This window comes from Exiguobacterium sp. UBA3491, assembly GCF_002377745.1.
Classification (GTDB): domain Bacteria; phylum Bacillota; class Bacilli; order Exiguobacteriales; family Exiguobacteriaceae; genus Exiguobacterium_A.
This window is the reverse complement of sequence record NZ_DFQK01000012.1, coordinates 281,683-326,271: the sequence shown is the minus strand read 5'-3', so window position 1 is coordinate 326,271 and position 44,589 is coordinate 281,683. Positions and strand designations below refer to the sequence as shown.

46 protein-coding genes, 1 pseudogene and 1 riboswitch are annotated in these 44,589 nt (G+C 48.0%); of the genes and pseudogenes, 12 read left to right on the top strand and 35 right to left on the bottom strand.

What is annotated here, in order from left to right; genetic code table 11:
* Window positions 1-93: 93 nt before the first annotated feature.
* Both B4F99_RS04725 and adhE read right to left on the bottom strand, forming a co-directional pair.
* Complete coding sequence (locus tag B4F99_RS04725; RefSeq protein ID WP_290755660.1) at window positions 94-1,494, bottom strand: hypothetical protein; 1,401 nt, start codon at window positions 1,492-1,494, stop codon at window positions 94-96.
* Window positions 1,495-1,686: 192 nt separating this feature from the next.
* Window positions 1,687-4,281: a bifunctional acetaldehyde-CoA/alcohol dehydrogenase gene (adhE, locus tag B4F99_RS04720; protein ID WP_290755658.1), complete on the bottom strand. Its 2,595-nt coding sequence runs from the start codon at window positions 4,279-4,281 to the stop codon at window positions 1,687-1,689.
* 336 nt (window positions 4,282-4,617) lie between these two features.
* On the opposite strand from adhE, the gene B4F99_RS04715 reads away from it, so the two are divergent.
* The 5 genes from B4F99_RS04715 (at window position 4,618) to B4F99_RS04695 (ending at window position 9,990) form a co-directional block, all read left to right on the top strand.
* On the top strand, window positions 4,618-5,169 hold the full coding sequence (locus B4F99_RS04715) for a beta-class carbonic anhydrase (RefSeq protein ID WP_023467896.1): 552 nt from the start codon (window positions 4,618-4,620) through the stop codon (window positions 5,167-5,169).
* Between the two features lie 314 nt (window positions 5,170-5,483).
* A complete protein-coding gene (locus B4F99_RS04710; protein ID WP_290755670.1) occupies window positions 5,484-6,803 on the top strand; it encodes a Na+/H+ antiporter family protein in 1,320 nt (439 codons plus the stop codon).
* A 124-nt stretch (window positions 6,804-6,927) separates the two neighbouring features.
* Complete coding sequence (locus tag B4F99_RS04705; RefSeq protein ID WP_214855551.1) at window positions 6,928-7,521, top strand: DedA family protein; 594 nt, start codon at window positions 6,928-6,930, stop codon at window positions 7,519-7,521.
* 59 nt (window positions 7,522-7,580) lie between these two features.
* On the top strand, window positions 7,581-8,465 hold the full coding sequence (locus tag B4F99_RS04700; protein WP_290755655.1) for a hypothetical protein: 885 nt from the start codon (window positions 7,581-7,583) through the stop codon (window positions 8,463-8,465).
* A 166-nt stretch (window positions 8,466-8,631) separates the two neighbouring features.
* On the top strand, window positions 8,632-9,990 hold the full coding sequence (locus B4F99_RS04695; protein ID WP_290755653.1) for an amino acid permease: 1,359 nt from the start codon (window positions 8,632-8,634) through the stop codon (window positions 9,988-9,990).
* Window positions 9,991-10,184: 194 nt separating this feature from the next.
* Here the strand turns inward: B4F99_RS04695 and B4F99_RS15495 are convergent.
* The 4 genes and pseudogenes from B4F99_RS15495 to B4F99_RS04675 all read right to left on the bottom strand — a co-directional run.
* Window positions 10,185-10,340 (bottom strand): annotated as a pseudogene (locus B4F99_RS15495) (ATP-binding cassette domain-containing protein); the annotation flags it as partial.
* A gap of 112 nt (window positions 10,341-10,452) precedes the next feature.
* A complete protein-coding gene (locus B4F99_RS04685; protein WP_290755649.1) occupies window positions 10,453-10,737 on the bottom strand; it encodes a hypothetical protein in 285 nt (94 codons plus the stop codon).
* Between the two features lie 103 nt (window positions 10,738-10,840).
* Window positions 10,841-11,638 carry a transporter substrate-binding domain-containing protein gene (locus B4F99_RS04680; RefSeq protein WP_214855541.1) on the bottom strand — a complete coding sequence of 266 codons (798 nt, stop codon included), beginning with the start codon at window positions 11,636-11,638 and terminating at the stop codon, window positions 10,841-10,843.
* Entirely contained in the window at window positions 11,631-12,461 is an 831-nt protein-coding gene (locus B4F99_RS04675; protein WP_290755646.1) for a transporter substrate-binding domain-containing protein, read from the bottom strand. Before B4F99_RS04675 ends, B4F99_RS04680 begins: the two co-directional genes overlap by 8 nt.
* Window positions 12,462-12,725: 264 nt before the next feature.
* Here B4F99_RS04675 and B4F99_RS04670 point away from each other — a divergent pair, with 264 nt between their 5' ends.
* Window positions 12,726-13,364 carry an SDR family oxidoreductase gene (locus B4F99_RS04670; protein ID WP_290755644.1) on the top strand — a complete coding sequence of 213 codons (639 nt, stop codon included), beginning with the start codon at window positions 12,726-12,728 and terminating at the stop codon, window positions 13,362-13,364.
* Between the two features lie 58 nt (window positions 13,365-13,422).
* Here B4F99_RS04670 and B4F99_RS04665 read toward each other — a convergent pair whose 3' ends face one another.
* From B4F99_RS04665 to B4F99_RS04655, 3 genes are all read right to left on the bottom strand, one after another.
* Complete coding sequence (locus tag B4F99_RS04665; protein WP_290755642.1) at window positions 13,423-14,433, bottom strand: ABC transporter permease; 1,011 nt, start codon at window positions 14,431-14,433, stop codon at window positions 13,423-13,425.
* A 69-nt stretch (window positions 14,434-14,502) separates the two neighbouring features.
* Complete coding sequence (locus tag B4F99_RS04660; protein WP_290755640.1) at window positions 14,503-14,925, bottom strand: MarR family winged helix-turn-helix transcriptional regulator; 423 nt, start codon at window positions 14,923-14,925, stop codon at window positions 14,503-14,505.
* Window positions 14,926-15,000: 75 nt separating this feature from the next.
* Window positions 15,001-15,735, bottom strand: coding sequence for a nuclease-related domain-containing protein (locus B4F99_RS04655; protein ID WP_290755638.1), 735 nt, complete (start codon window positions 15,733-15,735; stop codon window positions 15,001-15,003).
* A 129-nt stretch (window positions 15,736-15,864) separates the two neighbouring features.
* Between B4F99_RS04655 and B4F99_RS04650 the strand changes: the two genes are divergently transcribed.
* The gene (locus B4F99_RS04650; protein ID WP_029341343.1) at window positions 15,865-16,170 is read left to right on the top strand and encodes a hypothetical protein; all 306 of its coding nucleotides are present in this window, start codon (window positions 15,865-15,867) and stop codon (window positions 16,168-16,170) included.
* A 52-nt stretch (window positions 16,171-16,222) separates the two neighbouring features.
* Here the strand turns inward: B4F99_RS04650 and B4F99_RS04645 are convergent, their stop codons facing one another.
* The 13 genes from B4F99_RS04645 to B4F99_RS04585 all read right to left on the bottom strand — a co-directional run bounded on the left by B4F99_RS04645 (window position 16,223) and on the right by B4F99_RS04585 (window position 28,588).
* A complete protein-coding gene (locus B4F99_RS04645) occupies window positions 16,223-16,762 on the bottom strand; it encodes a class I SAM-dependent methyltransferase (protein WP_290755636.1) in 540 nt (179 codons plus the stop codon).
* A gap of 106 nt (window positions 16,763-16,868) precedes the next feature.
* On the bottom strand, window positions 16,869-17,606 hold the full coding sequence (locus tag B4F99_RS04640; protein ID WP_290755621.1) for a Bax inhibitor-1/YccA family protein: 738 nt from the start codon (window positions 17,604-17,606) through the stop codon (window positions 16,869-16,871).
* Between the two features lie 57 nt (window positions 17,607-17,663).
* Window positions 17,664-18,455 carry an aminoglycoside N(3)-acetyltransferase gene (locus B4F99_RS04635; protein ID WP_290755619.1) on the bottom strand — a complete coding sequence of 264 codons (792 nt, stop codon included), beginning with the start codon at window positions 18,453-18,455 and terminating at the stop codon, window positions 17,664-17,666.
* A 13-nt stretch (window positions 18,456-18,468) separates the two neighbouring features.
* A complete protein-coding gene (locus tag B4F99_RS04630) occupies window positions 18,469-21,474 on the bottom strand; it encodes an AAA family ATPase (protein WP_290755617.1) in 3,006 nt (1,001 codons plus the stop codon).
* Window positions 21,456-22,577, bottom strand: coding sequence for an exonuclease SbcCD subunit D (locus B4F99_RS04625; protein ID WP_290755615.1), 1,122 nt, complete (start codon window positions 22,575-22,577; stop codon window positions 21,456-21,458). Before B4F99_RS04625 ends, B4F99_RS04630 begins: the two co-directional genes overlap by 19 nt.
* A gap of 136 nt (window positions 22,578-22,713) precedes the next feature.
* On the bottom strand, window positions 22,714-23,070 hold the full coding sequence (locus tag B4F99_RS04620; protein WP_290749475.1) for a hypothetical protein: 357 nt from the start codon (window positions 23,068-23,070) through the stop codon (window positions 22,714-22,716).
* Window positions 23,071-23,192: 122 nt separating this feature from the next.
* Window positions 23,193-24,200 (bottom strand): ThiF family adenylyltransferase, encoded by a 1,008-nt coding sequence (locus tag B4F99_RS04615; protein ID WP_290755613.1) that lies wholly within the window; start codon window positions 24,198-24,200, stop codon window positions 23,193-23,195.
* Window positions 24,197-24,961, bottom strand: a complete 765-nt coding sequence (locus B4F99_RS04610; RefSeq protein WP_214855518.1) for a thiazole synthase — start codon at window positions 24,959-24,961, stop codon at window positions 24,197-24,199. Before B4F99_RS04610 ends, B4F99_RS04615 begins: the two co-directional genes overlap by 4 nt.
* A gap of 2 nt (window positions 24,962-24,963) precedes the next feature.
* Window positions 24,964-25,164 (bottom strand): sulfur carrier protein ThiS, encoded by a 201-nt coding sequence (gene thiS / locus B4F99_RS04605; protein ID WP_056060674.1) that lies wholly within the window; start codon window positions 25,162-25,164, stop codon window positions 24,964-24,966.
* Window positions 25,161-26,105, bottom strand: coding sequence for an FAD-dependent oxidoreductase (locus tag B4F99_RS04600; protein ID WP_290755610.1), 945 nt, complete (start codon window positions 26,103-26,105; stop codon window positions 25,161-25,163). Before B4F99_RS04600 ends, thiS begins: the two co-directional genes overlap by 4 nt.
* Entirely contained in the window at window positions 26,102-26,692 is a 591-nt protein-coding gene (locus B4F99_RS04595; RefSeq protein WP_290755608.1) for a thiamine phosphate synthase, read from the bottom strand. Before B4F99_RS04595 ends, B4F99_RS04600 begins: the two co-directional genes overlap by 4 nt.
* A gap of 85 nt (window positions 26,693-26,777) precedes the next feature.
* A riboswitch (TPP riboswitch) is annotated at window positions 26,778-26,880 on the bottom strand.
* Window positions 26,881-26,936: 56 nt separating this feature from the next.
* Window positions 26,937-28,166 carry a beta-N-acetylhexosaminidase gene (gene nagZ / locus B4F99_RS04590; protein WP_290755606.1) on the bottom strand — a complete coding sequence of 410 codons (1,230 nt, stop codon included), beginning with the start codon at window positions 28,164-28,166 and terminating at the stop codon, window positions 26,937-26,939.
* Window positions 28,163-28,588, bottom strand: a complete 426-nt coding sequence (locus B4F99_RS04585; RefSeq protein ID WP_023467853.1) for an OsmC family protein — start codon at window positions 28,586-28,588, stop codon at window positions 28,163-28,165. Before B4F99_RS04585 ends, nagZ begins: the two co-directional genes overlap by 4 nt.
* Before the next feature lie 190 nt (window positions 28,589-28,778).
* On the opposite strand from B4F99_RS04585, the gene B4F99_RS04580 reads away from it, so the two are divergent.
* Entirely contained in the window at window positions 28,779-29,963 is a 1,185-nt protein-coding gene (locus B4F99_RS04580) for an MFS transporter (protein WP_290755604.1), read from the top strand.
* 126 nt (window positions 29,964-30,089) lie between these two features.
* Window positions 30,090-30,578, top strand: a complete 489-nt coding sequence (locus tag B4F99_RS04575) for a DoxX family membrane protein (RefSeq protein ID WP_290755602.1) — start codon at window positions 30,090-30,092, stop codon at window positions 30,576-30,578.
* A gap of 28 nt (window positions 30,579-30,606) precedes the next feature.
* On the opposite strand, the gene B4F99_RS04570 is transcribed toward B4F99_RS04575, so the two are convergent.
* From B4F99_RS04570 to B4F99_RS04535, 8 genes are all read right to left on the bottom strand, one after another.
* The gene (locus B4F99_RS04570) at window positions 30,607-30,900 is read right to left on the bottom strand and encodes a hypothetical protein (protein WP_290755600.1); all 294 of its coding nucleotides are present in this window, start codon (window positions 30,898-30,900) and stop codon (window positions 30,607-30,609) included.
* A 79-nt stretch (window positions 30,901-30,979) separates the two neighbouring features.
* Window positions 30,980-32,071, bottom strand: coding sequence for a hypothetical protein (locus B4F99_RS04565; RefSeq protein ID WP_214855504.1), 1,092 nt, complete (start codon window positions 32,069-32,071; stop codon window positions 30,980-30,982).
* 10 nt (window positions 32,072-32,081) lie between these two features.
* Window positions 32,082-32,897 (bottom strand): hypothetical protein, encoded by an 816-nt coding sequence (locus tag B4F99_RS04560; RefSeq protein ID WP_290755597.1) that lies wholly within the window; start codon window positions 32,895-32,897, stop codon window positions 32,082-32,084.
* Window positions 32,894-33,571, bottom strand: a complete 678-nt coding sequence (locus B4F99_RS04555; protein ID WP_035408568.1) for an ABC transporter ATP-binding protein — start codon at window positions 33,569-33,571, stop codon at window positions 32,894-32,896. The genes B4F99_RS04560 and B4F99_RS04555 overlap by 4 nt, the downstream gene beginning before the upstream one ends.
* Complete coding sequence (locus B4F99_RS04550; RefSeq protein WP_290755595.1) at window positions 33,564-33,944, bottom strand: GntR family transcriptional regulator; 381 nt, start codon at window positions 33,942-33,944, stop codon at window positions 33,564-33,566. Before B4F99_RS04550 ends, B4F99_RS04555 begins: the two co-directional genes overlap by 8 nt.
* Before the next feature lie 155 nt (window positions 33,945-34,099).
* Window positions 34,100-34,288, bottom strand: coding sequence for a hypothetical protein (locus B4F99_RS04545; protein WP_035408570.1), 189 nt, complete (start codon window positions 34,286-34,288; stop codon window positions 34,100-34,102).
* 13 nt (window positions 34,289-34,301) lie between these two features.
* The gene (locus B4F99_RS04540) at window positions 34,302-35,177 is read right to left on the bottom strand and encodes an SDR family oxidoreductase (protein ID WP_035408573.1); all 876 of its coding nucleotides are present in this window, start codon (window positions 35,175-35,177) and stop codon (window positions 34,302-34,304) included.
* An 87-nt stretch (window positions 35,178-35,264) separates the two neighbouring features.
* A complete protein-coding gene (locus B4F99_RS04535; RefSeq protein ID WP_214855495.1) occupies window positions 35,265-35,726 on the bottom strand; it encodes an NUDIX hydrolase in 462 nt (153 codons plus the stop codon).
* Between the two features lie 371 nt (window positions 35,727-36,097).
* On the opposite strand from B4F99_RS04535, the gene B4F99_RS04530 reads away from it, so the two are divergent.
* Window positions 36,098-36,838 carry a peptidoglycan DD-metalloendopeptidase family protein gene (locus tag B4F99_RS04530; protein ID WP_290755592.1) on the top strand — a complete coding sequence of 247 codons (741 nt, stop codon included), beginning with the start codon at window positions 36,098-36,100 and terminating at the stop codon, window positions 36,836-36,838.
* Window positions 36,839-37,094: 256 nt separating this feature from the next.
* The gene (locus B4F99_RS04525; RefSeq protein WP_035408580.1) at window positions 37,095-38,039 is read left to right on the top strand and encodes a peptidoglycan DD-metalloendopeptidase family protein; all 945 of its coding nucleotides are present in this window, start codon (window positions 37,095-37,097) and stop codon (window positions 38,037-38,039) included.
* 42 nt (window positions 38,040-38,081) lie between these two features.
* Here the strand turns inward: B4F99_RS04525 and B4F99_RS04520 are convergent, their stop codons facing one another.
* Entirely contained in the window at window positions 38,082-39,191 is a 1,110-nt protein-coding gene (locus tag B4F99_RS04520; RefSeq protein ID WP_214855490.1) for a glycerol dehydrogenase, read from the bottom strand.
* A gap of 154 nt (window positions 39,192-39,345) precedes the next feature.
* Complete coding sequence (gene brnQ / locus B4F99_RS04515) at window positions 39,346-40,686, bottom strand: branched-chain amino acid transport system II carrier protein (protein WP_290755590.1); 1,341 nt, start codon at window positions 40,684-40,686, stop codon at window positions 39,346-39,348.
* A gap of 279 nt (window positions 40,687-40,965) precedes the next feature.
* Here brnQ and B4F99_RS04510 point away from each other — a divergent pair, with 279 nt between their 5' ends.
* The gene (locus B4F99_RS04510) at window positions 40,966-41,898 is read left to right on the top strand and encodes a DUF2268 domain-containing protein (RefSeq protein ID WP_290755588.1); all 933 of its coding nucleotides are present in this window, start codon (window positions 40,966-40,968) and stop codon (window positions 41,896-41,898) included.
* Between the two features lie 57 nt (window positions 41,899-41,955).
* On the opposite strand, the gene B4F99_RS04505 is transcribed toward B4F99_RS04510, so the two are convergent.
* The 3 genes from B4F99_RS04505 to B4F99_RS04495 form a co-directional block, all read right to left on the bottom strand.
* Window positions 41,956-43,146, bottom strand: a complete 1,191-nt coding sequence (locus tag B4F99_RS04505; protein WP_290755586.1) for an acetyl-CoA C-acetyltransferase — start codon at window positions 43,144-43,146, stop codon at window positions 41,956-41,958.
* Window positions 43,147-43,159: 13 nt separating this feature from the next.
* A complete protein-coding gene (locus B4F99_RS04500; protein WP_290755584.1) occupies window positions 43,160-43,936 on the bottom strand; it encodes a 3-hydroxybutyrate dehydrogenase in 777 nt (258 codons plus the stop codon).
* Window positions 43,937-43,941: 5 nt separating this feature from the next.
* On the bottom strand, window positions 43,942-44,589 hold a 648-nt coding region (locus tag B4F99_RS04495; protein ID WP_414651131.1), incomplete at its 5' end, for a 3-oxoacid CoA-transferase subunit B.

The window sequence follows — 44,589 nt, the reverse complement described above, 5'->3', positions numbered from 1 at the left end:
CTCCCGCCTGTGGAAAGCGAGAATGACAATAACGTTCGTCGTCTCCATTCATGGCAGATCTCCTAGTGGAAGAGCTTCATCACTCCACGTCTCTTAAACCGTTTTGTCGGGCTTCCGCCGGACTACATAACCAAGAATTCCACCAAGTAACGCAAGTCCTGTTGCGAAAAGCACCGTCCATCCTGCCGTCTGTTGAGCGAACTCGAATAAGACGTCACTCCGCCACTTCATCGCGAACTGAACATATGAAGCTTGACTGACGATGAAGCTGATGACACCGATCGCGATCGCAAAAATGAATGGGTCGATGATCGACTTGAAACTCCGGATACTACAGACGAAGTAAATCACAAATGTCACGAGTAACAACACCCAATACGCACTCTCACTTGAGATGTTTGGTGCCGTCGTTCCGGCCGATTCAGCATCAATTGCTTGGATCGTCTGTCGTGCGACACCGAAATCAACAGGATCAAGCTTCAATTGTGTCGCTGATAAATCAGGACGTTCTCCACCGATTAACGTCAGCAATTGTTCCGTCACCCGATTCGTATCAATCCCATCGACAACTTTCTGAATCGAGTCATTGAGCTGTTCCGTTGAAGTCTCCCCGTTTAGCATCGAGACCGGGATTTCCGCATTCGCTCCAAGGACGTCTGCTTGATACACGACTTGTCCACCATGAATCCAGTCAAACATCCCTCCACTTCCGGCGTTCAGACTCGCAACGGTCAATGCCGTTCGTAGTGAGGAATCACCGTCATACTCCGCTTCGTCCTGCACCGTAAAGACAAGTTGGAGCGTACTCGCGAACATCAAAATCAGCAAGCTGGCACGTCCGGCAGCTGTCAGACCGGATAACTTTTGCGGGAAAAACGCCATCCAACCAAGCAGACTGACGACGAGAAGTGGTAAGATCCCGCTCATCGCATAGCCGTCTTGTAACGCAAGGAATGGGACACTGTTTCCGCGTCCGGCAAGAACAAACCAGATGATGCCGACCGTTAAAAAGAAACTGACCGATCGAATCGTCCACCCAAGCCGACTTGCCTTAATCCGTAACACTAAAAATAACAGGACGATCAATCCGATACCAAAAACAGAATAAAGCAACGTGCCGTAAGAGACATCGAACGTCAATGGCGCGAGGACTTGTCTTAAGTCAATCCCAAACAACGATAAGACGTCGCCGGCAGAACTTGCATCCAGCACCTGATTGATGATCCCTTCTCGGACTGCGCTCGGCATCGTGATCGACAGCCCACCGACGAACAAAAGCATCAACGAAACAGTGATGTCTGTCTCTTCCCATGTGATATCCGCCTGTTGCATCTGCTTCACGAGATCCTGATAGTCTGAGGATGAGGTGATTTGTGAAGTCAAAAATGCCATCACACCGTAGATGACACCGAAAAAGATGAGACCGATGAGGACGCCATACAGGACGTCCCAGACGGAAAACCGTCGTTGTTTCCTTTCTTGCCTTGACTCCATCCCATTTCCTCCTTTTTATGTCTGATGTTTGAATATTCCTGCTACAACGAAACCAAAAACATCAAATTCATTCAACAGCCATTATATCCCACTTTTTCTCTGACTGTCTCCACTGATTTCCAAAATAAAAACCGACCTCTCAGAGTGAGAAGCCGGTTGAACGATCTTTTGCCATAGTATTTTTTTCTCTATTTAGATGCCTTCGTATGCTTGTTCCATGATCGTCCGTAACTCAGCGACAAGCGGCATCTTCGGATTCGCTGTCGTACATTGATCTTCGAAGGCATCGACTGCCATCTTTTCGAGTTTTGCCTCGAAGTCTGCTTTTTGAATGCCTTGTGCCTTGAATGACATCTTGATGTTGAGACGTTGTCCAAGATCAGCAACGGCTTGAATAAGTGATTCGACCCCTTGTTCTGTCGTTGCTGCCGGAAGACCGAGGTAACGTGCGATGTCGGCATACCGTTCATCGGCGACGAATGATTCGTATTTTGGGAATGCTGCCAGTTTCGTTGGGCGTGACGCATTATAACGAATGACGTGTGGCATCAGGATCGCGTTCGTCCGTCCGTGTGGTGTGTGGAATTCCCCACCGATTTTGTGCGCGATCGAGTGGTTGATTCCGAGGAAGGCGTTCGCGAAAGCCATCCCTGCCATCGTTGACGCATTGTGCACTTTTTCCCGAGCTTCTGCGTCAGATCCGTTCTCGTACGCTCGTGGCAAGTAGTCAAAGATCATCTTGATTGCTTTAAGTGCCAGTCCATCCGTGTAGTCGTTCGCAAGGACCGATACGTATGCTTCTGTTGCGTGTGTCAAGACATCCATTCCGGTATCAGCAGTAATCGAAGCCGGTACAGTCATGACGAATTCCGGATCAACGATCGCGACGTCGGGTGTCAAGGCATAGTCAGCAATCGGGTATTTGACGTTTTTCTCTTTATCCGTGATGACGGTGAACGGTGTCACTTCTGAACCCGTACCCGATGTCGTCGGAATCGCGACGAACTTCGCTTGACGACCGAGTGTCGGGAATTTGTAGGCACGCTTACGGATATCCAGGAATTTTTGACGCAAGTTTGAGAACGTTTCGTTCGGCTGTTCATAGAAGAGCCACATTCCTTTTGCAGCATCCATCGCTGACCCACCACCAAGAGCGATGATCAAGTCGGGTTTGAAGTCACGCATGGCTTGGGCACCTGTCTGAACAGTCGTCACCGATGGATCTGGTTCGACTTGGTCGAAGATTCGGTAACTGACGGACTGTGGCAAGTTTTGAATCACTTTATCGGCATAACCGAACTGTACCATCGTTGGATCGGTGACAATCATGACGCGTGAGACGTCAGTCATTGACCGGAGGTACTGAACGGAGTTCTTTTCGAAGTAGATTTTTTCTGGTACCTTGAACCATTGCATGTTCACGCGTCGTCTCGCCACCTTCTTGACGTTGAGTAAGTGTTTCGCAGTCACGTTCTCAGAAACAGAGTTTTTCCCATATGAGCCGCAACCGAGTGTTAGTGATGGTGTCAACTCGTTATAAAGATCACCGATTCCGCCATGAGCAGATGGACTGTTGACGAGAATCCGGCAGGCTTTCATGCGGAGTCCGAACGCTGTCATCAAATCATCGTTCGTCGTATGAATGACGGCGGTATGACCGAGACCCCCGATTTCAAGCATCTGTTCAGCAATCGTAAACGCTTCTTCGGTGGATGCGACACGGTACGCACCGAGGACGGGACTGAGTTTTTCATGAGACAGTGGTTCTGCTGCTCCAACGTGCTCGAGTTCCGCGACGAGCATGACCGTCGTTTCCGGAACGTCGATCCCGGCTCGTTCTGCAATCCATGTCGCAGGTTTCCCGACGATGTCCGCGTTGACGGCACATGTATCAGTTTTAATGACGAGTGATTCGAGACGCTGTTTTTCTTCCGGTGTACAGAAGTAACAACCGAGTGCTTCCATTTCTGCACGGACCGTTGCATATATTTCTTGGTCAACGATGACGGCTTGTTCAGATGCACAGATCATCCCGTTATCAAACGTTTTTGAAAGAACGAGATCGCTGACTGCCCGTTTGACTTTTGCTGACTGTTCAATGTAGCAAGGAACGTTCCCTGGTCCAACACCGAGTGCCGGCTTACCTGTTGAATATGCTGATTTGACCATTCCTGCTCCACCTGTCGCAAGGACCATGGCGATGTTTTCGTGGTTCATCAAGACTTTCGTTGCTTCAAGTGATGGTTCTTCGACCCATTGAATGCAGTCTTTTGGTGCCCCTGCTTTGATGGCTGCGTCGCGGAGTGTTTTCGCCGCTTCGACGGAACACCGTTGTGCCGACGGGTGGAACGCGAAGACGATCGGGTTGCGGGTCTTGATCGCAATCAGTGCTTTGAACATCGTCGTCGATGTCGGGTTCGTGACTGGTGTGACACCACAGACGACACCGACCGGTTCAGCGATATACGTGATGCCGTTTTGTACATCTTCTTCTAAAATCCCGACCGTTTTTTCATGACGTAGACTGTTGTAGATGTATTCTGTCGCAAATATATTTTTAATCATCTTATCTTCAAAGACACCGCGACCTGTCTCTTCTGTTGCGAGACGAGCGAGTTCGACGTGCCGTTCAAGTCCGGCAAGTGCCATATCACGGACGATCGTATCGATTTTTTCTTGATCGAATGTCAATAACTCCTGTAATGCACGTTGTCCTTTTTCAACGATTTGTCCAATTGCTTGTTCGACCGGCGTTGCCGTCGATTTTGTTTTTTCTTTCACAGCCATGAGTGGTTTCCTCCCTGTCGTGGAACGAATCTGAGTTTGATTTGCCAACCATTATGTCAGGAATGCCAAGCTGTTTTTCAATAGTTTGTGCTTTCCTTCACAAATTAATCATAACTCCTTTTTCCTGCTTTGTGCATGACCATCCTGTGAATTCCCTCACATCCTTGGTAACGTTTACATCTATTGCGGATTCTCCTTTTTCATCGTTTTGCTTCATGTACATGGATGTGTGCGATTTGTCACACCTTGCGTTTTCCTGACTTGATAGCCGTTTCATCATCTTGTATTCTGATATGGGGTACATATTAAGAGCTACCACTAAAGGAGGACACTTCAATGTCAGTTGTACAGGAAATGCTAGCCTTCAACGAGCGATTCGTCGCCGAAAAACAGTATGAGCAGTTCGTCTCGGATAAGTTCCCGGATAAAAAGGTCGTCATCCTGACATGTATGGATGCCCGCCTAACAGAACTTCTTCCACACGCACTCGGCCTAAAAAACGGGGATGCGAAGATCATCAAAAATGCCGGTGCTATCCTATCGCACCCATTCGGTTCCGTCATGCGCTCGATTCTCGTCGCGTTGTATGCCCTTGGCGCTGAAGAAGTCGTCGTCATCGGTCACCACGATTGCGGCATGAGCACGATTGATCCTAAACACATGATCAGCGAAATGAAGGATCGAGGTATCGACCAACAGATTCTTCACACGCTTGAAGTATCAGGTGTTGATTTGAACCAATGGTTACGTGGCTTTACGTCAGTTCAGGAGAGTGTCGCTCACTCCGTCAGCCTCGTGAAGAACCACCCATTACTGCCACCTGGTACGAATGTCCATGGACTCGTCATCGACCCAGGGACCGGTAAACTCGACGTCGTCGATTGCTGATTGCTCTCTTATAGAAGAAACTCAAATAGATTCGGGATATTCTACTCCGTCTTAAATTAAAGATGATGTGCCATTTTCTCGTAATGGAGAAGGATGGCACATTTTTTTGTGTAAGCCATTTTCAGTGATCTATATGCTTTTCCCTTCATGCTTCCAGGTATTAAAAAATATGACTTTTATACAAAGCTAGAAAGCCTATCGTGAAGTCATTTAATACGAGGTCAGACTTTTATCCTTGACAGTGTTTCAACATGGCTGTAAGATACTTTAGTATAGTGCAGTGATAACAAAAGAAAGTGTGGTTTTATCGAATGATTAACGCCGTATTGTTTGCCGTCTTTTTACTATTCATCTTAGCGATCTTCCGCGTCCACATCGTGCTCGCGATGGTCATCAGTGCGTTCGCCGGCGGTCTCGTCGGCGGTCTTGATTTAACGAAAACAACCGAAGCGTTCGCGGGTGGTCTTGGCGACGGAGCCGAAATCGCTCTTAGCTACGCAATGCTTGGTGCGTTTGCCGTCGCCCTCTCGAAAACGGGCTTACCGGATGCTCTCGCTCACGCATTGATCGCACGTTCACGAGGTAACGCAAGTGCCGCATCAGTCAAGAAGTTAAAAGGATTCATCTTGTTCGCGATTCTGTTACTCGCGATCAGTTCACAAAATGCTCTACCGATTCACATCGCCTTCATTCCGATCATCATTCCGCCGCTTCTTGGTCTTTTTTCTCAGTTGAAGATGGACCGACGTCGAATTGCGATCATCATGACATTCGGTCTCGTCACACCGTACATGTTCTTACCGATCGGATTCGGAGACATCTATCTGAATCAGATTTTACTGAAAAACCTGAAAGCTAATGGTCTTGATACGACGGGAGTTTCTGTCATCGAAGCAATGGCGATTCCAGCACTCGGAATGGTCGTCGGTCTCTTGATCGGTCTGTATACGTACCGGAAAGAGCGGACGTATGAAATTCGTGATATCGCCCCGGACGACTATGAAATCCCGGTCATTACGAAATCGAAACTTGTTCTAAGTGGTATCGTCGTCATCGCGACACTGATCGTTCAACTGCAGACGGAATCAATGATTCTTGCTGCATCGACGGGACTCATCCTCTTCTTGTTGCTTCGTCTCGTTCGATTCAGTGAAGCAGATGACGTCATCACGCGTGGTATGCGGATGATGTCATTCATCGGTTTTGTCATGATCTCAGCGAACGGATTCTCGAATGTCTTGCGTAAGACGGGTGATATCGAACCGCTCGTTGAGAACTCAAAAGCATTGATGGGCGACTCCCAACTTGTTGCCGCGTTCGTCATGCTCTTGATCGGTCTTCTCGTCACGATGGGCATTGGATCAAGTTTCTCAACTGTTCCAATCATCGCTGCGATCTTCGTTCCACTTTGCATCCAGTATGGCTTCAGCTTAGAAGCGACGGTTGCGATCATCGGGACAGCAGGTGCTCTTGGTGACGCTGGTAGCCCCGCGTCAGACTCGACGCTTGGACCTACGAGTGGTTTGAATGCCGATGGTCAGCACGATCACATGCGAGAAACCGTCATTCCGACGTTCTTGCACTACAATATTCCGTTGCTCATCTTCGGTACGATTGCTGCGGTCGTGTTATAAAAACAAGACGGATTCGCTATCATGGTGGATCCGTCTTTTTAATTGTCTCCGTTTTTTTCCTTTTCATTTGATCTTCGGTTCTCTAAAATAAAGGAATGTACTGATTACAAAGGAGTTGTCTTACGTGTTATCTCAAATCGTCAACCAGATTTTACTTTCACTTGCCGATCTCGGATATTTCGGTATCGCCCTCGGGTTGATGATTGAAATCATACCGAGCGAAATCGTTCTCTCATACGGCGGATTCATGATTTCTCAAGGAACGATTAGCTGGCCACTCGCTGTCGTCGCCGCCGTCATTGGCGGATTGTTGTCGCAATTGTTCTTATATTGGTTTGCTCGCTATGGCGGTCGTCCATTGATCTTGAAGTACGGAAAGTATGTCCTGATCTCTGAACATCATCTGGATTTAGCTGAACGCTGGTTCTTGAAATACGGTCAAGGTGTCATCTTCGGAGCTCGCTTCATTCCTGTCGTCCGCCATGCCATCTCGATTCCAGCTGGTCTTGCGAAAATGGATCAAACGAAGTTTTCGCTCTACACGATTCTTGCCATCATTCCATGGTCAATCTTGTTCCTCTATCTTGGAGAAACACTCGGAACGAACTGGCGCTCGATCAAGGAAGTCGCTGCACCATATACGAATGGTGTTTTGATTGCTGCCGTCGCCTTAATTATCGTCTATTTCTTCTATAAACGCCGTCAACGGTCGGTTTAACTCATTAAGCAGTCTGTCTGTCGACGGACTGCTTTTTACAACAGACAGGAGGTCGTGCCATGCTCACATACCCGCTCGCCCATTTCCCGCTACGTCGTTTGACCGCATCCTATCGTTCTGGAAGCCCGGTCGCAACTGGCATCACTGTCGACGGACATATTTTAATCGTTGAAGAATCGATTGATGAATTTCGTGAAACACAGATTCTCTCCATTCATCAACTGAAGGATGACTGGCGAAAGACGACGATCGTCGAAAGAAACGACATCGACTTTTCCCTCGTTGATCGTTTTCCAGACGGACGGCTGTTACTCGTCGCTTCTCGTTGTGATGATGATATCGACGGCACATGGTTGCCAAACGCCTTTATCTACGATCCTCAAGGTCAGTTACTGAATAGCTTTTGTTTAGACGACGGGATTCAAAATATGCAAATCGACGAACAAGGTTGGATTTGGGTCAGTTATTTTGATGAAGGTGTCTATGCCGATGCCGTCACGAGTTCGAATGGTGCTTTCGGTCTGGTCGCTTTTGACGATACAGGTGAAGTGCAGTATAAGAATCGGCAATATCTGATTGATGATTGTTATGCTCTGAATGTCTGTTCATCAACAGAAGTCTGGTTCTTCTACTACTCCGATTATCGTTTCGTCCGTATTAATCAAGAGGACGATCTCGTTTGTGAGGCTCCTACGATCGCCTTTTCTCAGTTCGCTCGGTACAATGACCATCTACTTGCTGCATACTCTGATGACATACAATTACTTGAACGAAATGGAACACGTTTTAAGGGCATTCGTTCGATTCGTTTCATGACCGAACAAGGAAATTCCCTGTCAGGCGACCTTACAATGCGTGATGATTTGATCGTCTTAGCAACTGCTGAGCATCTGTATGTCGGGAGATTAGGTCAACAACTTGACACTCTATTAATGGGCGAATGAAAGCTGTTACATATTTGTTTCATGAATATCTGATTATTGAAAACTCTATTTCAAATTTTCAAAAAGACTAGCCGTGCCCTATCTGAGGATAGTATACTCAGCCTTATAGTTCTTACGACAAGTTGTCTGAACATTATGACGTCACAGATTTTTTTTGGGGGAAACGATGAGTTCGAATTTGAAACGAGATTTAACAGCACGACAGGTACAAATGATTGCGCTCGGAGGAACGATTGGTGTTGGTCTCTTCCTCGGGGCGTCAAGTACGATCGCTTGGACAGGACCATCAGTCTTACTTGCGTACATGCTAGCCGGAGTTTTTATCTTTTTCATCATGCGGGCACTCGGCGAGATGGTCTACACCCATCCGCACAGTGGATCGTACGCAAAGTTCGCAAACGATTATATCCATCCAGCTGCTGGTTTTTTAACAGCAAGCAGCAACATCTTCAACTGGGTCGTCGTCGGGATGAGTGAAGTCATCGCCGTTGGAACGTACTTACACTTCTGGTGGCCTGAACTACCAACATGGATTCCAGGGATCGTCGTCATCATTCTCTTGACGCTCGCAAACCTTGCTTCCTNNGGTGAACTCGAGTTTTGGTTCGCTTCGATCAAGATACTGACGATTCTTCTGATGATCGTCGCTGGATTCGGCATTATTTTCTTTGGACTAGGGAATGGCGGAAATCCAGTCGGTCTTTCGAATCTTTGGGCAAACGGCGGCTTTTTCACAAACGGTTTCACCGGCTTCTTCTTTGCCCTCTCGATCGTCTTCGCCTCTTACATCGGTGTCGAGTTGATTGGAGTCACGGCTGGGGAAACAAAAGATCCAGAGAAAAACATCACGAAGGCGATCAATGGTGTCGTCTGGCGGATTTTGATTTTCTACGTTGGAGCGATTTTCATCATCGTCACGGTGTATCCATGGAACGAATTATCCGATCTTGGAAGTCCATTCGTTGCGACATTCGCCAAGGTCGGTGTGACGATTGCTGCTGGCATCATTAACTTCGTCGTCATCACGGCCGCTTTATCCGGTTGTAACTCAGGAATCTTCAGCGCCAGTCGGATGATCTATGCATTAGCGGAAAAAGGGCAGATGCCGTCTTTCTTCTTAAAGATCAATAAACGTGGGATTCCGCTCTATACAGTTCTAGCCATTTCAATCGGGATTTTCTTTGGTGTCATCCTCGATATCATTCTCCCGCACGTTCTCGGAAAGGATACGAACATCTTCGTTTATGTCTACAGCGCTTCGGTACTACCAGGGATGGTGCCGTGGTTCGCGATATTAATCAGTCATATCCGTTACCGAAAAATCGAAAGTGAACGGACAGCCTCGCATCCGTTCAAAATGCCAGGTGCGCCGGTGACGAACTATCTATCGATCTTCGCGCTGATCACAGTACTCGTCGGCATGCTGTTTAATGACGAGACACGCGTCTCAATCTTAATCGGAATCGCCTTTTTGATTTTAAGTACGATCTACTACATCGTAAAAGTACCGAAAATCGAAAAATAAAACTGTTGTACTCCTCTCATGACACAATGAGAGGAGTTTTTTTCATACACTGTATTTTTATTTTGACCTCACATATTATTCATGGTATTCGTGATTTCCCGAACGTCTAAAAACAAACAATTTAACGACAGAAAGGAGAGATGAAATATGAACGGATTCAATCGTTTCCTGCTCGTCCTAATCGGTATTCTCAGTTTAATCAGCGTCGTCAGCATCTGAACAGTCGTCGATTTCCCGGCACCGTTCGGTCCAAGAAAGGCGAAGATTTCCCCTGCTTGCACGTCAAAGGAAATCCCTTTGACGACATCCTTTCCAACGTACGTCTTCGTCAAGTTCTCGACATGAATCATCTTCATTCCTTCTTTCCATGAATCCAAAGTCATGTCCAAGATTCCCCTATTTTTTCTGTTCGAAAAATCAAAAAAGACACCTGAATCGGTGCCTCGATTCAATCTCTAACGATTACGCTACAATCTGGTATACACCATATACGGCACCTGCAGACAAGGCGAGCGTTACGACTACCGACACCAGCATCATCTTAAACTCAACACCTTTTAAGCGAACGGCTCGCGCTAACGCGAGACTAAACGATAGTACCGCGCCACTCGTAAATACAAGCGCTCCTGCGAACAATAACGTAGGATTATTAATCCAAACATCTCCGATGACGAACCATGTGTAAGTGACACAGGCAAAAAGAGCGGTCATGATGAGCCATTGTTTCGATGTTCTCTTTTTCAACATATCGGTTTCCTCCTGGTTTGCTTCTACATACTTGTTCGACTTTTCCCATCAGATTCCTGTCATTAAAAAATCGTGCCCCCTGCTATCAGGAGGCACGATCCACTTATGACGCCACTTGCCATTTCTCTTTTAATTGCTCCATCTCTTCCTGTCCTTCGTACGACTGCATCCAGAGGTTAAAGACATCGACGACGTCCGCTTCTGACTCCCGGACGAGGTAGCTTTTCTCCGCCGGAATCCACTTTTCTTGAATTCTTGGTGCCGCGAGTCGTTGATCGAGTGCTTCATAATGAATCGCCTCGACCGTATCAGTGATCATGACATCAACTTCACCTGAGGCAACCGCATGCGGGATGTCGAGGTTTTGCTCATACATGACGATGTTCGCCTTCGTAAACGTCTTGCGGACGAATTGTTCATTCGTTCCGCCTGGATTTAGACCAATCGTCACGTCCGGTCGATTGATCTGTTCAATCGAAACGAGGCGTCCGGCATCTTCTTTACGGACGAGCGGTGTCTTTTGGAATGACAGGTAACTTGACGTGAAGTCGCCAATGATCTCGCGCTCGATGTTTTTCGTCACTCCCCCGACGACCATATCGAATTTCCCGCTAGCGAGATCAGCAGACAGCGTCGGCCATGTAGTCGGGACGAACTCCACATCGATGCCGGTCGTCTTCGCGAAAGAACGGATCACTTCGATATCGAATCCTTCGTACTCGTTCGTCTTCCGGTTCAAGTAGGTGAATGGTTTATAATCGCCGGTCGTTCCGACGACGATTTTTTTCGTCGCAAAGACGTTCTTTGCTTGTACACGTCGTGGTTGCTCCGTTTGCCAAAGTGTTAGTAAGCTGGCAAACAAGACGCCACCTCCGACGACGATCCATCCCCATTTACTCATGTGCTCCCGCTCCTTTCGCTCCGACCGTCTCCCGCGTCGAGACGATGTTCCATTTTTCCTTCAATTGTTGCACCTGCTCTTGTCCTTCCGCACTTTCAATCCAGACCCGGAAGACGTCTCCGAGCTGCTTTTGTCCTGGTTTCATCAAATACGCCATCTCGGCTGCTTCCCATGCTTCAGTGAGTTTGGGCACCGCAAGATTCAGTTCTGTTGCGTAATGCAACGCTTCGATGTCGTCTGTTACCATGACGTCGACTTGACCGCTTTGGACGGCTTTTGGAATGTCCAAGTTGTTCTCAAAGACGGTCACATCTGCCTTTGGAAAATGCTTCTTCACGAACGCCTCGTTCGTCCCACCCGGATTGACACCGATTTTGACGGATGGATCATTGATTGCATCAAGCGAATTCAAGCGTTTGACATCTTCCTTCTTTACGAGCGGTGCTTTTTGAAAGGAGAAATACGACGACGTAAAGTCTCCGACGACCTCGCGCTCGACTTTCTTCGTGATCCCACCGACTGCGATATCGAACTTACCTGACTTCGTATCCTCCGATAACGTCGGCCATGACGTCTTGACGAACGTCACGTCAAGATCCGCTGCTTTAGCGAACGCTTGGATGACTTCAATATCAAAGCCTTGATAACGATTCCGTTCCTCGTTCCGGTATGTAAAGGGCTTATAATCCCCCGTCGTCCCGACGACCAGTTTGTGGTCTTCGAAGATGTCATGTGCTTCGGCATCCGTCTGTTGATTCCAGATCATCCAAGCGGCAACGCCTGTCAGGACAAGTCCAGCTAATAGCCATGGTTTCTTTCTCATCGTATCTCTCCTTTCTGTTTCGTCGTTGCCCATTCTCCGAATATTGCCACAATTTAACCTAAACGATTTTCGGTGTGGGTAATAGTCATTATCCTACCACACATACACGTGATTTCAAGATAATTTGACGATTTTATGCATAAAAGTGTTAAAAAGATGTTTTGATGACGGTTACAGTTCCATAAGTCGTCTCTCTTTACAGAATCCCCTCGTCTTTTCCATACTGAAACAGAATCATCAAATCGTGGAATGGAGGAATGGAACATGAGTCAGATTTTCATCATTGGTGCAAATGGTAAAGTAGGTCGTCACGCTGCTCGCTTACTGCAGGATTCGGAGCACGATGTCAAAGTAGGATTACGTTCCAAGGACCAATTCAGTGATTTTGAGAAACTCGGTCATACCCCGGTTCACCTTGATCTTGAAGACGATGTCGCGACAATCACGGAAGCATTACAAGGATCAGATGTCGTTATCTTTACGGCAGGATCCGGCGGTCATACAGGAGCGGACAAAACGATGCTGATTGATTTTGACGGTGCCGTCAAAGCGATTGAAGCAGCGGAAGCAATCCATGCGAAACAGTTCATCATGGTCAGTGCCTTGAATGCCGATTCGCCAGAAACATGGTCCGACAGCATGAAGCCGTATTACATCGCGAAACGTTATGCGGATCGTGTCATGAAGGAATCATCACTTAACTATACGATTCTTCGTCCAGGTGGACTGTCGGATGAAGCCGGAACAGGAAACGTCACGACGGATCCGTCCGAGCAAGCGACTAAAAAAATTCCACGCGAGGACGTCGCCCGTGTTATTTTAGCTGCGATCGGTCATGATAAAGCATCGAAACAAGTCGTCACACTACTCGAAGGTGACACACCAATCAACGAGTTGTTCTAATACAAAAGCTCACGTCTCGGAAATTGAGACGTGAGCTTTTTTGAAGCTATACTTTTTCTCAAGCCATGGCTTGCTGCCTAACGCCCTCTCTTCTCCAGACTGTAATGAGACACGTCACCAAGAAACTACCAACAAATAGTAAGGATAGATGAAGGACTTGCGTCCCGACTGATCCATCCATGAATAATAATCGACTGAAACCAGAGACGGCATTTGGAACAGGCAGGAACGTTCCGAGTGATTGATAAAATGGTGCCAGCATCTTCGCTGGAACAATGTTCCCTGCGGTCATTAACTGGAACGGGATCAATGCGACATTAACGAGTGGAGCAATCGGACCAAATAAGGCAAAGTTCATCTGTGTGACGGCGATACAGGTCGCAACGACGAGGAGCTCGAACGCCCACAATTTGATGAATGGCGTATTGATATCTGTCAGTAGATGCGCCATCGAGACGAGGAGCAATGGTACGACAAGTAAGACGATGCCGTGCAGTAGTTGTCGACTCCAGAAAAGATCCCATTTTGTGTGACGACTCTTTAAAATCGTACTGACGAGATTGAATTGTATCCCCATCGTCATCGTCGCGATGTAAATGACAAATCCGAGAACGAGCGGAAGCATTGATAAAGCAAAATCCGAGACGGCATGTTCCGTAACGATTGACGTCGTGAACGTCGGCTCTCCATTCAACTGTTTGCTGATCGTTTCCGTTGCTCTCTCGAGGATTGCATTTGCGAATTCCGAATTCGTCTGACTGACGTGTGCTGTCAATCGATGCGTTGCATCATCTTTTTGTAAGACGAGATCGACTTCATTCGCATCAAGTGCTTGCAACCCTTTTGTTTCTGTTGCAACCGTCTGAACCGTGAACGGTGCTTGTTGCAACGACTGGATGAACGGATCATTCGCTTCTGCGACGACCCCAACATTTAATTGATCAAGACGTTCCGTCGTTCCTTGGTAACCCGTCATCCAGACAACGAGGAACAAGAGCGGTACGACGATTGCGAAGACGAGCCCGACTTTCGTTTGTGTCATTGACCAGACATCTTTCCATGCTTTCATGTTTCTATCTCCTTTTTATATGCATCACTTATAATATCATGTGCAACTATATATCCGAAGGAAAACCATTCACGTCACATTCCGGTGAATGGTCTCGAGTATTTCCTTCAATTGCTCGATTTGCTGTCGCGATAATCCACGGAACGCTTCGAGCTGTAGCTGATCAAGCTCTGGTCCGAGGCGATCGACGATGTCGCGTCCTTCTCGTGTCATCAAGAGTAGAACCGCTCGTCGGTCCCGAGGATCTGGTGTTCGAACGATCAGCTCTTTTTTTCCTAGCTTATCGAGAATCTTACCAATCGTCGTTTGATCACGTTCTGTCACAAGTGCCAGTTGCTTTTGCGAAACACCATCTTGTTTTGCGAGTTCGCTCAGGACAGAAAATTGTTCCGGCGTCAGTCCGAATGCTTCCATCCGTTTAGCAGCGGCACGTTTGAATGCGTAATAACTACGGGATAATTGCATCCCGAGTGACCATTCCGATTCCTTCATCCTATCATCTCCATATAGTTGCACTACTTATTATTCATTCACTATACCTGAAGGAGAATGAGCTCGTCAACGGTCTCATTTTGCCTGTCGTTGACGAATCCCATCGATATGCGCTTGTTGCGTGGCACGATCGACTTGTGAATGAACCCCGAGTTTCCCTGCAATCGTATCAACTTGACTCGGTGTCAACGACTTTTCTGTCGCGAGTTGCTCGATCGTCTTACGGAGGACATTTCGTTTGAAGACACGGACATGTGCTGAATCGACGGTAATCTTTTTCAGTTCACAGCGTTCGCTGAAGACGATCAAGGAATGAAAGAGTGCAGGATCCGTTCCTTCCAAGAAGCGTTGCATGCTCTTGAGGTGTCCTTCATTTTGTTTGATTGGATTATAGAATCGTTGCTTGAAGCGGTTCTGGAACTGTTGCGTCCACTGACGATCCTGCTCGCGTCCAAAAATCCAGCCGCTGTAGTTTTTTGATTCGAGCACATAGATGCCACTTTCATGAATGAACGTCACATCGATTTCCGTCGTACCCTCACCGCGTGCACGTGGTAAGTATGTATTGAAGACGTAAGTGCCGTACCCTGACACTTGGTCGAGTTGACGCGTCGTCAAGTACTCGCCCCATTTTCCTTTATCACGAACGATCCGTAAAAACGGCTCGCGTGTCAGTCGGTAATACCGGCTATTGTGATATGAACTTCGTTTGACGAAGAAGAACAAACCGAACGTTCCGAAGAAGAACAGCACCATGAGCAGTCCAACTTGAATCAAGAATGGCAAAAATGTCACTAACACATTGTCCACTAGATTATTCTCCTTTCTATATTAACCTTTATTTTCCACTATATCAGCATAATCAATTTCTACATCATTTTCCACTATTTGTTATGATTCATCTTCTATGGTACGGTGGAACAAAGGAAGGTGTTCTCCATGGATTCTGTCGTCACGTTCGCACCACTAATCGTCTTATTCTTCATCTGGATGTCCTTATCTCAAAAAGCAGACGAAGCGAAACGCCGCCAACAAACGATTCTGAAGAAGCTACAACGGATCGAAGAGCACCTCGGTCTGAATGAGGTGTCACTAGAAGAAGCAGCGTTACAAGTCGAACTGGTTCAGTTGCTTCATGAAGGAAAGACGGTTGAAGCTGTCAAACGCGTTCGAGAGACGCTCGGATCGTCTTTGCTCGAAGCAAAACAATACGTCGATCAACTAAAAAGCGAGCACGGAATATGATCAAAAAGACCATCTGACAGCGAAGTTCAGATGGTCTTTTCCAACTATGTATTCATTTATGTGCATCAAGTATCAACGAAGGAAATTTCATCTGTTCTGCATTTCGGGGATCGTATCGTTTCGAGCGGAAAATGATGCCGTCATCTCCGTTCCAATCTGCTTGATGAAACAATCCGTTCTGATCGAAATATTCTAGAAGGCGCACTTGAAATCCAGCTTCTTTAAATACTTGCTGTAACGTTTCATATGTATAGACGATTTTATGACTCGCCGCCGGATGATCAGCAGGACCGGGGCCACCGACTTGAACGATTGCTTGGTATGCCTCATCTCGAAAATTACCGTCCGGCACTGCACAACGAACGTATCCCCCTGGCGCAAGATATGTATAACAATGACGTGCCGCATCAATCCCTTCTTCAAACGTTAAGTGCTCCCAGACGTGTTCAGTAAGAATTGCTTGCAACGTGTCGTTCGAACACAACCGTTCCCAATCGGACCGATTGAGCAGATTCAACTCATCTTCCTGTGTATGATACCAGCCGGGATTGTTGTGGTACGGTCCGGCTCCAATAACGATACGTTCTTTCATACGAGATCCCCCTTCTTATTTCACCATTCTATTAATTCTCATTTCATACAATTATCCCTGCTTGCGACAAAAAAACAGACGACGGAGAATCCGTCGTCTGTTGCTTTTAATCTCGTGCTGCAAGGCGATACAAGAGATCGAGTAATTCAATATAGAGCCAGATGATCGTCACGATCAATCCGAATGCTGCGACCCATTCCATCGACTTCGGCGCACCGGCACGAACTTGTTGCGAGATAAAATCGAAGTCCATCACGAGTGACAAGGACGCGACGATGACGATGACGAACTGAATACCAATCGCAAGCGGCGAGCTACCTGTCATGAATGGGAGGTCGACACCAAATAACGAGAGAATCAAGTTGACTGCATACAAGACGAAGATCGAGAGAATCGCTGCTGTTACCGCAGAACGGAAACGTTGCGTCACTTTAATCATGCCAGTCGAGTAGACGAACCACATCGCAAATGCAACGACGAATGTCGCAACGACTGCCTTCCCGACGATTCCTGGATACATGCTTTCGAACATGAGCGATAACGCTCCGACTGCCACCCCTTCAACGATCGCATAGACCGGTGAAAGAACCGGTGCCGTCGCCGGTTTGAATGTGATGACCAAGGCAAGAATTAGACCGATGACTAGTCCACCAATCAAGGCTGGGAACAACAACCCTTGGTTTTCTGCGAGGAAGAACCAACTTCCTCCAGCTGCTGCCGTGACGAGAGCGAGCAGTAAGAAAATCTTACTCATCGTCCCACTTTTCGTCATCGGTCGTTCTCCGACACGTGCTGTATCGAACCCACGACGCAATGCCGGGTTAACTTTAAAACGTGAAGCCATTGCATTCACTCCTTTTTATGATTCTGCTTTGTATTACGAAAGCTTCCCGAAAAAGTTTCAAAATAACCATTGATCGAGTGCTTTTAATTGCAACATGACGACCGGGATCGAGGCTTTGGCATCGATGCGGTGTGATTTCGCTTGCCCAATCAAACCGGACGTCACGAAGTCCGACCCTTCGAGCGCTTCCCCGATTGGACCAAATGCATCACTATCGACTTGACGGTGTCGGTAATGGATGAACCGTTCCGTCGTTCCTTCTCTGACTTTACAACCGTCCTCGACGTCCGGGCGATTCAGTCCGTATTCGGCATAATGCCAGACGGTCGTCGTATCCCACGGCGAACCGATATGGAGAATTTGACCGTCCGCTTCAATAAAGCGTTCAATCGGTGAGCCAGGACCGAAACCGTTTTCCAGTGTATGATCGGCAACGAATGTCGCCGCATCCTTCCCCCATGCGGTCACCGACCACATCGGATGCTCGCTTCGGACTACACCTGGATACGTTCGAAAGACTTCCGGTACACGACCGATACCACGTGTGACCGTTTTTGCCGGATCATATGCCGGCATCTCCCGACGGATCGTTTCCCACCATTCTTCAGGTACAGCCGGTTGGCTCCAGTTCTTCGGATCTGAATTATCCGTACTTTGCGCCGGCATCATGATCAACCCTTCCGTCGTGACGACCTCCTGCAAGGCTTCGATCAATGCTTGTACCCCACCAGGAATCCAGCCAATTTGTTTGAGTGACGTATGGACGAACAGTTTCATACCGGACGTCACACCTAATTCGCGTAACGCTTCTTTGATTTGTGATTTCGTGACCATGTTTCGTGTTTCCATCGTTCTGATCTCCTTACTCGACGACTAATGCTATCGTCGACCCCGTTTTTCCTTGCTTGACCTCGATTTTCGCATCAACACGTGACTTCAGCTCCTGCACATGACTGATGATTCCGACCATACGGCCGCTCGCTTGAATTGAAAGCAACGTCTCGATCGCTTGTTCAAGCGATTCCGGATCAAGTGTTCCAAATCCTTCATCGATAAACATCGTTTCAAGCGACACTCCTCCACTTGCTTCTTGCACGACTTCCGATAGTCCAAGCGCAAGTGCAAGGGACGCCTTGAAGCTTTCACCACCGGACAACGTCTTGACGTGACGTGTTTGCGACGTGTAAGCGTCAAAGACATTTAAATCAAGTCCGTATTTTTTGAGTCCTTTTCCTGCCTCCGTTTTTCGCTCGAGCTGAAAACGACCCGATGTCATCTCATGCAGATGTCGGTTTGCGGCGAACAATATTTCATCGAAGTAAGCCGTCTGAACGTACGTTTCGAATGTCATTCGTTGTGCGTTCTCGCCGACACCAACGCGAGCGAGTTCGCCGATGACTCCGTATCTCGCATCCTCGTCCTCAATCTGGCGTTGCAAGCTTTCCCAAGCCGTTATCAACTGATCAATATGTGCCCTTTCCTTCTCGAGCCCGACACGTCGATCGGTCCGTTCCGTCAGTTCGAGCGACGCCGTCTTCAAGTCCATCCGCAACAGTTCAAGATCCGGGCGCACTTGACCTTCCGTCTTCAAGCGAGCTTGTTCCTGTTTCAGCTTCAATTCCTGCCGCTCTAGGCGGTCTTGTTCCAGCCGTTCATGGAGGAGGCGAATGTCTTCTCGTGACCGTCTCGCATCGCGGAAGGCTTCAATCGTCGGAAACGCTTCTTCTGCCAAGACTGCTTGTAATTCCTTTTCGCGTTTCGTTAATCGGTCGCTTTGTTCAGCAGATGCCTCAGTCAATTGACGGAATCGACCTTGGTGTTCCGCCAAGTCACGATCGAGCTGTTCCTTTTCACGTAACTGGCGCTGTTTATCTTGCTCGAACTGCTCGATGCGTGTTTCTGCCTGTTGTTGTTCTTCACGAAGTGCTGATAACGATTTTACGAATTCTCCAGATTGACTCAGGCGACCAGTCAAGTGTGCCAATTCCGATTCGATGACAGTTTGGTCTTTTACCACCCTATCAATCTTCAACTGTAGTTGCTCTAGCGATTGTTCGAGTTGTTGAAGACATGTTTCAAGACGTTCTTTTTCCGTCTGTGCTGACGCTAATCGGACTTCCGTCTGTTCGACTTCCCGAAGCTGTGCTAAAACTTCCGCATGAGTTGACTCGTTTTCACTCGTTTTTTGAATCTCGATCGTCAGTTGTTGCAGACGCTCTGCAACCGTCCGGTACGAGGCTTGTAACTCTTGATGCGCTTGTTGTGCTTCTAAGAACCGCTGTTGTGCTACATCGACCGATAGTTCCTGTGCGACGGCGACAGCATGTTGCGGATGCGACGTACTGCCACAGACAGGACAAGCCAGCCCGTCCGTCAATCCTTTAGCAAGTTCAGCAGCCAGTTGTTCCCGTTCACTTTTACGAGCTACTTCATACGCACGCCCTGCCGCCTCTTTTTGATCCCGGACGCTTGTACCGCGGACGATCAACTGTTGTCGCTCTGCTTCCAACCTGTCATACTCTGCGAACTTCGTCGCCAACTGTTGCAGGATGAAGCGCCGTTCTTGCGCCTGTAAGCGTTCGGCTCCGACGTTCTGCAATGGTCGTAGCTGTTCCTGAACGGTCTTTCGCTCCGTCCGCGTTTGTTCGAGTTGTTTCCGGAACGGTTCCGGATCAAGTTGCTTTAAGCGTTCTGTCAGTTGTTGCTGTTGTTGCCGTAAGAGGGTCTCAGCTTCCAACCGTTCGCATTCTTCTTGAATTTTCTCAAGACGACGACTCAGTTGTTCGATCTGTGGTTCTTCCGCCAGTAGTTGATTCACTTTGTCTTGAACGGTGCCCTGCCGCTCTGTCAAGCGCGTGACGTGCTGTTCGGTTTCCTGCTGTTGCCGTTTAAGTCGTGTTAGCTGTTCTTGATCTTGTTGCCATTGATCAAAAAGTGGTGCGACGATTTGAGCACGTTCGGCAGCCGTTGCTTCTTCTTGCATCCGCTTCATGTCTGATGATCGTTCAAGCAACAACTGCTCCGTCCGTTGAAGTTGCTCTTGCTCTTGGAAAGCTGCTTCGAGTTGTTCGCCCTGTTGCAACCGTGTCGTTTTGTTCTCGACGATCGTACGTGTTTGTTGCTCCGCTTCATGAGCCGCTGTCAACCACTCATCCCGTTCCGTCGTCAACGCTTCCATTCGTAACCGGATGTCCGCTTCCGTTAATTCACTCCAGTTTGCTTGCAGGGGTAGCTCCTCAAGCTTGGCCCATTGTTTCGTCTTCGTTTCCTTGATGCGTGCCGCAAGATCGAGCGCTTGTCGGTGCAAGCGTTGTTGGAACTCACCATAATGTTCCGTCTTGAACAGTTGTTTGAGAATCTGTAATTTATCTTTTGACTCTGCCATCAACAGTTCCCGGAACTTATTTTGCGGCAACAGGAGAATTTGTGAAAACTGTTTATGGTCGAGCTGGATCAATTCTTGAACGTGCTGCTTGATTTCCGGAATCTTGATGGCTAGTGGTTTCCACGCCACGCCGTCGAACCGAGCGAACTCTGCTTCATGCGAATAGCCGGTTTTATTGACCGGATGCGGTTGACTCGGTTGCCGGATGATGCGATACCGTTCCCCTTTCAGCGTAAACTCCAGTTCGACTTCCGTCTTTTGTTCAGGTACGGCAAAATGACTTCGTAGCTCGCTCATTTCCCGCTCACCGCCAGACGTCTCACCATACAGGGCGAACGTCAATGCATCAAAAATCGTCGTTTTCCCAGCCCCTGTATTCCCGGAAATGACGAACATCGTCCGTCCAGCAAGTGCCGTGAAATCAATCGTCTCTTCACCAGCAAACGGACCAAAGGCGCGTAATGTCAGTCGTTCTGGGCGCATGTCGCTTCCTCCTTCAAGACGGCTCGCATCGCTTCCGTCGGCTTCTTCTCACGAACTGCTTCATAAAATTCACTGAACAGATCCGCAACAGAAGCATCCTTGACCTGCTCACGCGATGCTTTGACCGCCCGCGTACTCTCGCGGACGAATCCGATTCGCTCGAGGTGCAGGATGTTCGGATAGATTTTTTTCAGCTTGCCCATCGGATCCATCAAGGCTTCGCCGTCCGTCAGGTTGATTTTTAAATAATCATCCGTGACTTGCGTCGCAACGAACGCAGGATCCGTCAATTCATCGAGACTACCAGTCAGTTCTCGCAAATCACGTTTTGGTGCAAGCGGTTCGAATCGACGATCGAACGTACCAGTATCGTTCAACTTCAACACATCGACGCCTTTGACGTGATGTGCTTCTGAAAACGAATATTTCAAGAGCGATCCGCTGTATCGGACCGTCTCGGATTGAATTGCAAGCGGGTTGTGCAAATGACCGAGTGCTGTATAGGTAAACGGTGCAAACTGGCTCGCACTAACTTGCCCTGCCGTTCCGACGGATAATTGCCGCTCCGAATCTGTCTCGAGTCCACCGATGACAAAGGCATGACCGACGAGAACACTCGGTCCGTCTGGGACACATCCGGCAAGGATCGTCCGCATTGCGTCATCATGCGTCTTAATCGTTTCATCATTGTGCACATACCGGACGGTCGCAGGATCAGCGAACGGCACCGGGTAAAATGATACTCCCTTGATCGCGACCGGCTTGATGACCGGCGTCAATTTTCCAACAAGGTGTAGACCCGCCCGTTGGAGTAACGTCGTTCCGAAACTTAACCGTTCGGCTGAATCATGATTTCCGCTGATCGCCATGACCGGTATGTCCCGGTCAAGAATCAGAGCAGCGAGCGTCTCATCGAGTAGTTCAACGGCTTCTGTCGGCGGGACGGCACGGTCGTATAAGTCACCCGCAATGACGATTGCATCCGGTTGTTCGCGATCGACGAGTGTCAAAAACTCGCTCAGGACCGCCCGTTGGTTCCCGAGCATTGACTCGCCATGAACGATTTTACCGAGATGCCAATCGGCAGTATGTATCCATTTCATTTTCATCACACTCACTTTTTGAATATAGTAGCTTAAGTGTAGCATGCGAGCGTTCGTTCTGCGACGAACATCCGTTTGGAACACAAAAAGCAGGAGGCGAATGCCTCCTGCTTTTTGCGCTTTCACAACGAGCGTATTACTTCGTCCGTTGCTTTCTAAAACGTTGGACGGAACGAATCACAGAAACTGATCCGCCGATGATCGCACCGACACCGACGACGATGCCTGTCTTAAATTTTTTGCCCGTTGGTTCGGATGTATGCGTTGCTTGATTGTGTTCAAATAGTTGTTGGAGGGGCGACGACGTCTCGACTTCGAGAATCTTCGATGCATCCTGATGCAAATCTTCTCTACGTTCGACACTACAAGGTGACAGATAGAATGGGTTCAAGTTCGTCCGGTACCGGTCCGGATTCCAGTTGGCTTGCTGGACAACCGCCTGTGTTTCTTCCGTCTGTGCTTGATCCTTCATCGGATCGAATTCTTGTTTCATCTGAATCACTCCTCTTCACGTTCAAAACCTGTAGACCGATTTATGTCTGAAGTCTTATTTACCTGTTTTTTAAACATTTAAAACATATATTTTTAAAATTAGTTTTACTGTTTTATGAACGTTTATCCGAAATAGGCGTGATACAGTCGTTTTGCTTTAACGAGATCCGCCTCGCCATGAATCAAGACACGACCATCTCGAAAGGCGACCATTCGATGCTCATCCGTCGTAAACGCCAGCAAGTATGGATTATGGGCGGAAATCGACGCAACCGGCTGGAGGCGTTGTTTTAATTGTTCGAGATCCCGCTGCCCGTCTCCACGGATTTGAACAGCATCGCGACCGCACAGTGCCGTGAAACGCACCGTTTGATTCGATAAATAAGGATAAGACGGTTCGATGCCGCACGAGGGGCACTCTGTTTGCTTCAGTGACTGGACGTTGATTTGTTGGAATGTATTTGACCACACGTCAAAGGCAAGCAGACGTGTCCGCAGCGCGTCCGTCTTCCCGCTCAACCACTTCAGCGCCTCCGTCACTTGTAGAGAGGCGACCATCTGAACAGCTGGACCGATGATTCCCGCCGTATCACACGTCTCCTGATCACGTGGTAATTGATCGAGCAGACACTGCAGACATGGCGTCTCTCCCGGGCGAACAGTGAAAGTAATCCCGTAACTGCCGATGCAGCCACCGTAAATCCACGGAATCGAGCGCAACAATGCCATATCGTTCATCAGTAAACGAATATCGAAATGATCCGTCGCATCGATGATGAGATCAATATCATCGAGAAGCCACGTCAGCGCTGCCCGGTCGACATCTAATACATGTGCTTCGATCGTCACCGTCGAATTAATCGCTTCAAGTCGCGCTTTTGCAGCAATCGCCTTCGGTACGCTGTGCCGTGCATCATCCTCCGTATAGAGTTGTTGCCGTTGTAGATTACTCCACTCGACATAATCGCGGTCGACGATTCGGACGACGCCGACACCAGCGCGAACGAGTTGTTCTGCCGATGCTGTTCCGAGTGCCCCCATCCCGATGATCAGTACCTTTGCTGTTGCGAAGCGTGCTTGTCCTGCTTCTCCAATCGGTTGAAATCGAGTTTGACGTGAATAACGTGTCATCGAATCAATCCACTCGTTGGACTACTCGCGACTGCATACTGTTTCTTCTCGATTCTTCCCGCTTCGTAGCCGAAGCGCCCTGCTTCGACAGCTAGTCGCATCGCGTGCGCCATCTTGACCGGATCTTGGGCATGGGCGACAGCGGAGTTCAATAAGACACCATCCGCTCCCAGTTCCATTGCATAGGCGACGTCAGTTGGAGAACCGATTCCAGCGTCGACGATGACTGGGACCGACGTCTGCTCGATGATGAATTTTAGGTGGAGCGGATTGAGGATGCCTTGCCCAGACCCGATCGGTGAAGCAGCCGGCATGATGGCATGACAGCCGAGTTCCTCGAGTCGTCGTGCAAGGACGACGTCGTCCGATGTATACGGTAAGACGATGAACCCATCTTTGAGTAACTCTTCAGAAGCCCGTAACGTCTCGATTGGGTCAGGTAGTAATGTCTTATCGCACCCAATCACTTCAACCTTGACCATGTCGCACATACCGGATGCCCGCGCAAGCTTTGCTAGCCGGACAGCTTCTTCCGCTGTCTTCGCACCAGCCGTGTTCGGTAGTAAATCGTACTTCGTTAAATCAAGCGACTCCAAGAAATTCGATTGTTGTTTGTCGAAGAGATCGAGCCGCCGGACAGCGAACGTCAAGATTTGTGAAGCGGACGCATCGATGGCCTCCTGCTGTACCGTAGCATCCGTATATTTCCCCGTTCCAAGTAATAACCGTGATTCGAATGTCTTTTCTCCAATTTTCAACATCTTTATCCTCCTCCTACGAAATGAACGATTTCGAATGTGTCATTGTTCCGAACGACCGTTTGATCGTAAGCTCCGCGGTCGATGATCTGTCGGTTCTGTTCGACGATGACGAGTTTTTCCCCTAAGCCAAGTTGCGTGAGCATATCCTCAATCGTCTCAATCTGTTCAATGGTGTGGTCGTTGCCGTTAATCGTAATATTCATCGGACTTCCTCCTTTAGGATCAACCGTAATGTGTTTGCCAAAACTTCCGCTGTCGCCGGTGCGAGTAATATGCCATGCCGATGATGCCCCGTCGCTATAAAGATCCGCCGGGATGAATCGGCGACTCCGATATATGGCAAGCCGGACTCTGTTTGTGGTCGTACGCCTGACCAGACTTCTTCGATGACAGCATTACGGATCGGTGGATAGAGACGCTCTGCTGCTTGAAGCAGTGACGTGACTCCTGCGACACTAACACCGATCGTCTCGTCGTGCGGTAGTTCGGTCGCACCGATCAATATCCGTCCGTCCGCTTTCGGTACGAGGTAGACGGCGTCATCAAACAGGATCGAGCGTAACGGCTGACCTGCGAGACGGACTGCCAGACACTCCCCTTTGACCCCATATGTCGCAATCGAAATGCCAGCTGTATCGAGCAAGGCTTGGGACCCGCGTCCGGCAGCCACCGTCACCGTTCGTCCCGTCCACGTTCCCGTGTTCGACTCAACCCTAATGAAATCATTACTCTCCTCGATTCGCGTGACGTCCACCTGTTCTTCGATTGGTACCCCACGATTTCGTAAGACATGCATCAATGCAGTCGTTAGTCGTCGCGGATCGATTTGACCGACCGATGGAAATAAGTATTCTTGCCCATTTTGTTTCAATAAAAATGGTTGTTCCCGGTAGCCACAATCGATCCCGGTCTCGCGCGTGAGGCGTCGCGCAAGTAACGGATACAGACGGCGACTTCGCGCGGCAAGCGTATGCAATTCTTCTCTCAGCTCGATGTCCGTCGCAAGCATTCCGGCAGCCGCCCGACTCGTCCCTTGTCCGCATGTTCCGCGATCAAGGATAAGAACGGATTCGTTCTGACAAGCGAGACTGTAAGCAAGCGTCAAACCGATGACTCCACCACCGATGATGATGTGATCCGTCATACCCGTACCCCCTGATAACGCTGAATGGCAGCATGCGGGTCCGCTTGACCGAGAATACCGGATAAGACGGCGATTCCGCTTGCACCGGTCGCTGCGATTTCAGGAATGCGATCAGGAGTGATCCCGCCGATTGCGATGACTGGTTTCGTCGTGAAGGTGACAACTTGCTTCAAGGCGTCGATCCCTCGCGGTGGCACGTTTGGTTTCGACGCTGTCGGATAAATATGACCGTACAGCAGTCGGTCGGCTCCTTCCGCTTCCGCTGCAAGTGCTTCTGCCAGAGAGTGGACGGATTTCCCGATGATGAGATCCGGAAAGTGTCGCCGAACATCGCGGACACATAAGGATCGTCGCGTCAACTGCACACCGATACCAGCGACATGGGCGACGTCGACCCGGTCATGAATGGTTAATTGATCAGACGAATACCCTTTCGCAAGGAGCGCGTCAATCAGTTCTAGCAATTCTGCTGCCGACAAATTCGATTCTCGCAGATGAAGCTGATCCGTATATGGTTGAAGCGATTGAAAGGTTTCCACTCCATCGCGTGGATTGATGGATCCCGTCGAAATCAGATGTAAACGCATCATGTTCTTCCTTTCCATACGAAAAAGGACCACTCCCGATGTTGAAGGGAGTGGTCCGAAAATGCGTTGAAGCGCTAAGGATATCTAAGGTTTCGAGCCACTTCCCTCCGCTAGTACGAACTAGATCAGGTTCAAAGGGTCCGGATACTTCCGTCTCAGTCTGCTGCGAGACTCCCCTAGTGTCTTTTCGTGTTTAATTGGCTTGCCCCATTAGTCTAGCATGAGTCGCTTTGCTTCGCTAGTCCTAGTTGAGCGCTTCCACTTGCTGAACAAGCTCCGATTTCGTCGGTCGCTGTTGCTCTTGGCTGTCGGCATACGTCTGCTTTAGCTTCAGGATGCGCATTACTTTAGCATCGAGCATCGCAGGCGTCAGCGTTTTGTCTTTAACGGCTTGCATCACTTCGGTGTGGACCTTCGGATAGGCACCTGCTTCCGAAAACATCGCCATATCTGCTCCATTGACAAGTGCCTGGCGTGCCGCTTCCGCAAGACCATATCGTTTCGTGATCGCCCCCATGACAAGGTCATCCGTGATGATGACACCCTTGAATCCGAGTTGTTGACGCAAGAGGTCAGTCAAGATCGGCTTCGAGAGCGAAGATGGATTTTGATCGTCATATGCGGGATAGAGAATATGGGCGACCATCACCATCTCGGCGCCCTCTTGAATCGCTTCTTGGAACGGTAACAGTTCCGTTCGCTTCAGTTCTTCCTTTGATGCTGTCACTCTCGGCAAACCGACATGGGAATCGAGACTCGTATTGCCGTGACCGGGAAAATGTTTGACGACCGGAATCGTTCCCGTCTCTTGCATCCCATGCATCAGGGCCGTACCGAGAGTCGCGACGGTCTTCGGATCAGCACTTAACGCACGGTCGCCGATGATTGGATTGTTCGGATTGCTATTGACGTCAAGGACCGGTGCGAAGTCCATGTTGAATCCATAAAATCGTGACAGGTGACCGAGCGTACGTCCGACATCTTCCATTTTTGCAGCATCTGCACCTTGCGCCATCCGTTGACTCGTCGGGAGACGTAATCGTTGATCCGGTACCCGGCTGACCCGTCCGCCCTCTTCATCAACCCCGACGAAAACATACGGTTTTTGGTTCGTTTCTTGAATGGCACGCGTGAACGTCAAGAGTTGATCTTCTGACGTAATATTCCCACCAAGCAGTAAGACCCCACCGATCGCATGCGTCTGCAACAATTTCCGGTCAGCTGCTGAAAGTTCCGTTCCGGCAACTCCGATATAGAGCAATTGATCAATCTTTTCTGACGTCGACATCGCTTCAAGTTGCTGCTTTAATCGTGCTTGTTGCTGTTCTTCCTTTGTCGGCTCAGGCTTTGATTTCTTCGCCTCCGTCGGTTGCTTCGTTGCTGGTTGTGATGGTTTCGTTGGTTTCGTTGGTTCCGTCGTCTCCTGCGCACACCCTGCAAGCAACAGGCAACCGATCAGTGCTACTTTCTTCACAAAGGATCCTCGCTCCGGACACCATTGATGGAATAATAGACGGAAATCTCTGCGTTCAAGGATTGCGAGACCGAACAATATTTATCTTTTGATAACGAGATGGCGCGACGGACCTTATCTTCCGGGAGATCACCTTCAAGCCGGTAATGAATCGAGATCGACGTAAAGCGCCGCGGATGATCCTCTGCCCGTTCCCCTTCGATATCCATTTCGAAATGAGTAATCGTCAAGCGCATCTTCTCTAAAATCGAGACGATATCGATTCCAGTACAGCCGGCAACGGCATGTAGCAGCAGTTCAGTCGGTCGTGGTGCTTGATTTTCGCCACCGTTCTCCGGTGCTGCATCCATCGCAAGATGATGCCCTGATTCCGTCTGTCCACTAAACCCCATCTGTTTGTTCCATGTCACTGTCGCTTGCATCGTTTCCACTCCTTTGTCAGTAGTCTTCTACTGTAGTATACGCAAAAAATAGCAAGCCTGGAAATTCACACGCTATTTCGAATAATGGTTCTTTTCCCGAATTCTCGCTTTGCGATACCCGACGAAATCGTTTCATGCTATCCTGTTACTCATAGTTTCGCGCGCAAGCGCCAGAATTGAGGAATCATCCATGTCACCTACTACTCGTTTAAGTCGACGCGATTGGCTGTTGATCGCCACGTTGTCTCTCCTGACGTTCGTTCTCGGAACAAGCGAATTCGTCATCGTCGGGATCCTCGCTGAAATCTCCTCAGCCCTTGATATCACGATCGCAACAGCCGGTACGCTCGTCTCGGCATTTGCCATCTCCTTTGCAATTGGTACACCGATTGTCATGTCGCTGACCGGTCACCTGGAACGGCGTCGCCTGATCCTACGTCTGTTACTCGCTTGGGTCTTACTGAACCTTGCCAGTAGTTTTGCTTCAAGTTACGAAGTATTGCTCGCAACCCGCATCCTGACTGCCATCCTGACCGGTGTCTTGATCTCGCTCGCAATGGTCGTCGCAAGCGATGGCGTACCTGTCGCGAAGCGCGGTGTCGCCGTTTCGTTCATTTTTGGTGGTTTTACACTCGCGAACGTCCTCGGTGTTCCGATCGGTACGTTCATCGGTCAACACGCTGGCTTCGCAGCCACGTTTTGGCTGACGACAGTCATGGGAATGATTGCGTTCCTCGCTGTGTGGAAGATCGTTCCCGTCCAGCAATCGACGGGCTCCGGTTCAATCAAGGAGCAGCTTGGATTGCTCGCTAATCCACGGATCCTGATTGCCTTCTTCATTCCGTCGTTCGGCTTCGGAGCAACTTACGTCGTCTACACGTACCTCGTGCCGATCCTGCAAACGGAACTCGGCATCGCGAAGACATGGATTAGTCCGATCCTGCTCGCTTATGGTGTCGTCTCGATCTTCAGTAACATCCTTGCCGGCAAGATTGCAAGCAAAAATCCGATGGGTCGCTTACGGTTCGTCTTCGTCGTGCAAGCAATCGTCCTTGCTGCATTATACTTCACGACAGTATCCCTTCCGCTTGGTCTGTTCAACATCGCCTTGATGTCGTTGATGTCGATTTTACTAACGACTTCGACACAGATCTACTTGATCGACCTTGCTGAAAAGTTCAATCCGGAAGCAAAAGGACTCGCCGCTTCCTTGATGCCGGTTGCGAGTAACGTCGGTATTGCTTTTGGTTCGGCACTCGGTGGCATCGTCTATGCGAACGGTCCGATGATGAACACGGCACTCGTCGGTGGACTGGTTGCGCTTGTCGCTGCTTTATTAACTGCAATCAGTCATCGTCTCGATCAGCGGTCATGAACGGCTACCTTATCCTTTTTTGTAACAGGTCGATGACGGTTCGATGACGTTATGATGATAGTCCCCATCTTACTGATGATTTTTCAGTATGATGGGGACTATGTTGTAGTAGAGGAGTGTCTGAAAGTGAAAGCATTACACATCATCGGCATCAGTTTATTGACGATCATCCGGCTCTGGCTCGGAATTCAGTGGTTCATCGCCGGAATCGGCAAGTACATCAATGGCTTTGATGCAAAACCGTTTCTTGAAGGGGCGCTAACGAAAGCGATAGGCGAAGACGCACTCGTCAGTTCGTGGTACGCGACGTGGATCGAGCAACTTGCCTTACCAAACGTCGGGCTGATCAACGTCTTGATTCCGTTCGCAGAACTCGTCATCGGGATCTTGTTGATCCTCAGTCTGTTGACGGTTCCTGCACTGGTCGTCGGAAGCATCATGAATCTCAATTACTTACTTGCTGGAACGATTGCGTTAAACCCGTTGTTCTTAGCAACCTCAATCGTCTTACTTGCTGCAGGCCGCTTTGCGTATCAAATCGATATCGATCACTGGATCATGCGCTGGTATCGTGCGTCGCAACAACCACATCCCCTCGACCGGATTCCGGTCTAACGCAAAAACTCTCCCAAACGCGGGAGAGTTATTTTTTTTGTTGCTCGAGAATCGTCTGCTGTGTCGGAACCCCGCCGACTGGGACTGTCCGCTCGAGGAACAGATAAGGTTTGCCATCGACTTCAAAGCGATGGTCACCGAGATAACGCGCTGAACGTCCATCCATTGCAAGCTTTTGTTCGATGGCTGCGACATGTTCGTCGAGTGAATAAAACCGATCGTCAAACGTCAGCGTGATGTTTTTCTTACGGTACCCCAGTAAGAAGCTGTAGTAGAACCAATACAGAGCACCTGCGAAGACAACAAAAATCAAGAATTGCATGTGAGTTCCCCCCTTGTATAGTCTTTATACGTTGGAAGAAAACGGGAGGTTTCAAGTGATTGAATGAAATTTCTATAACTTACTTCAATCGCATATCACTTAGTGATAACTTAATCTTTGGATTTTTATTCGTAATGTTTCCTTCATATTCAATATTTGCTGATGTCGGATTGAAAACCAATACTCTGTAATCATCATTTTTTAGCTGATAAGAAAAATAAATGCGTCCATTTTCCAAAATAGAGACCGGGAATCCACCTCCATCCGGGAATTTTTTACGATCAGGAAGTGGAACTTGATGTACTGTATATTTTTCCGACTCCATATCGAACGTATTCCAGCTTAACTGTGTCTCATCATTTTCATTTATCGTCACGATTAATTTGCCTTCATTTAAAATTCGAGTGTTAAAATCTTCTCCTTCCAGTTGTTTTAATCGTTTCGTCTTTTTTCCGTCTGTCATAAGCAGACGCTGCTGTTCAGTATCGGGGTTATTCTTAGGAAAATATGTTTGAGAAAAAAATAGTTGTCCTTTATAGAACGACTCAATGTATTCATTCTTCTTTAATTTGATTGGTAGTTGTTGTTTGCGTACGCGATTATTTTTTAAGTCAATGACATAAATAAAGCTTCTTATGGTCTGCTCATCCATCGAATAGCGCTCCACATAAAGTAGATCTTCTGTTCGTTGAAAGGGTGAGTAGGCGTACTTTTTATTATTAACTTCTGAGGGAGTGCTCAATTGTTTTGTAGTCAATTTTTTAGTTTTAAGATCCCAGTATTGCAACTCCCAACTACCGTCTTCTCGACCTTTTAATCCGTAAGTTACGGAATCTTGCATGAGAGTATACGTTTCCTCTTGCATGAACTGTTTAAATGACCGTGGTGCTTCATCATTTATATAAACACGGTCGAGATACATATTATTTAGATAAGATGATTTTGATTCAGAGACTTGTCCATCTTTAATCGAGACTGAGAAGTCTGTTGGTTGACGCACTACATCGATTAAGTTGATTTGTAGATTTTGAAGAGTGCTTTGCTTCGGGCTACCGCTCTTTGTTTCAACTACTAATTCAGGTTTTTCTAAATTTAAGACGTATCCTACATAAAAAGCTAGTGATACGACACTGATTAGTATAAAACCAATGAAATATTTATATGACCGCATATTATCCCCCTTAGACCGAGATTTTCCATTTCAGAAGTCGCAAACTTCTCCAACAAGCATAAATCATGTAGACAAAGACAAATCCGATGAATAAAGCGTCTTTTTCTGAACTTAGTAATAAATGTGTTTGATCCAAAAAATAAATACAGACGAACGCATACGATACAAAAATTGTCGTTTCAATCGCGACTCGAATCAATCCTTTTACTTTTCGATGTGACCGCTCCAACAAAACGAGCAAAAAGATTAAGCAGACAATCATTGTAGAAATAAGGATGATAAAAATCATATTAGTTAAATTCGTCGTATAAAATTCTTCCAATGAACTACTGAATATATTCGTATTAGAACTTTTTTGATACTCCGCTTGGATTGACCAATCAAATAAATAAGATCCAGCCTTAAGAAAACACCATTGCAAACCAATAAAGCTAATCATGACCAGAAATACAGCAGTTAATTTTGAAAAGAAAATGCTATATCTTCGCCCTGGAAGCATTAATAGTCGATAGATGTATTTTGTTTCCCCAAGCCAATCACGATACCAAATTTGAAATGCGTAAATCACAACGAATACAATTCCTATCAAAGTCATAAATACGAAAAAAGATGTCGTATCTGCATAATCTAGCTTTCCGATTTGTTGAAGTGCCTCTGATAATGTTGCACGATTATTTTCCATGAAATTCTTGATATTTTGCTCATGAAGCATCACTTGCGCAACGACCGACACCAGCTCAATTGCTACCATTGCAAGCACGACGATCATATAAAGCTTAAAACTCCGCTTAATCTCTTCATTCGTCAATTGTATGTATTGTTTCATCGCTGATAGACCTCCCGCATCCGGTCCTGAACCGACTTCCCGTACAGTTCTCGCATCTCTTCTGTCTCATGTTCATCGATGATTCGACCGTCCTGTAAGAAGACGACCCGGTCGATCAAATGCTCGATTTCCTGAATTTCGTGTGTCGTCATCAGGATACCGCGCCCTTCCATGAAGTGGCTTGAGAATAATCCTGCAATCTGTTCTTTCGTAAACAAATCAATTCCGGCGAACGGTTCGTCGAGTAATAAGTACGGACGATCGAGAGCAAATCCAAGAATTAAGCTGACCTTCGCCTGGTTTCCTTTTGATAAATCGGTAATCTTATCTGTTGAAAGTAGCTGGAAAATTCGCATCAATTCATTCGCAGTCTCCTGGTTCCAATCGGAATAATAATCCGCCATATATGTCAGCGCATCACCGACCGTCATGTAGCCGGGCATCGTCTGAATATCTGGAACGAAGGCGATCTTATTTCGGTTGATCTCGCCATCGACGAGAACCGTTCCTGCGTTGACTGGAACAAGACCTGCGATTGCCTTCAGGATCGTCGATTTCCCCTCACCGTTCAAACCGATCAGACATGTCAATTGATCCATTGGAACGGAAAACGAGACGCCTTGAAGGACTGGTTTTTTTCCGTACTTCTTTTGTAAGCCATGGACTTCAAGCATCGACCTTCCTCCGTTCCGTTTCCTGATAGACGGTCTCAACTTTCGAGACGACCTCATCAAGTGGAATTTGAATCGCCTTGACGGCATCGATGAATTCAGAGACTGCTTCTTCAAGCATCTCAGCACGTACTTTTTGGACGACTTGTGGATCGCGTGTAATCTTACTCGGGACATTCCGTTCTGTCGTAATCAATTGCTGCTCCTCCATCTCTTTGTATGCTTTTTGTGCGGTATTCGGATTGATTCCGAGCTGTGCGGCGATTTCGCGGCGGGACGGGATCTCTTGCCCGCTTTGCAATTCCTCGGTCGCGATTCGTTGTTTGAACCAACGGACGACCTGCAGGTACACCGGACTTCTTTGGTCGAACTGCATCGGTAGACCTCCCTTTCCTGTGCAATGTATTAAAACATTAATACACTTCTCTTCTGTATCATACTCATCATACAGTTTGTCTGTCAAGCTGGTTTGTCTTCTTCATCACAAAAAAGTCACCATCCGATTCTTGGATGGTGACTACGGTCAGCTTATTAATAGGGATTTGGATCTTCCTGCGGTGTATCGGGAATCTCAGTTGGTTCCGGGAACGTATCCGGTTCCGGTTGACGGACAGGATCTTCCTGTGGTGTATCTGGTACCTCGCTCGGTGGTGCTTGCGGAACTTCGTCCGGTTGATGATCCGGTTCACGTTCAGGCACTTCATTCGGATTTTTCTTCATCATGTTTTCCCCCTTAAGACGTGATGTAATCGCCGCCGTTGATATGAATCGTCTGACCCGTGATGTAACTCGAATCACGAGAAGCCAAATAGACATAAGCCGGTGCATTTTCTGACGGTTGTCCCCGACGCTTCATTAACGTGTCTTCCCCATGCGACTCGACTTTCTCCTTCGAGAACGTCGCTGGAATGAGAGGCGTCCAAATCGGTCCCGGTGCGACGGCATTAACGCGAATTCCTTTCTCGATCAAGCTTGAAGCAAGCGAGCGCGTCAATGTCGTAATAGCGCCTTTCGTCGCTGAGTAGTCGATCAGCGACGGTGCTCCACGATACGCTGTCACCGATGATGTATTGATGATTGCATCTTCTTTATGCAAATGTGGAAGCGCAGCCTGAATCAAATAGAACATCGAAAAGACATTCGTCTCGAATGTTTCCTTCAATTGATCTGGTGTGATCGCAAGGAAATCATCTTGCGGGAATTGTTTTCCGGCATTGTTAACGAGAATGTTCAATTGACCGAATTCTGCAATGACGGTATCGATGATCGCTTGCGCATTTTCCGGTTGACTGACATCTTTCGCGATTTTTAAGGCTTTGACCCCGTAGCCTTCAATCAACGATTTCGTCTTTTCTGCGTCTTTTCCCTCATTTAGGTATACGATTGCGACGTTTGCCCCTTCTTTCGCATAAGCGACAGCAACGGCTCGACCGATTCCACTGTCTCCACCTGTGATCAGTGCAACCTTTCCCGTCAGTTTTCCTGAACCGACATAATCCGGATCATCGTAGATCGGTTCCGGTTTCATGGCGTACTCGACACCGGGTTGTTGTTCCTGCGTCTGCCCTCGTGCTTCTTGATGCATCGCTTCGAACTGCTCTTCTCTCATGAACGATCAGCTCCCTTATCATTGTGGAATGAACTACCTGATTAACCATTCCCTTGCGATACATCTATAAACGTTTTTCTGAAAAAGTCAGATGTCATTCGTCAATAGCGTTGGAAATACATTGGTTTGAAGCATTTTTGATAATTCGCTTGGATACAATGTATATTGATCCAGTTTATCGAACGGAACGAACCGGTACGTCAATTCTTCACCTTCAGGACCGTAAAAGTCTTCCGTTGAAAGTGGTAGTGGTTCTCGACATGTTACTTCATAAAACATCCCCAGTTCATGAAACTGATGGTCTGCGTAATTAAAGAAATTTTCATGCAGGAAACGGAAGACCGGTGGCTCGATTGACTGTCCTAATTCTTCTAATAATTCACGTTCAATCGCTTTGGCACCACTTTCACCAAATTGTACCCGTCCTCCCGGTAATGACCAAAAATCATCTTCTCCTTGCCGATGAATCAAGAGATGTTCATCTTGAATCAACAGCGCCACTGCGCGAATGTTAAGCTTTTTTTGATTTACTGCAAACGTCAAATCCATCTCATTACCTACTCTCTTTTTATTAGACTCCNNGCCTCTCATTACCTTCTCTCTTTTTATTAGACTCCCATACTTTCTCATCATTTCCCACGATTGCGTTTTGTCATCAAATTCATCTCGTTGTAACACGGATTCATCTTGATTTTAAGGGATTCTGAGATTGAATATGTATTCAATATTACAACATTTGTTATTATAATATATTTAAGCAATCGAATTGAAATACAAACGTCTGACTTTTCAATGCTATACTCTCGTTAGTCAAATGACGACAGCATCATCTACTTCAATTCACCACACTTTACACCACACACATTCTATATACATGTCATTTCCGACAAGATTTCGATTTACATCAAGGAGGAACATTCATGAAAAGAACAATCACGACACTTGCAATGAGCGCGCTCGTTGTTTCAGGTTTTGCAGCTACGGGTACAGGTAAGGTTGACGCAGCTACGAAATCTACGTACAAAGTAAAAATCAAAGCAGACGGACTTCGCGTTCGTACTGGCCCATCTCTTAAATACCGGATCGTCGACGGCGTCAATTCGGGACAGACTTTCAAATACTTGGGGCATCGCGGAAACTGGACAAAAATTCTTCATAAAGGACATAAGCGTTACGTCTACTCAGGTTATGTGAAAAAATATCGCGTTTCTGGTCATACAGCGAAGAAAGCCTCATTCTCGACTTCATCAAATGGCTTCTCGCGTCCGACAAGCGGTCCAGTAACACAAGGTTATGGAAAAACGAGCGGCATCTTCGGCTACACATTCCATAACGGCGTCGACTTTGGTGCACCAATCGGAACGCCCGTTCGTGCAGCAGCGGCAGGTAAAGTTGTCACATCGTCTTACCAAGGAGCATATGGAAACCATGTCATGGTCAAACATAAAGTGCACGGTATTTCGTACACAACGGTATACGCTCACTTAAGCAAACGCTCTGTCTTCGTCGGTCAAACGATCCCGAAAGGCGCAACGATCGGTGCAGTCGGCAGTACAGGAAACTCGACAGGTGCTCATCTTCACTTCGAAATCCATCGCGGTAACTATGTCTATAGCGGTACTTCTGCAGCAAACAGCGTCAATCCACTCGCCTTTTTATAAGCATTTAAGGTACCTCAACCGGGGTACCTTTCTTATTTTTAATGGACATTTCATCATATCCAATTTCATCCAATCTTGTCAAAGGAATTTATGGATAAATGGAAAACAAACAAAATTAATGTCTTTAAATATAATTTATTGAAATAATATCGAAATGTGAATGTAACATTTAAACATTTTCGTAAATGTTATACTCATCTATGAAATTTACATAACGGTTTAGTCACACAAATTACATATTCAGGAGGAATGAATCATGCATGGTTTTTGGAAAGGTGTTTCAGCGACAGCCATCGCTGTGGCAAGTTTTGCTTCGTTTGCCATCCCACGTGCGGATGCAGCAACGACGTTCTATAAGGTGAAAGTCATGGAGGACGGTTTGCGTGCTCGAACGGGTCCTTCGACATCATACGGTACGATCACGAGCTTTGAAAAAGGTGATACATATAAGTATCTCGGACGGACAGGCAACTGGACGAAAATTCTGTACGGTTCAAAAAAAGTCTATGTTTCTTCTACATATGTTAAAAAATATTCAGTAACACGTATCTATAAGATTAAAGTCAATGTCGACAACCTTCGTGTTCGTAGCAGCAGTTCGACGAGCAGTACAGTCGTCGGAAGTGTTGATAAGGGCGAAACGTTCCGCTACCTCGGTCGTACAGGCGATTGGATCAAGTTCTTATACGGTGGAGATAAACGATTCGTCCATGCGGACTATGTCTCGAAATACGCTGTCTTGACACTGACGAATAGCAGTGGCGCATCAAAAGCGTCAACGTCGACATCAAAGAACTTCGCGACGCCAACGAGCGGTCCGATCACGCAAGGTTATGGACCTTCTAGTGGTGCTTATGGTTACACATTCCATAACGGTATCGATTATGGTGCAGCAAAAGGTACTCCGGTCTATGCGACAGCTAGCGGTAAGGTCATTACGTCTCAGCTCAAAGGCGCGTACGGCAACTATGTCATGGTTTCACATACGATCAACGGATCGCCGTTCATCAGTCTGTATGCACATATGAACAGCCGCTCGGTCTCGGTCGGTCAAACCGTCACGCAAGGTCAAAAGATCGGAACAGTTGGCGAGACAGGTAACGCTTTCGGAACACATTTACATTTTGAACTCCATAAAGGATCGTACGTCTACAGCGCAACTTCTGCTGGTAGCAGTGTCAATCCACTCGATTATCTGTAAAATGACAATAACCCTCGCCGTCTCGGCAAGGGTTATTTTTTCTTATTGTTTTCGCTTTGCTTGATACGCTTTTGAATAGCGATCGGCAGCGATGATCGCATCAGCGACTTCGTCCGCCGTGACGTTGAATCCGCTGTGGATCGTCTCACCTTCAGCGGTCGCTGCCTCTCCGACTTTGACGATATCTTCACGTGACGCATCCTTTAGCTTGACGTCCTCGAGTGTCACCGGTAAACCAAGATCCGTGTAAAGCGCGATATAGCGCTCGATTTCTTCTTGTGGATGTTCTTCGAGCGCCAACTGGACAAGTGTACCAAAGGCGACCTTTTCTCCATGCGTCAGGTGGTGAATCTCACCGTCAAGTGCCGTAAAGCCATTATGAATCGCATGCGCCGCTGCTAGTCCCCCACTTTCAAAGCCGAGCCCACTTAACAGGGTATTCGCTTCGACGACGGCTTCGAGTGCTGGTGTGACGACTTGTGCCTGAACGGATTCGTACGCCAGACGCCCGTGCTCGAACAAGACTTCCTCACAACGTTTGGCAATCGCTTGTGCCGCAATTGTCGGTCGTCCTCCCGCCATCGTCTGTCCACCAAAGGCGACGACACTTCGAACTTCGACCCATGTCGCGAGAGCATCGGCAATTCCGGACGCGAAGAAACGCGCTGGCGCTTGGGCAATCAGTTTTGTATCGACGAGAACAAGATCGGGATTCTTCTTATAGAAACGATAGCTTTCGAAAATCCCTTCGTCGGAATAGATGACGGACAGAGCACTCGTCGGTGCATCGGTCGAAGCAAGGGTCGGTACGATGACGACGGACACGTTCAGCTCATCCGAGACGGCTTTTGCTGTGTCGAGCGTCTTTCCACCCCCAACTCCCATGACGAAACGAACATCCGCTGCTTTTGCTTGCTCAGCGATTCGTTTTACTTCATGCCGTGAGGCTTCACCACTAAAGTCTGCCTTCTCGATGCTGACGTTTTCGCCGGACAGCGACTGCTCGACACGTTCCTTTACGATTTTCCAGACGACATCGTCCGCAATGACGAGCGCTTTTTCACCGAACGGGCTCACATATGTACCGAGCCGGTCAATGACATCCTTTCCTTGGACATACTTCGAGGGACTAATGAAGACACGTTCTGACATGTTTCAACATCCTTTCTGTAAGGGACACGATGGTCAATGATATACAGTAGAGGAATTGCCGTTTCCGCTTATGCTTAAACCCACAATCGAGTGAACAAAAAAAGCGGACTTTGATCATACGATCAAAAATCCGCTTTCCTTTATACATGACAACTTAAGCCACACGTGACGATGATTGTGTCTGTGCTGTTTTCTTACCAACGATTGCCCCGATCACCCCACCGATGATGGCTGGAACGACCCATCCGAGACTGACGGAAGTAAACGGTAATACCGCGTCGAACACTTTCGTGACGGCTGAGACGTTAATCCCTGCTGTCTTTAATCCATCAAACAAGCTGACAACGAATGTCATCCACAGCGCCCCTTGATAAACGGCTGGCTTCCCTTTAAAGAGTGGATGCACGAACGTTAAGAAGATCAGACAGATCGCGAGTGGATAAAGCGTCATCAAGACTGGTTTTGAGACGGCAAGCAATTGATTCAGACCGATGTTCGCGACGAGTGCGCTGAAGACTGATAGACCAATCGTCCATTTGACGTACGAGATTTTTGGCACGAGTGCCGAGAAAAACGCGGCACACGCCGTGATCAAGCCGACACTCGTCGTCATACAAGCGACTGTGATCATCAGACCAAGCAAAATCGCCCCATACTCACCGAAGTAATGATCCGACACAGCCGACAAGATCTCTGCTCCGTTCGCCAGTTGTCCGATTTCCGAGACACTCGAAGCACCCATGAAGGCAAGCGCCGAGTATGTGATTGCAAGCAAGGCTGCGGCAATCAACGAGGCTTTCGTACAAATCAGTAGCAACTGCCGCTTCGAAGTGACACCTTTTTCCTTGATCGCTGCGATGATGATGATACCGAAGACGAAGGCACCGAGCGCATCGAGTGTCATATATCCTTCTTGGAAACCGTTAAAGAAGGCATTCGTCTGATATGTCTTCAAAGGATTCTGAAAACTTCCGATTGGATGCAAGACGGCAACGACAATCAACAGACCGATGAACGTGATTTTAATCGGAGTCAGTACCTTCCCGACGACATCGACGATCTTTGTTGGGTTTAAGGACAATAGACAAGCAATCGTGTAAAACAAAATCGTGAAGATCAGTAACGGCAAATGGCTCGTCGATTCACTGAAGAACGGCTTGATTCCGATCTCATACGAGACCGTTCCGGCACGTGGAATCGCGAAGAATGGTCCGATCGCAAGATAGAGGATGACCGAGAACCCGATTCCGAAAGCAGGATGAACACGTGACGCCATCGCTTGTAGATCGCGTTCCCCTGAAAACGCGAATGCAAGAATCGCAAGCAACGGTAGACCGACACCGGTGACAAGGAATCCGGCATTGGCAACCCAGACATGCTCCCCTGCGAGCTGTCCGAGCATCGGCGGAAAGATGAGATTTCCTGCCCCGAAGAACAAGGCGAAGAGCATCATGCCGATGACGATGATAAATGATGTTGGAACAGTTTTAGACATAATAAACCCCCACTGATGATTTCCGACTTCATCCGCTCCCTAAGCAGATAAAGTACTTCGTTCGAAAGAATACCATACGTTTGAGACCTCGTGCTAGGAGTTTATCCGGAGAATATTCTGAAAATTACGCAGAAAGTTTGGCGGAACTTCGGTCTATGGATTTTGTTACTGCTGTGCGTCGAAGCATGAAACCGGATTCATAAGTTCATTTGACGTAGTAGGAAAATGATATTCTTTAGAGAAAGTAAATATATGGATAATTAAACAGGAGGTATTTTCATGAAATCGATTTATCTTCTTAGCGCCACCCTTTTACTTGCCAGTTGTTCTCCCGCTGCCGAAAAACCAAAGACGTATAACATTACGTTTACGCATGAGAAACAAAAGATTCAAATCGTTCCTTTGTATAAGGCGTATGACGATTACATTCAAGCGGTTTCGAAACATCCAAAGGACAATGAGGAACTATTTAAAAAATATGTATTGGGAGCTAAAAATAAGATCATCAAAAAAGAACAGCTTCAAGCTAATTTTGATTCTTCACTTCTAGAGCATCCATCTGAGAACATCGAAGACTTAAGACAGATGAATACATATCTAAAAAAGCATCATCAGCGCATCATGAAACAGATCAAGTCCAGTCTCCTGACTTCGATGAAACAACTTCCACGGGATGAGAAGCTCGTCGTCTTCGTCTCCCCGACGACACCAAATACTCACGATGGTGCCAAACGTTATGGTGGTGTCAGCGGTGTCGCTCAAGGAAACAATTCGATGACTCTGTTCTTCTTGAAGGATTTTTCGGAAACATCATTACGCAATACGACAGCGCATGAGTACCATCATACTATTGCTCTCAATGAACCAAGCCGCACGACGGTGCTTGATCATATCATCTTTGAAGGGGAGGCAGAATTTTTTGCCCACAAGCTCTATCCAATGGAGTCATCGGAATCAATCATCCCATTGTTAAATCACACCTTAGAGCATGTGATTTCGGAGCTGAATGCGGAGCGATTGACGACGGATGATTTGATCCTTGGAAATTATAAAAAAGATATTCCAGCGTCCGTCCAATACAGACTCGGCTATATGATTGTCTCCGACTTCGTGAAACAACATCCCGAGGTCTCCTTGAAGGAGTGGTCACGGATGTCATCTGTGCAAATTCTTGAAAAAAGCAGTTACAAAGACATTTTAACGATTCGCTAAAAACAATAAAGCACGAGACAACGGGAGCAAACATCTCCTTTGTCTCATGCTTTATTGTTAACCTTCGTATTTTTTGACGATCGTCGCTACCCCTTGACCGCCCCCGACGCATAACGTCGCAAGACCATGCGTCTCACCCGTTCGCTCGAGTTCATGGATCAACGTAACGAGAATCCGCGCCCCACTCGCACCGATTGGATGACCGAGCGCGATTGCACCGCCGTTGCGGTTGAGCTTCTCATGCGGGAACTGTAGCTCCGCATCGACCGCGAGAGATTGTGCCGCGAATGCTTCGTTCGCTTCGATGACATCGATCTCCTCAAGCGTCAGTCTCGCTTTATCGAGTGCCTTTTGGACCGCTTGGACGGGACCGATTCCCATGATGCTCGGATCGACACCGGACGTTCCATTCGCGACGATCTCAACGAGTGGTGTCACGCTGAGTTCTTGTGCCTTTGACGCGGACATGATGACGAGTGCCGCAGCCCCGTCATTGATGCCAGATGCATTGCCTGCCGTGACCGTTCCGTCCTTCTTGAATGCCGGTCGCAAACGACTGAGTGTTTCGACAGATGTTCCGGCACGCGGAAACTCATCTTGATCAAAACGGATCGGGTCGCCTTTTCGTTGTGGAATTAACACTGGCGTGATTTCCGAGACGAACCGTTCTTCCGCCAATGCCGTCTGCGCTTTTTGCTGACTCGTCGCAGCGAACTGATCCTGCGCTTCGCGGGAAAGTTCGTAGGCGTCTGCCAAATTTTCTGCCGTGATTCCCATGTGATAGTCATTAAACGCACACTCAAGTCCATCCTGGATGATCGTATCGACGAGCGGTTGGTCCCCCATCTTCAGGCCAGACCGTGCGCCCGATAGGACATACGGCGCTTGGCTCATGTTCTCCATCCCACCGGCAACGATGACATCGGCTTCGCCCGACTTGATCGCCTGATACGCGAGATGGACGGCTGAGAGACCGGATCCGCAGACCTTGTTGACGGTCATCGCGGGACATGTCTCCGGTAATCCGGCAGCGAGTGCCGCTTGCCGTGCTGGATTTTGACCAAGTCCTGCTGAGAGGACGTTACCGAAAAAGACTTCGTCGACGTGATTCCCAGCGACACCTGCTTTTTCGAGTGCTGCGCGGATGACTGTCGCACCGAGTTCCGTTGCTTTGACGTCCTTCAAACTTCCATTGAAATTCCCGATCGCCGTGCGCGTCGCACTGACGATGACGACTGCTTCACTCATCTGCTCCATCTCCTTATTGAATCGTATATCCTCCATCGAGTACGTTCGCTTGTCCCGTGATGCCTTTTGCTTTGCGGCTCGCGAGGAACAATGCATAATCCGCGATTTCCTCGACGGCGAGCAACCGTTTTTGTGGAACGAGCGGATAGATGACTTCCTCGAGTACCTTCTCAAGCTCGACGTGACGGGTCTTCGCTAAGTCTTCCATCTGATTGCGGACGAGTGGTGTATCGACGTACCCCGGGCAAATCGCGTTGACGGTGATTCCGTGTTCCGCTCCTTCAAGGGCTGCGACCTTCGTTAGACCAAGCAACCCATGTTTCGCCGAGTTATACGCCGCCTTCCCAGCAAAGCCTATTAATCCATTGATCGATGCCATGTTGAGAATCCGTCCGTAACCTTGTTCCTTCATGATTGGAAAGGCATGTTTGATAGCGATGAACGGCGCCGTCAACATGATCTTGATCATCAATTCGAACTTCTCTGTCGGAAACGCTTCAATTGGTGAGACGTGTTGAAGACCCGCGTTATTGATTAAGACGTCAAGTCGACCAAACTGTTCGACCGTCTGCTTCAAGACGGCTTCGACCTGTGCTTCATCGGTGACGTTGAGCGTCATCCCGACCGCTTCATGACCAGCTCCGCGAATAGCTGCCGCAGCTTCCTCTGCTGCTTCCGCGCGGACGTCCGTTACGATGACCTTCGCTCCTGCCGCAGCGAAAGCCTTTGAGATTTCTAAACCGATTCCGCTTCCTGCACCTGTGACGAGTACGATATCTCCTTGAACCATCTGCTTCACTCCCCTACCGTCACGCGCTCGAGTTCCGGACTGACCGTGAATCGTGCTTCCGTGACTTGTTTGACATCTTCGACCGTTTGACCATTCAGCGTCTCGATCAAGACCATCCCGTCCGGCGTGAAATCAAAGACGGCCCGGTCCGTGATCAGACGATTGACGACGGCGCGTCCTGTCAACGGCAAGGTACACGCCTGTTTGACTTTCGATTCGCCGTGTTTGTTGACATGCTCCATGATGATGACGACGCGTTTCGCTCCATTGACGAGGTCCATCGCTCCGCCCATGCCTTTGACCATCTTGCCCGGAATCATCCAATTCGCGAGGTCACCGTTCTGATCGACTTCCATCCCGCCGAGGATTGCGAGGTCGATGTGCCCGCCGCGAATCATCGCGAACGATTCGGCACTGTCGAAGTAAGATGCTCCGGATTGTGCCGTGACCGTTTCTTTGCCGGCATTGATCTCGTCCGCATCAACTTCATGATCAAGTGGATAGGGGCCGATGCCAAGCAGTCCGTTTTCGGATTGCAGCATGACATGCACATCGTCCGGAATCGCATTGGCGATCAATGTCGGAATCCCGATCCCGAGATTGACGTACATCCCGTCTTCGATTTCCTGAAGTGCGCGTTCAATGATGATTTT

Bases quoted from the DNA above. Each gene is read 5' to 3' on its own strand.
- B4F99_RS04725 (WP_290755660.1), bottom strand. From the start codon at position 1,494: ATGGAGTCAAGGCAAGAAAGGAAACAACGACGGTTTTCCGTCTGGGAC.
- adhE (WP_290755658.1), bottom strand. From the start codon at position 4,281: ATGGCTGTGAAAGAAAAAACAAAATCGACGGCAACGCCGGTCGAACAA.
- B4F99_RS04715 (WP_023467896.1), top strand. From the start codon at position 4,618: ATGTCAGTTGTACAGGAAATGCTAGCCTTCAACGAGCGATTCGTCGCC.
- B4F99_RS04700 (WP_290755655.1), top strand. From the start codon at position 7,581: ATGCTCACATACCCGCTCGCCCATTTCCCGCTACGTCGTTTGACCGCA.
- B4F99_RS04685 (WP_290755649.1), bottom strand. From the start codon at position 10,737: ATGTTGAAAAAGAGAACATCGAAACAATGGCTCATCATGACCGCTCTT.
- B4F99_RS04680 (WP_214855541.1), bottom strand. From the start codon at position 11,638: ATGAGTAAATGGGGATGGATCGTCGTCGGAGGTGGCGTCTTGTTTGCC.
- B4F99_RS04675 (WP_290755646.1), bottom strand. From the start codon at position 12,461: ATGAGAAAGAAACCATGGCTATTAGCTGGACTTGTCCTGACAGGCGTT.
- B4F99_RS04670 (WP_290755644.1), top strand. From the start codon at position 12,726: ATGAGTCAGATTTTCATCATTGGTGCAAATGGTAAAGTAGGTCGTCAC.
- B4F99_RS04665 (WP_290755642.1), bottom strand. From the start codon at position 14,433: ATGAAAGCATGGAAAGATGTCTGGTCAATGACACAAACGAAAGTCGGG.
- B4F99_RS04660 (WP_290755640.1), bottom strand. From the start codon at position 14,925: ATGAAGGAATCGGAATGGTCACTCGGGATGCAATTATCCCGTAGTTAT.
- B4F99_RS04650 (WP_029341343.1), top strand. From the start codon at position 15,865: ATGGATTCTGTCGTCACGTTCGCACCACTAATCGTCTTATTCTTCATC.
- B4F99_RS04645 (WP_290755636.1), bottom strand. From the start codon at position 16,762: ATGAAAGAACGTATCGTTATTGGAGCCGGACCGTACCACAACAATCCC.
- B4F99_RS04640 (WP_290755621.1), bottom strand. From the start codon at position 17,606: ATGGCTTCACGTTTTAAAGTTAACCCGGCATTGCGTCGTGGGTTCGAT.
- B4F99_RS04635 (WP_290755619.1), bottom strand. From the start codon at position 18,455: ATGGAAACACGAAACATGGTCACGAAATCACAAATCAAAGAAGCGTTA.
- B4F99_RS04630 (WP_290755617.1), bottom strand. From the start codon at position 21,474: ATGCGCCCAGAACGACTGACATTACGCGCCTTTGGTCCGTTTGCTGGT.
- B4F99_RS04625 (WP_290755615.1), bottom strand. From the start codon at position 22,577: ATGAAATGGATACATACTGCCGATTGGCATCTCGGTAAAATCGTTCAT.
- B4F99_RS04620 (WP_290749475.1), bottom strand. From the start codon at position 23,070: ATGAAACAAGAATTCGATCCGATGAAGGATCAAGCACAGACGGAAGAA.
- B4F99_RS04615 (WP_290755613.1), bottom strand. From the start codon at position 24,200: ATGACACGTTATTCACGTCAAACTCGATTTCAACCGATTGGAGAAGCA.
- B4F99_RS04610 (WP_214855518.1), bottom strand. From the start codon at position 24,961: ATGTTGAAAATTGGAGAAAAGACATTCGAATCACGGTTATTACTTGGA.
- thiS (WP_056060674.1), bottom strand. From the start codon at position 25,164: ATGAATATTACGATTAACGGCAACGACCACACCATTGAACAGATTGAG.
- B4F99_RS04600 (WP_290755610.1), bottom strand. From the start codon at position 26,105: ATGACGGATCACATCATCATCGGTGGTGGAGTCATCGGTTTGACGCTT.
- B4F99_RS04595 (WP_290755608.1), bottom strand. From the start codon at position 26,692: ATGCGTTTACATCTGATTTCGACGGGATCCATCAATCCACGCGATGGA.
- B4F99_RS04585 (WP_023467853.1), bottom strand. From the start codon at position 28,588: ATGCAAGCGACAGTGACATGGAACAAACAGATGGGGTTTAGTGGACAG.
- B4F99_RS04580 (WP_290755604.1), top strand. From the start codon at position 28,779: ATGTCACCTACTACTCGTTTAAGTCGACGCGATTGGCTGTTGATCGCC.
- B4F99_RS04570 (WP_290755600.1), bottom strand. From the start codon at position 30,900: ATGCAATTCTTGATTTTTGTTGTCTTCGCAGGTGCTCTGTATTGGTTC.
- B4F99_RS04565 (WP_214855504.1), bottom strand. From the start codon at position 32,071: ATGCGGTCATATAAATATTTCATTGGTTTTATACTAATCAGTGTCGTA.
- B4F99_RS04560 (WP_290755597.1), bottom strand. From the start codon at position 32,897: ATGAAACAATACATACAATTGACGAATGAAGAGATTAAGCGGAGTTTT.
- B4F99_RS04555 (WP_035408568.1), bottom strand. From the start codon at position 33,571: ATGCTTGAAGTCCATGGCTTACAAAAGAAGTACGGAAAAAAACCAGTC.
- B4F99_RS04550 (WP_290755595.1), bottom strand. From the start codon at position 33,944: ATGCAGTTCGACCAAAGAAGTCCGGTGTACCTGCAGGTCGTCCGTTGG.
- B4F99_RS04545 (WP_035408570.1), bottom strand. From the start codon at position 34,288: ATGAAGAAAAATCCGAATGAAGTGCCTGAACGTGAACCGGATCATCAA.
- B4F99_RS04540 (WP_035408573.1), bottom strand. From the start codon at position 35,177: ATGAGAGAAGAGCAGTTCGAAGCGATGCATCAAGAAGCACGAGGGCAG.
- B4F99_RS04535 (WP_214855495.1), bottom strand. From the start codon at position 35,726: ATGGATTTGACGTTTGCAGTAAATCAAAAAAAGCTTAACATTCGCGCA.
- B4F99_RS04530 (WP_290755592.1), top strand. From the start codon at position 36,098: ATGAAAAGAACAATCACGACACTTGCAATGAGCGCGCTCGTTGTTTCA.
- B4F99_RS04525 (WP_035408580.1), top strand. From the start codon at position 37,095: ATGCATGGTTTTTGGAAAGGTGTTTCAGCGACAGCCATCGCTGTGGCA.
- B4F99_RS04520 (WP_214855490.1), bottom strand. From the start codon at position 39,191: ATGTCAGAACGTGTCTTCATTAGTCCCTCGAAGTATGTCCAAGGAAAG.
- brnQ (WP_290755590.1), bottom strand. From the start codon at position 40,686: ATGTCTAAAACTGTTCCAACATCATTTATCATCGTCATCGGCATGATG.
- B4F99_RS04510 (WP_290755588.1), top strand. From the start codon at position 40,966: ATGAAATCGATTTATCTTCTTAGCGCCACCCTTTTACTTGCCAGTTGT.
- B4F99_RS04505 (WP_290755586.1), bottom strand. From the start codon at position 43,146: ATGAGTGAAGCAGTCGTCATCGTCAGTGCGACGCGCACGGCGATCGGG.
- B4F99_RS04500 (WP_290755584.1), bottom strand. From the start codon at position 43,936: ATGGTTCAAGGAGATATCGTACTCGTCACAGGTGCAGGAAGCGGAATC.